Source organism: Bdellovibrio bacteriovorus str. Tiberius (assembly GCF_000317895.1).
Lineage (GTDB): Bacteria > Bdellovibrionota > Bdellovibrionia > Bdellovibrionales > Bdellovibrionaceae > Bdellovibrio > Bdellovibrio bacteriovorus_F.
Window position 1 is genome coordinate 860,223 of the sequence record NC_019567.1, and the last position, 54,840, is coordinate 915,062.

The window sequence follows — 54,840 nt, forward strand, 5'->3', positions numbered from 1 at the left end:
CGTTTGAAGGACATTCATGGCGACTATGAATACGGTCTGAATGAAATCCTGAAGCTGCACACAGTTCGCTATAACTATAAAAAAGGCAATGCCCTGAAGCTGCCTTCCGATGTGCCAATGACAGGATTTATTGCCCAGGAAGTTCAACAGGTGATTCCGGATGCGGTGAAGACTCGTGAAGACGGATATCTTGAATTGAACGTCGATCCGATCCACTGGGCCACGGTCAATGCCGTTCAGGAATTGCACGGCCTTTGTAAGTTGTCAGAAAAACAACTGCAGACCTTGGAGCTGCGTCTGCAGGATCATGATCGTCGCATTGCTTCTGTGGAGCAGGAAAACAAGGACCTGCGCCAGGAAAATGCAGACTTGAAAAAGCAATTGCAGCAGCATGCCGCAGATCTTGAAATCATCAAAAGCCGTTTGGGTATCAAATAGCGCTGTGGTATGCTTCACTGCATGCCACACATCAGAATGCGCGCCGTAAGAAAAGAACATGTTCAGGAACTCAGTGACAGTCTTGCCAAAGAACTGGCGCCGGCTATGAAAACCTCTGTTGATAACTTCACATTTGAGCTGGTGCAGACGCAGTTTTTCTCTGCCGGGCAGGAAACGGCTTCGTATCCATTTGTGGAAGTTCTTTGGTTTGCGCGTTCTCAGGAAGTGCAGGATGACTGTGCTTCTATCATCACTCGTCAGGTTAAGAAGATCGGGCGATACGATGATGTTGTCGTTGTCTTCCAGGTGCTTCTTCAAGAGTCCTACTATGAAAATGGGATCCATTTTTAAAGATCCCCTGTCAAAGTTTTAGACACCTTCAGGGCCTGCATTACAGGGCCCTCATTGAGCTTCGTCAGGTATTTTCTTCATAGGCCCTCATCTCAGACCCGGTTCTATTTGAATTGAGGGTGCCAAACCCCATTCACGCTTCTTGCTTTAAGGCTGGGTGCAATGAATGGAGATTATATGAAAGCTTCTTTAGTCGGAGTCGCAGCAGCGGTTCTTATGAGTGTTTTGGCTGGTTCCCCTGTTTCTGCCCAGGTTGCGGATGCTTCCGCCCAGGTTGTTAGCAAGAGCCAGTTGATCGTAGGCAAGCGTTACTATATTTCAGCTGACACGCTGAACGTGCGCTCCAGCAACTCCACCACAGCCAATAACGTTGTTGGTAAGCTGTCTAAAAATGACCTGGTCGAAGTGTATGACGTCTTGAATGAGGCGACACCGCTTGTGCAGATCAAGATCATCAAATCTTCCACGGTATCTCCTTATATCTCTTCTGATTTCTTTGTATCCAAAGATTATCTGAGCGAGCGTGAGCTGACATTGCCGACGTCACGTTATTTCGTGGTTCAGAACATCGCGACAGAGAAAACCCGTATCTATGAGCGTTGCACGGCGACTCCGAATTGCGCCCATAAAATGGTAATGGAAACAGACATGGTTGTGGGCCGCCCGGAAGAGGGTGATGGTCAGGATGACAATGCCTATAAAACATGGGTGGGTCATGCCCGTATTTCTGAATGGGTGAAGTTCTATCAGGATGGCAAAGCCTTCTATCCTCGCTGGTACACTCCGGGTCAGAGCATCAAGGACATTCCAGATCCGGTTACAGACAGCATGAGCCTGTACATGGGTGCAAGAAAGTGGCTTCGTAAAAACGAACAGGGCAAGACTTCCAATTATGGCGCGTTCGGTTGGTATGCAGCCAAGTTGACTCCTGCAGGTGAAAACGGTGGCGTGAACTATCAGTGGATCCACGGCACTATGGGCTGGGGTAAAGATGGTTCCAAGCCAATTGAAATCACTCGTATGAAGATGATCAACTTCTTCAGCAACCCGGGTTCCCATGGTTGCACCCGCTTGGAAAATCAGGCGGTGGCATACATGAGACACCTTTTGGGTCCAGGCACTGACATCTATCGTGTGTATGCTCGTGAAGCGTCCCGTGAGGCGGCTCCATTCTCCAGATACCGTGATTCTCAGCGCCCTCTTCCTTGGGAATGGATGCTGTTGACGAACGGTGCCGCTCAGTCCGGTGGTTTGACTGCAGATGCTGCTACGATCAGAGCTCAGGGCATCAGTGCGGTTGCGGGTGTGAATCTGATTGAACGTGGTATTTATCAGGTGAACCGTTATCCGACAGTGATGCCATTGAACTATAGCAAATCTGCGGCTTCCGGTTTGTCTGGTGATCGTTACGACATCGACAAAAAGTTGAAGAAGGGCCAAGGCACAAACTTCCGTGGTTACTTCCTGGTTGATGAGGGTCGTTTCGTCAGCTACTCCCACCCGAACTACAACGCAACAGGTGGTGCGGTTCGTGTAGGTGGTATGGCGGACTTCACGAACTCTGTTCCGGATTACCTGCAAGCGGGCGCGGGCAACTACTACCCACCAGCTGTTATCAAATAAATTTCACCAGGCATGGTTGAATGGAAAAGGCCGAAGGAAACTTCGGCCTTTTTTATTTGGCCCAATGCGCCTTTGAAATAATCTGTCTTGAAAATTGGAATGCCTCAGTAAGAATAATGGGATGCTAAGAAAAACATCTCTTTCTATTGTGTGTCTTTCCGCAGTTCTTTCCTCTGGTGCTTATTCCGCGACTTTGCAAGAGGCTTATCAGTCCGCTTTGCAGAAGAACGAAACAGTCGGAATCCAGAATGAACAAGTTCAACAAATTCGTGAACGAGTGAAGCAGGTGCGCGGGGGCATGTTCCCGCAGATTTCTGCAAACGCCACTTACTTCATGCAGCCGGCACCGTCAGACCCGGTGGCTCGTCAGTTCTTCCCTGAGCGGCAGACCACGGTGGCTTTGACGGCGAATCAGGTTTTATTCCGGGGTTTGCGAGAATTCGCAGCGGTTCGTCAGCAAAAAGACCTGGTGCAGTCCCAGGAAGAAATCCGCAATCAGGCGCTGATTCAGCTTTATCAGGATGTCACAAGTTCGTATCTGAACATCCTGACTCTGGAACAGGATCTGGATAATATCGCGGTTCAGCTGAAAATTTATGACGAGCGGGTGAAAGAACTTTCGTCACGCATGCGTCGTGGGGAATCCAGTTCTTCAGATGCGCTGACCGCGCAAAGCAGTCAGGCCGCTTTGAATGCCGAACATGAAATCATCACCGGTAATTTGAAAATGGCCCGCGAGGCTTTCGCTTTCTTGACCGGCCTGCCAACGGCCGAGCCTTTGACTGACCCGGAACTGGCCAAGTCGGTGAAGGTCGCATCTTTGCAGACTTATCTGGACAAAATTGAAAACCGCTATGACGTCAAAGCGGCGCGCAGTCAGCACCAGGCCATGGAAGAGGAAGTCAGCATCGCCAAAGGGGCGCACTGGCCTTCATTGGACCTGACCGGAAATTACTATCTTAAAAGACCCGACGGATACAGTGAAGATCTGAACTGGGACGTGCAGTTGAAGCTGACGGTGCCGTTGTTTGAAGGGGGCACCACCCAGTCTCGCGTGCGCGAAGCGGCGTCCAAACGCATTGAAGCGGATTTGTTGCTGTCTCGTTTGCGCAGACAGGCGGATCAGGAGATTCGCGCCTATTACGAAAACTTCCAAACCCGCCTGAAGCAGGTCGAGGCTTTGGAAAAGGCCGGGGATTTGTCGGAACGAAACTATAAGGTTTTGCAGAGAGACTATCGCCGGGGACTGGCACGCAATATTGACGTGCAGGTGGCGCTCACAGACTTCAGAATTGCAGCCCGTGCCCTGGATCAGGCGCGCTTTGCGGCTCAGATGGAGCTGGTGAAACTGAAAGTGGCTTCTGCAGAAATCGAAGCTCCGAAAGTGAAGGAAGACTAAGATGACATTGTCTGATTTATCAATTCGCAGACCCGTCTTTGCCTGGATGTTGATGTTTGGTCTGATCGTCTTCGGTGCGATCAGTTTTATGCGCATGGGGGTCAGTGAACTTCCCGATGTGGATTTCCCGGTCATTTCCATTTCAGTCCGTTACGAGGGCGCAGCGCCTGAAGTCATGGAAGCCGACGTTATTGACCCCATCGAAGACGCCCTGATCAGTATTCAGGGTGTGAAGAATATCTCGTCGGTGGCTCGGAACAGTACTTCCGACATCACAGTCGAATTTGATCTTGAACGTAACATCGATGTGGCCTTCCAGGACGTGCAGGCCAAGATGTCCCAGATTCAGGATGCTTTGCCGCAGAATATGGATTCACCGACGGTGATGAAGATCAATCCTGAGGACTTCCCGATCATGTGGCTGTCCCTTTCCAGCAATAAGATGCCGCTGGAAGAAATGATGGTCTTTGTGAAGGACTATGTCCGGGACCGTTTAACGACGGTACCAGGCGTGGGGAACTTGTGGATGCCCGGTTATCTGGAACCCAACATGCGTGTCTGGGTTCGCAATGAAGACCTGAACCGTTATGCGCTGTCCGTGATTGATGTGACCAACACTTTGCGCACCGAACATGCCGAACCTCCGGCCGGTCGTGCGGAATATGACAAGACGGAATACAGTCTGCGCACCCTGGGTGAAGCTAAAACCATTGATCAGTTCAACAAGATCCTGGTGAACAGCCGCGGCGGGGGGCCGAACTACATGCCTATCCCGCTTGAAAAAGTGGTGGAGTTCAAAGAAGGCATGGTCGATGTTGTGCAATTTGCCCGTGCCAATGGAAAAGCCGCGGTGGGCTTGGGCGTCGTCAAGCAACGTGGATCCAATGCCGTGACCGTGGCCCACGCCGTGAAAGATCGTATTGCCGAAATTCAAAAGACCCTGCCTGAAGGCATGCAGATCGTTGTAAACTATGACGGCACCAAGTTCGTGGAAGAATCCGTACACGAACTGGTATTGACGCTGATTCTGGCAGCCATTCTGACCTCGTTGGTGTGCTGGCTGTTCCTTGGATCGTGGTCATCGACTTTCAACGTATTGCTGGCCATCCCAACTTCGGTGCTGGGAAGCTTTATTATTCTTTATTTTGCAGGTTTCACGCTGAATATCTTTACCTTGATGGGGTTAAGTCTGGCGATTGGTATCGTCGTCGATGATGCCATCATGGTTCTGGAAAATATCATCCGGCACCTGGAAATGGGCAAAAGCAAACGCGAAGCCGCCCTGGTCGGTGCGCGCGAGATCACCTTTGCAGCGATGGCGGCATCCGTGTCCCTGGTGGCCATTTTCCTGCCGATTGCGTTCATGGAAGGTCTGATCGGACGCTTCTTGTTCCAGTTCGGTGTGACGATGAGTGCGGCGGTCATGATTTCCCTTTTGGAAGCCCTGACCCTGACGCCAATGCGCGCTTCCCAGTTTGTGGACTCCGGAGAGCGCACGACTCGTATCGGCCGCGGATTTGAAAGTATGTTTGAACGTCTTAAGAATGCCTACACCCGGACTCTTGAGATTTCTTTGAATCACCGCTGGAAGGTGATCTTAGCTTCCTTGGTCTTCTTTATCCTGAGTTTTGGCTCGGTGGCCTTCTTAAAAGGCGAATTCCAGCCGGCACAGGATCAGAGCTCTCTGATGATTCAAATCAGCAATCCGCCCAAGTCCGCAATTTCTTTCACCGACGAGAAGGTGAAGATCATCGAGGACTTCCTGCTTAAAAGGTCTGAGGTCAGTTCGACGTTTGTGGCGGCGGGTGGTTTCACCGGTGGTGAGGCGAACAATGCCATTATCTTTGTGGACATGAAACCCAAAGGTCAGCGCGGCAAGTCTGCGGAAAAGAACAAGGAGCTGAGTCAGCAGGAATTCATCGAAGTTGTGCGTGATTATCTGAATAAAACCATCCCGGACTCAAAGCCTCAGGTACAGGATCCTTCGACTCAGGGTTTTGGTGGCGGGGGCGGCAAAGGCTTCCCGGTGGAGTTCAGTATTCAAGGACCTGATTGGAACGAGCTGGGTAAATTCTCTGAACAGATTGTGGAAGAACTTAAAACCAGCAAGATTATGACCGACGTCAGCTCGGACTATCAGGCGGGGGCTCCGGAAGTGCAGATCATCCCCAATCGTCAAAAGGCGGCGGATCGTGGTGTCAGTGTGATTGCCATCGGTGAAGTTTTGAACGCGATGATGGGGGGCGTGGTCGTCGGAAGCTATGAAAAGGGCGGCCACCGTTATGACATTCGCGTGAAAATGCTTGAAAACGGACGCAATCCGCAAGAGCGTATCAAGGATCTGAAAGTGCGCAACAACCGTGGTGAGCTGGTGCCGATCGCGTCTGTGGTGGACATCAAAGAAGCATCGGTTGCTTCCAGTATCTCACGCAAGAATCGTCAGCGTTCGATCATCATCTATGGAAATATCGGCCCAGGACTAAGTCAGCAACAGTCGGTGGACAAGGCCCAGGAAGTCGCTCGTAAAACTTTGCCGGCAGAATACAAAGTTTTGCTGAGCGGATCTGCAGAAGAATTCCAGCAGAGCTTCATCAGTCTGATCTTTGCCCTGGTTCTGGGATTTATCGTGGCGTACATGATCCTGGCTTCCCAGTTTAACAGCTTCATTGATCCCGTGACGGTGTTCATGGCTTTGCCGTTCAGTTTCTCGGGGGCCTTCCTGGCGCTTTTGATTGGCGGGCAGTCTTTGAATATTTTCAGTATGATCGGTTTGATTTTGTTGATGGGTATCGTGAAAAAGAACTCGATCTTGCTGGTGGATTTCACCAATCAACGTCGGGATTCGGAAAAGATTCACGTGCACCAGGCGCTATTGGAAGCGTGTCCGACACGTCTTCGTCCGATTCTGATGACATCTTTTGCGACCATTGCCGGGGCTGTGCCAGCAGCCATGAGTCTGGGCCCGGGGGCGGAAGCCCGTCAGCCGATGGCCATCGCGGTTATTGGTGGGGTGTTTGTTTCGACCTTCCTGACTTTGTACGTGGTTCCTTGCGTATACAGTCTGTTTGCAAGGTTTGATCGGCGGGAAGTCGCCGTTGAAAACGCAGAATAGCTGGCAAAAGCCCCGCTCCAGCGGGGCTTTTTTTATGTGAACTGTCAGATTGAGAGCCTTCCGTGCTTGGGGGACAATGAGGTTTAAAAGTACGGAGGGTTTTATGATGAGTCAGATGGAGCTTTTGCGAAAGAAAAGTCACCCGGTGGATCAGGCGCTCACCCCGGAGGAAATTCAGCAATATCTCACTGTGCTGGATGGCTGGAGCCTGCAGGGTCTTCATATTGCCAAGTCCTTTGAATTTAAAAACTACTATCAGACCATCGCTTTCGTAAATGCCATTGCCTTCATTGTTCACACAGAAGATCACCATCCAGAATTGGAAGTGGGTTATAATCGCTGTGTGGTGAAGTTTTACACTCACTCGGTGAATGAGGGGTTGGGTGGAATTTCTGAAAATGACTTTATCTGTGCGGCTAAAATTGATGCCTTGGCCGGGAATCAGTTCGCCCCCATGTCTCACTGAATTCTAATTTTCATTCAGAAGCAGCATCAGCCCTTCAGCATCCTGAGGGGCTTTGATTTTCAAATCGTTATCAAAGAAAACGAATATGTCTTTGGCGGGACCGGTCACGGGGGGCAGTAAAGTCAGGCTGTCCTTTGGATTGTTGCCCTGTGCCCAGGCTTTAAGTCTTTGCGACCACCAGCGCAGCTGTTCGGGTTCGTAGCCTTTGCTGTAGAAAGTGTCATCGCCGTGCAGGCGAAGATAAAGAAAGTCGCTGGTGATGTCTTCCATATAGGGCCACTTGCCGGCGGTGTCGGCAAAGACCAAAGCCATATTGTTGCGGCGAAGCAGTTCTATGAAATCTGGATTTTCAAAGCTGTGGTGGCGAACTTCGACGGCGTGGCGAAGGGGCTTTTTGATCTGGGCTATATCCGCAGAATATTCACCGTGAAAGCGTTCTGATTTGCCAGCCAGTTTGACAGCGTCAGCAAAGGTGCGGGGAAGCAGGCGGAAGAAAGTTTCAAGACGTTCTTCCTTTTCCGGATTAAAAACAAAGTTGGGCGGCAGCTGCCATAAGAAGACACCCAGCTTTTCGCGCAAGTGTAAAACTCCCGACGCAAAGAAATTCGCCAGCGGAATTTCGACATTCTTCAAACGAGCGATATGAGTGATGTACTGCGGTCCCTTCACGGAAAAAACGAAATCATCCGGAGTTTCAGAAAACCAGTGCAGATAGGTTGAAGGCTTTTGATAAGAATAGAACGAGCCATTGATTTCAATCGAAGACAGATGTCGGCTGGCAAAGAAAAGTTCTTTCTTCTGGGGAAGATCCTGGGGATAAAAGGTGTTTCTCCACGGTGGATAGACCCAACCGGAGGTTCCGACTCTGTATTCCATGTATTCATCTTAGTTTGCACAAAGTTGTTTTTCATTCGGAAGTTCTTCGCTTCTTCAATATACAAAAACCGCTAACCAAATTTAGTTGGATATTTTGATGGACGCTTCTTAATTGTATCGACGTTGACGGTTGCCACTGGACTTCATCAGACTGACTTCACAAAAAAAGGAGTTCTGTATGAAAACGATTCTGATGTTTTTGATCACGGCATCCTCATTGACGGCGGGTGCGAAGTTTCTGGAAAGCCACTATGGGAAATTAAGAACCAGTGGGCATGTGCACAGCTGTTCTTTCCACAACAGCACGGGTGGAACACTTGATATGAAGTATGTCGTCTTTACGTTTGCTCCTCAGTCGGGCGACAGTGCTGACTATGATGTACAAGAACGTATTGATCAGGTGGTCGAGGCGGGAGATACCGCCAGTGCCTCTGTTCGTGAAGTGCGCGGCCGTCCACTGTGGTGCCGCTTCCTTGCAAGGTAAAGTCCAGGGGCGGATCCCGTATAAAGGTCCGCCCATTTTGTTAAAGTTCTATGTGAATTGAGGATCTTTGAATCTTTCTCTGGCTTCTTGGCAAATTACCGATGCAATGGTTCCCACGATTAGGGATCCATAGTTATCTGTTGCGGGATTAACCAAAGGAGGTTCTTTATGAGTTTCGGACATTTGTTTATTGGTTTTATTGTCACTGTGGCCGCGTGCACGACGTTCGCAAAGGGCGATGATCACTATTCGACCACAACAAAAGAGACAACGACAACCAAGGCCACAGATCAGGGTATGAACGAGTCGGATACGACTTTGACCCGTTCTATTCGTGAAAAGATCAACAGCGATGGCTCCATGTCGATGATGGGAAAAAACATCACCATCGTCAGTCAGAATGGTATGGTGACCCTAAAAGGAGCAGTGGCCTCTCAGGATGAAAAGAAAAAAATCAGCAGAATCGCGAATGAAATTTCCGGTAACAAAGTCTCTGACCAGATGACGGTTAAGAAATAGGGGGACCATATGGAAAAAGGTCATAATTCAGTATTTGGTATTTTTAGAAATCGTGCTCAACTGGAAAATTGCGTCAACCGCCTTAAAGCGGAAGACTTCCGTAACAGTGACATCTCTGTTCTTATGCCGCAAAAATCCGAAACCCGGGAATTCGCACACGAAAAAGGAACTAAAGCACCTGAAGGTGCCAGCGTCGGTGCTGGGGCTGGAGCCGTGATCGGCGGCAGTCTGGGCTGGCTCGTCGGCGCAGGAGTGATTGCGACCATTCCGGCCTTGGGGCCTTTGGTGGCAGCAGGTCCGATCATGAGTGCATTGGCCGGTCTTGGTGTCGGCGGCGCTGTCGGTGGGCTGGGTGGGGCCCTGGTTGGTATCGGCATTCCTGAATACGAAGCCAAACGCTATGAAGGTTATGTGAAAGAAGGGGGAATCCTGATTTCAGTTCACGTGGATGACGGGGACTGGGCGGACAAAGCCGAACGCATCCTTAAAGAATCCGGTGGGGAAGATATCTCCAAAGCGGGTGAAGTTCGCGGGGATAAATCATCTGGGCGCGATCTGCGTTCTCATCCATAGTAAGTTTTAATATCACGCCCCGGTTTCTGGCCGGGGCTTTTTCTATTTAGTGAATGGGGCCTTCATTGTTTCTTTCAGCCGCGCGCTGGGATGCCGAGGTAAGAAAAGACGGCGAAACAGAAGAGTGCGCATCCCTGCCTTCAACCGCATTGGCCTGACCTGGCCCTGGCATCACCATATTTGCCAAATACATCAAATCTGAAAACATATTCGGGAATCGCGCCTGCATGGTGGCGGCAATTTTTGTGGGTAGTGACAATATCAGTTCAGCATCACCACGCACACATGCATGGAAGATGCGCTGAGCGGCTGTATCTGCGCTGGTGCTTAGCAATGGCATAGAAGCCAGAATCGAAAACCAGGCGTATTCCTTTTGAACCTGACCTTTGAAGGTGGCGTGATCGATGGAACCTGTGCGCATGACATTGGGTGAAACTGTCGTCACGTAAATGCCCTTGGCAGCAAGTTCTGAATGCAAGCCGCGGGAGTATCCCACCAACGCGTGTTTCCCCACGCAGTAGGCGGCACGGTGGGGGATCGGAATCAGGCCGCCAATCGAGGCGATGTTCACAATGCGGCTGCCTTTGTTCATGACGGGCAGGCAGTGTTCGATGAAGTGATAGGGACCCCAGAAGTGAACCGCCAACGAATCCTCATAGTCGGCTTCGGTGACATGCTCCAGTGGTGAGGAGGATATGATCCCGGCATTGTTCACAAGCACATCGACTTTACCGAAGGTGTGAACGACTTGAGCCACGGTTTGCTCCACGTCCAAGGGGATGCGGCAGTCACAAACGAAGGTGTGAACCAGCGCTTGAGGGCTGTCCAGCTGAAGGATATTTTGCGCCCGGCGCAGTTCGTTGCCATCCCTTGCCGTCAAAGCCACGCTGGCCCCTGCACGGCAGAATTCTTTGGCAATCAAAAGCCCCAGCCCGCGCGAGCCTCCCGAGACCAGCACCACCGCACCCTTGAATGATCGCGATCTTATCTGGGTTCGGATTTTTCTAAGAAGCAGGGCTGAAACAAAACCTGTGGCGAAACCAGTGATAATTTTTTTTGTAAGGCTCATATGAGCTCCTTTTCTTCATCATAGGTGACGAAGGGGGGAGCTCAACGTGTAAGAATGCAGGGGCTAGTAGTAGTAAAGCAGGCGCGCTTCGCCACGCTGAACAGAGTTGGTTTCTTCGCCAGACAGACGCAGGCTTAAAGACTTGTTCACACTGAAGTTCACGCCCAGTGTGTTTTGACGATACTCGTGTTCAAAACCTTTATAATCGTAGCGATAATAGCTTTCAGCGAAAAGAGCAAACCAGTCACGATTCCAGCGGGCACTGACGGCAGGACCGGCACCGATCTTCCATGTGTCGCCGATAAAGTCAGGGCTGGTTTGACCTGTGGCACGCAACCACAGGCTGAGATCCAGATCGTTCCAATAGGACTTTGTGATACCAGAGCCCCCGCTCAGTTCGGTCCAGCGGCAAAGTGTGGTGCAGCCATTTTCATAGCCACGTTCCACAGACACTTTCAGGCGCCACGAAAAGCCCTGATTGAATGCATCTACTGGTGCCAGAGAGATCACTTCGTACACGGTGGCTTTGTCCAGTGCGATTTCTTCATTGTCCGGATTAAAGCTGAAGCTGAAAGCTCCCATCGTGATCTCGGCAGTTGGTGGGTAACCTTTTTTCGGATCCAGCAAATCATGCAGGGATAGTTTTGTGTCGAGCAGATAGAAGCGGTCTGAATTCCATTCGCGGTATCCCAAACCCCAGCGTCGGGATCCTTGAGCATCGTGAGGAGCTTCATTCCAGGGAGCAGGCACGGTCAATGGTTCTGAAGCTCCACCCAGTTCCGCACGGGCCAGCAGAATGTCTTTTTTAAACAGGTAAGCCCCTTGTTTGCGCAGGATTTCTTTTGGATATCTGAAATCCAGATAGTCCATGGCGGCATCCAGAGTGTCGCGCTTTTGCTGAGTTTCAAGGCCTGCAACCAACTGAGACAGGGATTCCGTTCTTGCGAACTGGCGGATGCGTTCTTGTTCAGCCGGGCCCAGCTTTTTGTAGCGGGTGTCGAAAGTCGCGCGGATCGAAGGGCGATAGTGAATGTTCTTAACCAGATCCTTCTGCTGATAAAGCGTTCCGACCGTGTCTGCCGGCATCACCTGGGATTTGAGGTCTTTGGTGAGTTCCAGCGACGGGCGGGCGGCTTCAAGCAAAGCCAGGATGCGGTAAGAACAGTTTTCTTTGAAATAGTGATAGTTGAATTCTGCACTGATCAGTTCCCAGATGTTGGCGACGATCAGCTGGACTTCTTCCGGGGTGAAGTTCAGGTCGTATTCCCACAAATCGCGGGATTCAAAGTCATTGTATTCACGGACTTTGTAATAGTACGGATTGATATCAAAGGTTCCGGGCATCAGGCCAGAGACGCCGAGGAAAGAATAGATAAATGGATTGTCAGAAACCTTTACCGCCGCATAACCCACGCCATAGTCAGACAGTTCGTAGCGTTCACCATCACGGGCCGAAGCACTTTTATTGATGCGCAGGAAGGTATGCCCGAATGCAGAGGCAGGATTGTTCAGATAGTAAGACGAGAAGACATAGGTCAAAGACTGCGGCTGAAGAATTTCGATGAATCTTTCATAGCGTTCACAGGGAACGGAGGGCAGTTTTTGTCCGCTGATTTTTTCAAGCCAGAGCTTTCGGGCGGGGAATACACAGGCCGCGGATTCATTGAACTGGCCATCTTTGGATTTGATTTTCTTTTCCGGATCCAGAAGGGCCGAGATGGTGGCCTGCAATTCCAGAGCGGGGTTGGTTTTTCCTTCAGGATGCAGGAAAAACGCGGGGTTTTCAGCCGGACTCGTGTAGCCGCCGAAAGTGTTCTTATCGTATTGCAGAAGTCGCAACCATTGAATGTTGTCGCCCCATTTTTCAGTGGAGGCGCGAGAGGACAGATCACCGGTTGCCAGAGCCAGTGAAGATATGGTCAGTGAAAAAAGCAAAAGCCCCATTTTCATGAGGCTTTTGTTGCAGAAACTCAAAGTCATTAGCCTTGGCAAGATTGAGCCAAAGTAACGATTTTTTCAGAAGAGTTCACGCCTGGAGCGTAGATCTCTTTGTAGTTCTGTTGAAGAGTGCCGTTGAATTTGGAATCACAGCCCAACATGTTATTCAAAGTGGACAGAGTCTCACCTTGGCCACGAGCGATGTCGTTTTCCAAAGCAACAGAGTTGGATTCGATGAAAGAGTTTACTTCAGCTTTGGCAAAAAGACCTTTACCGCAGTTGGAAGTACCGGAAGTGATACCGAAAGTTTGAACACCAGTACCGTTCAAAGTTGCAGCGATAACTTGCATCGCGCCTTCTTCGTTACCGAAAACCAAGGAACCCAGACCGCAACCTGCAACGCCATAAACGCCATTGCCTTTAAGACCGGAAGCAGCTTGTACAGATACAGCAGAACCCAAAACAGCCAGTGCTACGATGAATGATTTCACGTAATCCCCTTTTTAAAACGCCCGACTTTATTGTCGAAGACCTAAAAATTATGAAAAACGAAGTGAGACTTGGCAAGGACTCATCAGGTGCTGACAGATAAACTTGGTGTTATTGACCCTGAAGTCTGGGTTTGCTCAAAAAACAGGCTAAAAAAGGACGTCCGCATAGTCATCTGACAAATGCTTTTTAACTTCCTGAATAAAAGTTTTCACATTTATGTTTTGTCGGTGACGAATGGGGGTGACCGCCCAGATGTCTTTGCGCCCTTCGCTGAAGTTTTCCAACAGTGAAACCAGACGGCCTTTTTTGATGTCTTCAAATGCGTAGGACCCCGGAAGTCTTGCCACCCCCAGGCCGGACAGCACGGCTTTTTGCAACACACGCGGATTGTTGCATTTGAAATTTCCTTTTACCGGAACTTGAAAAGATTTTCCCCGTTTGCGGAAGCTCCAGGATGATCTTTCTCCGATGCAGTTGTGTTTTGCCAGATCCTCAGGATCTTTCAATGCTGGGGACGCGCTAAGGTAAGCTTTGGAGGCGACTACGTATTCAACTCGTGAAGCAATTTTAGTGGCCAGCAAAGAGGAGTTTTCCAGGTGCCCGATACGAATGGCCACATCGAATTTTTCCTCAATCAGATCCACCACGCGGCTTGAAAAATCCAGTTCGATTTTCAGATCGGGATAGCGTTTGGCCATGTCAATCACCACGGGGGCGATATAGTCCTCGCCAAAGATTCCGGCAAGGGTGACGCGCAGAACGCCGCGGGGAGTGTCTGACAGATCCAGGATTTCTTTTTTTGCCGAATCCAGATTTTGCAGTGATTGGCGGCAGGTTTCCAGAAAACGTTCGCCGACACTGGTCAGCTGGACTTTACGGGTGGAGCGGACAAACAGGGCCACCCCCAGGTCTGATTCCAACTGGCTGATGGTTTTGCTGATATGGGACTTGGAAACACCCAGAGCCTGAGCCGCGGCGGAAAAGCTTCCGGAGTCGGCGATTTTGACGAAAGCTATGATTCCCTGCAACGATCTTATTGTTTCCATGCAGAAACAGTATTGTTCCTTTCGTTGCCTAGTCAAGTGGGGGTTGGGAAATTATAATTCCTTCTTATTAACTAAGGAGAATTACATGAAAATCAAAGCCGCAGTTGCCTGGAAAGCCGGAGCCCCTTTGTCCATCGAGGAAATTGATCTGGAAGGACCTAAAAAGGGCGAAGTTCTGATCAAGGTTGTAGCGACGGGCGTATGCCATACAGACGCTTTCACGTTGTCCGGCGCGGATCCAGAGGGTTTGTTCCCGGTGATTCTGGGTCATGAAGGCGGCGGCATCGTCGAAGAAGTCGGCGAAGGTGTGACGACTTTGAAAAAAGGCGATCATGTGATTCCGCTTTATACTCCTGAGTGCAAAGAGTGCAAATTCTGTCTGTCTGGTAAAACCAATCTGTGCGTGCGCATCCGTGCGACTCAAGGCAAAGGCCTGATGCCGGATGGAACCTCCCGATTCTCGAAAGATGGCAAAATGATTCATCACTACATGGGTTGTTCCACTTTCTCGGAATACACTGTGGTTCCGGAAATCGCTTTGGCCAAAGTCAATCCTGCGGCACCTTTGGACAAGGTCTGCCTGCTGGGTTGTGGTGTGACCACCGGGATTGGCGCTGTTTTGAACACGGCAAAAGTTGAAAAAGGTGCGACGGTGGCAGTATTTGGTTTGGGCGGCATTGGTTTGTCTGTGATCCAAGGTGCAAAAATGGCCGGAGCTTCCCGTATCATCGCGATCGATATCAACGATGCGAAATGGGAAATGGCGCAGAAGTTCGGTGCTACGGACTTTGTAAACCCGAAAAAACATGACAAGCCAATTCAGCAGGTGATCGTTGAAATGACTGAATGGGGCGTGGACTATTCCTTCGAGTGCGTGGGTAACACCCAATTGATGCGTGCGGCGTTGGAGTGTGCACACCGTGGCTGGGGCCAGTCCATCGTGATTGGTGTTGCTGGTGCTGGTCAGGAGATTTCAACTCGTCCGTTCCAATTGGTGACGGGTCGTGTGTGGAAGGGATCTGCTTTTGGTGGGGTTAAGGGCCGCACGGAGCTTCCAGGTTATGTGGAGCAATACATGTCCGGTGAAATCAACATCGACGACATGGTGACGTTCACAATGCCACTTGAAGATATCAACAAAGCCTTTGATTATATGCATGAAGGAAAAAGCATCCGTTCTGTCATCAAAATGTAGAACGGGCGGGGGATCCATGAATCTGACACCTTTAAAAACGCATAAAACATTCCAGGGACTGACTCAGTTCTGGGAGCACGACTCTGCTGTGACTAAAACCAAGATGAAGTTTTCAACTTTCATCCCCGAGGGTAAAGTCAAAGGCTGCGTGATCTGGCTTTCCGGTCTGACCTGCACGGATGAAAATTTCATCACCAAGGCGGGCGCGCAGAAATATCTGGCAGAGCACCAGTTGATGGTGATTTGTCCGGACACTTCGCCGCGTGGCTTGCAGCTTCCCGGAGAACATGACAGCTATGACTTCGGTTCCGGCGCGGGCTTTTACGTGGATGCGACAGTGGATGGTTATAAAGACCACTACAAGATGTACAGTTATGTGAATGAAGAGCTTTATTCCCTGATTCAGAAACAGTTTGAAGTTTCTGCCGAGCACATTTCCATCATGGGGCATTCCATGGGTGGGCATGGCGCTTTGGTTTTGGGTCTGCGCAATCCAGGCAAGTATCGCTCTGTCTCGGCGTTTTCACCGATTGTGAATCCGATTCAGTGTCCGTGGGGGCAAAAAGCCTTCGCAGGATATCTGGGGAACGACGGCAGTACGTGGTCGCAGTACGATGCCACAGAATTGGTAAATAGTGGGGCCCGTCATCCGGCCAAAATCCTGATTGATCAAGGGACGCAAGATGAGTTTCTGCAAAAAGGCCAGTTGCTGACTCAAAACTTTGAAGGTGCCTGCAAAACTGCGGGGCAGCCTTACGAAGTGAACTATCGGGAGCAGTACGACCATAGCTATTACTTCATTGCGACTTTCGTTGAAAGTCACATCAAGTTTCACGCAAGCGTTTAAAGTAAAGAGGCCGGTTTCCCGGCCTCTTTTTTTTCAGCTTTCTTAGATTTTTCCCATATCCAGAACGAATCGATAGCGCACGTCGCTTTTCAGCACTCGTTCATAAGCCACATTCACTTGTTCCGGAGAAATCAGCTCAATTTCCGGTGTGATGTTGTGTTTGCCGCAGAAATCGAGCATCTCTTGGGTTTCTTTGATCCCACCGATTGCAGATCCTGCAAAACTTCGACGCATCAGAATCAGCGGGAAGACATTTACAGACAGCGGTTTGTCCGGAGCTCCGACTGACACCAAGGTGCCATCCAGTTTCAGCAAGCTGAAGTAATTTGCCATTTCAAGATCTGCGGAGGAAACCGTATTGATGATCAGATCAAAGTACAAAGCATTGTCTTTGAAAGCATCGGCATTTTTAGTCAGAATAAAACGATCTGCACCAAGTTTCAAAGTGTCGTCCTGTTTGCTTTCAGAGTGACTAAGAACTGTGACTTCCGCACCCATGGCTTTGGCCAGTTTCACACCCATGTGTCCAAGGCCGCCAAGTCCCATGATAGCCACTTTTTTGCCCGGGCCGGCCTTCCAGTGTGCCAGTGGCGAATACAGCGTGATTCCCGCACACAGCAGGGGAGCTGCTTTATCCAATGGCAATGAATCAGGGATGCGCACGACGAAGCTTTCTTTGACGACAATCACGTCGGAGTATCCACCTTGAGTGATACCGGAACCGTCGCGTTCCATGGATCCGTAAGTCAAAGTTTGACCGTCCATGCAGTATTGTTCCAGATCCTGTTTGCAGTGGGCGCATTCGGCACAAGAATCCACCAGGCAGCCCACGCCGACATGATCGCCGACTTTATATTTGGTAACTTTGGGACCTACGGCGCGAACAACGCCGGCGATTTCGTGACCGGGAACCATGGGGAATTGGCCGGGGCCCCATTCGTCGCGAACCATGTGAATGTCAGAGTGGCAAATGCCGCAGTATTTGATGTCGATAACAACGTCATGATCTTTAGGATCACGGCGCTCAAAAGAGTAAGGTTTCAGAGGTGCTTTGGAGGTGTGGGCCGCCATGCCTTTAGCCTGGATCATAAGAGTTCCTTTGTTGGATGTTTCGGGATCAAACCAATACTACGGTACTGGCTGTCATTGAAAAACCATCTTCGGCTTTATGTGCTTTTAAGAATTACTTAACAATTCCTGACATTTGTATTGTTAAGATTTGCTTAATAGCGCATGAAGAAAGGGTTCATTCTCCTTTATAGTGAAATCGGCATATGATTTAGTAAGTTCAAGACAAGCTGGAGATTTATGCGTCTATTTAAAACGGTCCTGATTGTACTGCTGGTGGGTTGTCTATTGGGTGTAGGAGGAATTGCGATGGTGGGTTGTTCTTCATTTGGATCTTTGCCTTCAAAAGAACAGGCAGAGGCTTATCAAAATTCTCCGAACTATGACAAAGAAAGAAAAGTTTTTGTGAATCGTCGTCCACGTCTGGTGGAAGAAATGCGCAAGCGCACGATGAATTTCTCAACGACCAAGGAATTCCTGTTCGGCGGGGATGCGGAAAGAATTCCGACAGAGCATTTGCCAGAGGTCAAAACGGACTTTGCCAATTTCAATCAGGCTGGTGATGACTTCAAGGTGGTTTGGTTCGGGCATTCCAGCGTACTGATGAAGCTGGATGGAAAAAATGTTCTGATCGATCCGGTGCTTTCAACATCCACCGGACCTTTTGGATTTATGATGAAACGATTCCAAAAGCCGGTGATTGAGCTTTCTGAATTGCCTGAAATTGATGTGATCATTGTGTCCCATGATCACTGGGATCATCTGGACATGGACTCAATCAAATTCTTTAAAAACAAAGCCACACGTTTCGTGGTTCCGCTGGGGGTTGCCGCACACCTGACGGGCTGGGGCATTGAAGCCAGTCGGATCCAGGAATTGGACTGGTGGCAGGGTGTGGAGATTGCCGGTATCAAGTTCACCGCAACACCGGCCCAGCATTTCTCTGGACGGGGTTTGACGAATCAGAACAAGTCCCTGTGGGCTTCATGGGTGATTAAAAGCTCCAAGCACAACATTTATTTCTGTGCGGACTCTGGTTATGACACTCACTTCAAGGATATTGGTGAAAAGATGGGGCCTTTTGATTTGGCCTTTATTGAAAATGGTCAGTACAACGAAAAGTGGCGCGAAGTCCACCTGTTGCCGGATGAATCCATTCAGGCCTTTAAGGATCTGAATGCGAAAAGATATTTCCCGATTCACTGGGGTATGTTCTCGTTGGCGTTGCATTCCTGGTCCGAGCCTATCGAAAAAATCTCGGCAGCGACGACTCGTGATGGGATTTCTTTGGTTGCGCCACAGATCGGCGAGGTCGTGACGATCAACGATCAGTACGTGACTCAAACTTGGTGGAAGAAAAACAGCAACGCCAAGGCGGACTAAAAAAGGGAGCCTTATGCAAAGTGATCAGCTGGATGGACTTATTGCGCTGAAGCTGGTGGCGGAGAAAAGAAACTTCACCGCCGCTGCCACAGAGTTGGGCATTTCGGCCTCGGCAGTCAGTCAGGCCATCAAGCAGCTGGAAAGTCGCTTGGGGGTTGCACTGCTCAGTCGCACCACCCGCAGCACCAGTCTGACAGAGGCTGGGGATCAGTTCCTGGCCCAGGCGGGGCCTGCGTTGGATCAGATTCTGGCGGCTCTTTCCAATGTCGGCACTTACGCTCAGAAGCCGTCCGGACTTTTGCGGCTGAATATGCCACGCATGATATATCCGTGGTTTTTAGCGCCTCTTATTGTGAGCTTCCGAAAAAAGTATCCCGAAGTCGCAGTGGAGTTGTTCTTTGAAGACGCCACCTCGGATGTGATTGGCCAGGGTTTTGATGCGGGCATCAGGCTGTCGGATGTGTTGGCAAAGGACATGGTCGCGATGAAGCTGATCGGGCCAGTGCGTTTTGTGCCGGTGGCGTCCCCGAAGTATCTGAATAAAGCCGGTCGTCCGAAGCACCCCAAGGATCTGTTAAGTCATGATTGCATTGTGGCCCGTTTGAACACCGATCGGATTTATGACCGGTGGGAGTTTGAACAAAAAGGCACAGAGTTTCAGGTGCAGGTGAAGCCCGCTTTGATCTTTAATGATTCTGTGCAGGCTTTACGTGCGGCCGTTGATGGCTTGGGCATTATGTATGCGGCAGAAGAAGTCGTGGGTGATCAGCTGGCTGCTGGAAAACTGGAACTGGTGCTGAATCAGTTTTCGACCAGCAGTACGGGATTTTATTTGTATTACTCAAAACGCTCTCAGGTTCTGCCGAAACTAAGAGCGTTTATAGAACACCTCAAGTCAGAAGGCGTGGTGTAACTTCCTACCAGCATTGGTGGTGGCAAGTGGATGCGGCACCACCGGCATCAACGCACTCTTTAATGCAATCGCGCAGATAGTCCCGGGCTTTTATAAACTGTCTGGGGCGAGGTGTGCTGACATCGTTCGCTGAGCAGAAATGGCGGTCCCCGGCCCAGCCGCGACCCATAGAGCAATAATAGTGGTTGCCCTGTTCGTCGCAAGGGGTCTCTGTGTAGTTGCATACTGTGGCCGCCTGGGCTGGCAGTCCCGACATTAATAACAATCCAAGTACAAAGATGTATTTCATTATTCATTCCTTTCGTGGTTGGGATCTGCCGTTAAAATAGTCATATTTATTATTGAATAAAAGTTCATTAAAGTTATATATACATAACTTATGGATATAGGACGTGTTCGTTACTTTCAGGTGTTTGCAGAGACTGGATCGCTGGTAAAGGCGTCAGAGGTGTTGCACGTGTCGCAACCGGCCCTGTCCAAAGCTTTACGTTTGTTGGAACAGGAGGTAGGCGCAAAGCTACTGGAACCTGAAGGACGGGGATTGCGCCTGACTCCAGCGGGGCAGCGCTTTAAAAATGAAACGGCTGGTCTGCTGGATCAATGGCTCAAAATCCCGGAAAATCTGCTGCGTTCCGATGCGGAAAAAAGTCCTTATCGTCTGGGCTCTTTCGAGGTTTTCACCACTTATTTCCTTGGCCATTTGATGAAGTCAGTCGATCTGGGGCCATTGGAACTGCATGAGTATCGTCCGGGGCGACTGGAGCAGGCGATTGCGGATGGCGTGGTGGATATCGGTATTACCTATGCGCCCATTCCAAAGGCGGGTGTGGATTTTGCTGAGGTTACTAAAATAAAAATGGGAATCTTTGGCCTGAAGAAATTTAGAAGCCAGAGTTGGAGTGAGTTGCCCTTTGTTGTACCCTTGTTGCCGACGCAGGGAACGCCGTCAAAGGTGCAGGGCCTGGATGGCTGGCCGGATCATGAATACAATAGGCAAATTCTTTACCGTGTCACCATGATGGAATCGGCTTTGGAACTATGCCGCCAGGGGGCGTGCGTGGCTTATCTGCCCGAGTTCGTGGTAAGTCTTCATAATAAAGCAATTCTGCCAGAATTTCGCCTGATAGAGCTGGAGTCCCCTCTTCCTCAAAAAGAGCGAAAGCAGAGCGTGTTTTTGATTCAACGAAAGAACAATGTCGAAAGTACACTGTACCGGCAGATTGCCAAGAGCCTGCGTAACCTGAGTTAAGGGCGGCGTCTTTGTTGCCGCAAGTGAAGGCGGTCATCAGTATGTCGGCGCAGGCTTTTGTTGAAGATCGTACCCGCAAAGGGATTGAAGATTCCAAAAAGGCTTTTGCCAGCGTGGAAAGAATTGAACGACTGGCAAAGTACCATGGCGATAAAGCCCGTTGGGTGGTGGATGCGTGGACCGAGGTGTGGTTGTCCCCTGAGTTTGCCAATTGGTCTTGCAGGATGTTTTACCAAATGTGCATTGCCCGGTTTTAGTGATTCACGGTGATCACGATGAATACGGTTCTGTGCGCTTTCCTGATATGATTTGTGATTTGGTGTCGGGACCTTCTGTGAAAAAGATCCTGGTTGGCGGGGGCCACGTGCCCCATAAGGAAAATGAAGAGGGTGTCCTTACGATGGTGCAGGAATTTTTAGGTTAGTTACTGCTGACTTTCGACCTTGCACTCGGCCCATTTTTGCCAGACTTCGGCTTCCATATAGCAGGCCTTCATGTGAGCGGGCGTATCGCTAAGTTCGTCATAACAATAGTCCATAAAGTCCGGACCGAAGTTGCTGCTTTCATCAAAGAACACGGTGGTCTTTGGTTTCAGCGCTTTGCAAGTATCTTCCTGCGCCCAGGATAAGATGGGTGTGCTTGCAATCAGACCGGCGATAAGCAATTTCATAATGACTCCTAAAGGCTTCTTCTTATCCCAGCAAACAGAGGAAGGGAACGGCTAAGGATCGCTGTGAAATTTTCATCTGGTTTGCTGTTAAAGATCCCTTTAAATACATATTGGCAAACCCTGAAGGCCCGCTGTAGAACGGCTTTCATGAAAGCAATGTTGGTTTTGCTATTGTTGATGCCCGTGATAAGTTCTGCGGTCGTCGGGGGAAAGACCCTGACGGATGGGTCTTTCCGTCAGACGGTGGCTTTGACCTATAAAGCATTACCCAATCAATCCCAGGGTGAGGTCTATTGCAGCGGCACCTTGATTGGTCCGCGCTTGGTGTTGACGGCGGCCCATTGTATTTCTTTGGGAGCCAAAGCCTTTAAAGTCACCAAAGAAGAATTCGCCCAGCGCACGTGGATCTATATCGGGGATTCCCCCGTTGAAGCCAAACCCATGGCAACGCCGCAGTTCAAAGTTCAGCGGGCCGTGATTTATCCCCCAAGTGATGCCAGTCACAGCGACCTTGCGGTGTTGGTGCTGGAACAGGAAGTGAATCTTGAAAACTATCAGATCCGTCCGGCACCTCTGATGATTGCGGGTAAGTCTTTGATCGGCCGGGAGCTGACTCATGTCGGATTTGGTCAAACCGAAAGCAAAGGCCCTAAAGGTGAAAAGGCGGCGTTCAGCCTGCCAATTCGTGGTTTGAACGGATATAACGGTCTGGAAGTGGGCGAGATGTTTAAGCCAAGTCCCGGCGCTTGCCACGGGGATTCCGGGGGCAGTGCTTATGTGACTGACGTTGATGGCAAGATGAAGTTTGTCGGAGTGGAAAACGCCATTTCAAACCATCCGTGCGGGGAAGCGGCGACATTCTTTGTGCCTGTGTCCGAGAATATGCTGCGCTGGATTCGTGCTTTAAATATGCCTTTGTTCGAGTAAATTGCCGTCGTTTACGCCAACTTTTGGAATTCTTGTTTTAAGACCTCGCGAAACCAGGCTTTAAGGGGATCTTTGTGAGTCAAAGAATGCCAGATCATACGAATCTCGATCTTCGGAATATCGACCGGGCACTTTTGCACCAGCACCGGGAAATGTTCGGCATACTTTTTCAATAACAGCGAAGGCGCAGTAAGTACCAAGTCCGTCGAAGCGACCGTCCACGCCAGTCCGGTGAAGCTGTAGGATCCAAATGCAATATGGCGTTCCAGGGTCCTTCCGTTCACACGTCTGCGCAGACCGTCTTTAAAATCTCCCTGAAGTGTGATCAGGGCATGATCGCACTCGTAAAACTGCGCAGCTTTTAGTGTCCCTTGGATAATGGGATGATTTCTGCGATAGGCGGTGGAAAATCCGTCTTCATAGACCTTCACCTGATAAAAGCCTTCGGGCATGTTTTTATAGAAGCCGGCAATGGCCAGGTCATACACGCCACTTTCAAGCTCGGGCTTTGGCAGATCTCCGCCGGTGGGGCGGAAAGATATTTGCAACCCCGGGGCTTCAGTTTTCAGTCTTTTTAACAGGGCTGGCGCTAAAATCACTTCAACCATGTCCGTGGTCGCGATATTGATGCGCCCTTGGGCTTTCTTGGGATCGAACTTTTCCGACTGTTGGGCGAGGGCGCGTGCTTGTTGGGTGAAGGCTTCAACTGCAGCCCGCATGTTCTTTGCTGTTTGGGTGGCTGACATGCCTTTGGGAACGCGAACAAACAGAGGATCATTAAAATGATCGCGCAGTTTGGCCAGGGCATGGCTTGCAGCGGACTGACTCATATTCAGTTCATCGGCTGTTTTTGAGATGTTGGACGTCCGATACAGACTTTCAATGATAAATAACAGGTTTAAATCCAAGCCTGGCTTCATGGGTTCCTCTTAATTCGTTATGATTATTTCAGATAGCTATTATGAAAGCTATGAAATTGATAGATCGACTGGAAGCAGGCATCCTGGGGCTGTAACAAAGGAGATCACTATGAAAGCTCTGGCAACTGTTCTGGCTGTATTGGGACTGTCTGTAGGCGCCCAGGCCAAGGAAGCGGGTAAAACTATGAAAAAGGCACTGATTGTTGTGACAAACCATAACGTCAAAGGCAGCACAGGTCAGCAGACGGGCTGGTATCTGTCTGAAGTGACACATATCTATTATCCTCTGGTAAAGGCCGGCTATAAAGTCGACTTTGCCAGTCCCAAGGGTGGAGTCACAACGATGGATGAATCCAGTCTTGATTTGAAAGACCCGGACAACAAGAAATTCGTCGAAGATAAAAAGCTGATGTCACAAATGCAAAACACCTTGGCAATCGGCAAGATCAATTCCAAGGATTACCAGTTGATTCACTTTGCCGGTGGGCACGGGGCCATGTGGGACTTTACAAGCTCGGCTGACATGGACAAACTGACTGCGGCGATTTATGAAAACGGTGGCATTGTCTCTGCGGTCTGCCACGGCCCGGCGGCGTTGGTGAATGTGAAGCTTTCCAATGGGGACTATCTGGTAAAGGGTAAAGATGTCAGTGCCTTCACGGATGCGGAAGAAAATGAAGTAGGCCTTAGCAAAGTGGTGCCATTTATGCTGGAGTCCACATTGCGCGAGCGCGGAGCAACAATGCATCCGGTAAAAAACTGGAATTCACAGGCTGTGGTTTCAGAGCGATTGGTGACAGGTCAGAATCCCCAGTCAGGTCACGCGGTGGCAAAGAAACTGGTGGAATTATCCAAGACGTTAAAATAGTGCTTTTGTGGGTGCCCCGGTGATAGGATCGGGGCATGAAGCAACTTGAAACTATTGTATTGCTGCCGGGATTTTTGTGTGATGAAAGGCTTTGGGCCCCTCTGGTGCCGGTTTTTTCTGAACACTACAATGTTCGAGTGGTGGATTTGAAGCATCCTCAGAATCTGGATGCCATGATCGAAGAAGTTGGCAAGACAGCCGACAAGACATTTCATCTGGTCGGCTTTTCCATGGGTGGGTATATCGCTGAAACATTTGCGACCCGCTTTCCTGAACGAATTCTGTCTTTATCCCTTATAGCTGCAAGTGTGGGTGCCCTGTCTGAAAAAACACGGGCGGCGCGCCTGAAAATGGTGGTTCTGTTAAAGCGCGGAAAATACAACGGCATCTCGGAAAAAGAGATGGATCGTTATATTCACCCGGATTTTCTGAACGATCCCCAGGTTGTGGGACCTGTCATGCAGATGAGTGCGGATTTTTCCTCTGAACAGTATATCAACCAAACCCTGGCCACTGTGGACCGAGTCGATCAAGGTGCGGCTTTGCAGGAGCTTTCGTTCCCGGTGTTGATTGTCGCCGCTGCCAATGACCGCGTGGTTCCTTTTGATTCCCTCAAAAACCGCCATGCCCAGATAACTCGATCCAAGTTTCACGTGATTGAGCATTGCGGGCACTATGTGCCTTTGGAACAGCCCAAACTGCTGGGTCATGCCATTCTTGATTTTGTTGGAAGGTAACTGATGACGCAAACGTGGGGCATCATCGGCATGGGATGGCTGGGACAGAAGTTGTCCGAGAATTTAAGTCAAAAAGGTGTTGAAAACTGGGGCACCCGCAGTCAGGACTTTGACTGGGGACGTGATGATTTTCCGGCCAAATCCTGTGATGTGCTGTTTCTGAACACACCGCCGCTGGTGCAAATCGCCCCCGAAGCCTTCGTTGCCAAAATTCCGACAGGCGACTATCGCCGAATTATTTTTATCAGCTCTATTTCGGTCTATGGCCATCAAGCGGGTCGCATTACCGAGCAAGCCAAGACTCTGCCCAGTACAGACAGTGCGCGCTGGCTGGTGGCGGTGGAAATGCTTTTAAGTAAGAAGTTTAAAGACCACGTGACGGTGATTCGCCCCGGAGGTTTGATCGGTGGGGACCGGCACCCTGCCAAAAGTTTGTCACAAAGCCAGCGGTCCTGCGCGGGCAATGCTCCCGTGAATCTGATTCATCGTGACGATCTGGTGCAGATCATCGTTGCTGTCGCTGAAGCAGAAGCGGCACCGTCAGTCATCAACGCTGTTACTCCGTTTCATCCCACCAAAAAAGAATACTACAGCGAGTGGACAGCAAAGCTGGGGATTGCTCCAGTCCAATTCACTGAAATGCAAGAGCCTGCAAAGATTGTCAGCTCGGATGTTCTTCCTAAGATGTATCCAGATTGGTTGTGTCCACGCTTGGACTGATTGGTTTTTCAGCAGTGCTGCCGATAGATTTGGCAGTTCCTTGTTTTTATTAGCAGGGAATCTGGAGGCATGGTAAGGGATTGCCTCTTATGCATCATGATGTTTCTGTGACGGACGATAAAAATATACGCAAAGATCTTTTCTTTGCGTCGTCGAATCTGCTGAAGAAAATTCGACAGCTTGAAAAAGACCATACGGACTTTCTGCTTTGGGATCAGATCCTTTATCAGGATTGGTACAACCTGACATTTAGAAATGAACTGCAAGCGGGCGAGCTGCTTGAAAAACGTCACAAGGTTCTGACCACTTTCCAGGTGCATTTGAAATACGTTGCCAACACCTCGGACGTTCCTTTGGAGCGTGCTTACTGCATGCTGAAAGAGGAGGAAAGCCAGTATCAGGCCGGTGATGACGTATGGAAGTTTGTCATCGATAAACTGAGAAAGAACCGCTTCGACACCGCGACAAGATCATCAGCACTTCCCGGAGAGCCGGCGCCTGTCGATGACGACGAACCGGCAATCAACTTTGCCGAGATTTTCTTTAAAGACGATTCCGCCTTAAGCGGCCTTAGACGTCGCGCGCGTTCCGTGTATCATTACCTGAATGATATTGATGACGGCATGATGGCGCGTCACTTGTCCGTGCCAATGGCTGGCTACCAGTTATTCAAAGAGACTTTCCAGATCGCGATGAAGTGCGGGGACTGGAAGCTGCTAGGCCGTCTGTGGAAGGCTGCCGATCCCGCATATCAGCAAAGATATCTGCGCAATATGCCGGTGCATCTGAAAGACTTCCTGCAGCAGATCATTGCTGAAAACGCCAGCCAGGAAGCTTTGGAAAAAGAACAGGCCGAGGCGGAAAGCCTGGTGCGCACCACGTACCGAAAGCTCGCGCGTCTGCTTCATCCCGACAAGCAGATTGGGGTTTCAAAAGAACATCAGGAATGGGCTTCGATCAAGTGGCAGCGTGTGCAGGCCGCTTACAAGTCCCAGGATCATGATGCCTTGAAACGCATCGAGCTTTTGTGCATGGCCGAGCTGGGTCAGCTGAATGATCTGACCACCGATGAAATATATCAAAGCTCGCTGGTGCTGAATGAAGAGTACGAGTCGCTGAAGAAAAATCTGAAAACCTGCCGTAAGCACCCGGCCTGGAAGTTTTCCGGTCGACGCAGTTATGAGACTTTGAAAAAACAAGCCCGTATCGATCTGGAAAAGCGCTTCGGCCCCTTGGAGGCAGAAGTGCACATGCTGGAAAACCTGCTGAAAATGCTTTCCGCCGCCGAGATGCAGGCTGTTCATTAACCTGTCCCTTGGAAAATATTCCATTAATCAGGGGTGAACAGGCCTTAAAAGAGGTCGTTTCTGTTGGCTCCAAGCCCCTGTAATTAATAAAAATTTCGTATTTTGCGAGGGGGCAGGGTTTCTGCTTGCGGAATTCGCTGGGTACTGGCTTATTACCGTCCATGCAAACACAAAGCTTCAAACGTCCTGAACTGTTACTTCCCGTGGGTACCAAAGAGATGGCTATGGCCGCCATCCATAACGGTGCCGATGCCATTTTCATGGGTGTACCGGGTTTCAATGCCCGCGGACGAAGCTATGATTTCCAAATCGAGGAAGTTAAAGAAATCATCGACACGTGCCACCTGTACGGCGTGAAGGTGAACCTGGCCTTCAATATTTTGATCTTCCAAAACGAACTGCACAAGGCAGCCGAGACCCTTGAAAAAATTCTTCCACTAAAACCTGATGCGTTCATCGTTCAGGATCTGGGTTTGGTGCGTCTGATTCGCCAGATGGCGCCGAATCAGCGTGTGCACGGTTCCACACAAATGAGCATCAGCAACGCCGAAGCCATCATCTGGCTTGATGATCTGGGCATTCAGCGCTTCGTATTGGCGCGTGAAAACTCGATCAAAGAAATTCACTCGATCAAACAAAACACCGACAAAGAAATCGAAGTCTTTGTGCATGGCGCTCTTTGTGTGAGCTATTCAGGTCAGTGTTTTACATCCGAAAGTATTGGTGGCCGTTCTGCCAACCGCGGTCAGTGTGCACAAAGCTGTCGCTTCAATTACGAAATGTATGTTGATGAAGAAAAGCGTGACCTGGGTGGCAAGTCCTTCCTGGTGTCCCCGCAGGACCTGTGCGGCATCAACGAAGTGCCAAGCCTGCTTGAGGCCGGTGTTGACTGCTTCAAGGTTGAAGGCCGCCTGAAAACGCCTGAATATGTTGCCACCGCAGCCCGCAGTTTTGATCAGGCGATTGAGTCTGCGCAGAATCATCAGGCCCTGATGAATCCGGTGCTTTTGAAAAAACAAATGGCCACTGCATTTTCCCGTGGCTTCTTCAGTGGCTGGTTCCATGGTGTGGATCACCAGAGGCTTGTGGAAGGCACGTTCAGTGCCCACCGTGGTTTTGAGTTCGGTAAAGTTGTTCGCGTCAAGGACAGCTCTTTGGAAGTCGAACTGACCGAAGAAAACATCCAGCAGGGGCTGAAAGCGGACTTCATCCAGGCCGGTGACGGTGTGTTGTGGGTTTATCAGGACCGCAACGGACAAAGTGCTGAAAAAGGTGGATTCGTTTTCGCGGTAAAATCCCTGAACACCCGCCGGTTTGAATTGGAATTCTCTCGCGATATCAACATGAGCGAAATGTTTATGGGTGCTCGTGTGTTCTATAATCACGATAAAGACCTGAAACGTGACGTGGCATTAAGTGTGGAAGACAAGGAAAGAAAGAAACGTCTTCCGGTGTCTATCCGTGCAGAGGCTTCGCTGGGTCAGCCTTTGAAAGTCACCTACACGGACGGTCGTTACTCTGTTTCCGCAACTTCAGCTAACATCTGTGAGCCGGCGAAGAGCAAAGGGCTGAATTCCCTGGATTTGCGTGAAGAGCTTTTTGCTTTGATGGGAAGCCCGTTCCGCGGTGAAGAGTTCACGTGCGAACTGGACGCGGCTGCGCCGTTGTTCCTGCCTGCTCGTCAGGTGAAGGAACTGCGTCAGCAGTTGGTCAAAGAATTGACGGATCTGCGCATTCAAAATGGCGCAGCACCAGAAATCCAGACGGCATTGGCTGTCGGCGAATGGATTGAAGGCAACAAGACGACTGAAAAAGCCGCTCCGGGTGCAAAACTGAATCTGCTTCTGCGTGAAAAAGGGCAGGTCGAAGACTTCGTTAACGCCATCAAATCCGGCGAGCTGACGACGGCTGGTTTGAATCTGGTTATTCTGGATTTCGAATTCGGTTTGGATTTTGAACCCAGCTTGAAACTGCTGAAAGAAAACGGCATCAAGGTGGCGATTGCGACCACTCGTATTTTGAAACCGAATGAACACCGCAATGTGAAGCATCTGTTCAATTTGAATCCGGATGCGATCCTGGCAAGAAACTTGGGTGCGGTTCAATGGCTTCAAGCCAATAACTATCAGGGCGAGATCCTGGGTGACTTCAGCCTGAACGTGACCAATCACCTGACAGCGCAATATCTGCTGAATAAGGGCCTTCACAGCCTTTGCCTGGGTTATGATTTGAACAACGTGCAAGTCAGTGAGCTGATTCAGGCCGGTAAAGCCGCACAATTTGAAGTGACCGCTTATCAGTACATGCCAAGCTTCCACATGGAGCACTGTGTGTTCGCCGCGTTCCTAAGCAAAGGTTCCAGCTTCAAGGATTGTGGCAAACCATGTGAAAAGCACCAGGTGAAACTGAAAGACCAATTCGGCAACTGGCACCAGATTAAGCCGGACCAGGAATGCCGTAATACCATGTACAACGGGACTTCGCAGTCAGCGGCCCGCTATGTGAAGGAATGGGAATCATTGGGTCTGGGTTATATCCGCTATGAAGCGTTGAAAGAACGTCATTCGGAGTTGATCACAAAAATTCAGGGCCATTTGGACTTCATCAGCGGCAAAAAGGATCTTGAATCTTTGATCAAGGATCTGGGGAACGTGGAAAGTTATGGTTTGTCAGAAAGCCACTTCCAGAGAGAAAAAGAATACCAAAGCCGTAAGAAGTAATAAAAAAGGGAGTCCGCAGACTCCCTTTTTTTATTCAAATTTTGAACGAAGATACTTTTCGTATTCCCGTAACACCGAGTTCATGACCCCTTTCAGGAGTTCATCCATCGCGGGATCCTGCCCCTGTTTTCCGTCCATATTGACGAAGTCTTTCAGAATTTGTTCTTCACGGGCAGCATTGAAGAAAGGCTGACCTTCCTGCTGCTTGATCTTCCAGACGGCCATCGTCAAATCACGACGGCGCAGCAATAGGGCATGCATTTCTTTGTGAACCTGATCAATTTCCTGACGGAGACTGTTGATTGTTTCCATGTCGATAACCTTCCAATTAGTCCAGGCGGAACAGGGCAAATTTCAGATAGCGAAGTTCTTCCATCGCCAAAGGATAGGGGTGATCCACGGGCTGGCCGCCAATGTAAACCAACGTGGCCTTCTTACGGGCGCGGGAAAAGGCTTCCTGACAGATATCCATAAACTCTTTGGTAGAGATATGGCTGGAACAAGAACTTGCTGCAAACAGGCCTTCAGGATTCACCAGTTTGATGGAGTTAGAGAATACTTTGGTGTAAGCGGCCTTGGCTTGTTCGACCGATTTTTCATTCGGGGCAAAGCTTGGCGGGTCGGTGATCACGATGTCGTATTTTTTCTTTTCGGTGTTCAGTTGCTCAAGATAGGCAAAGGCATCGGTGGCCACATCATGGTGAACAGTTTTTAGGTTGTTGATTTCAAAATTGCGGGCCACGGCCTGAATAGCGACTTTCGCGATATCCACGCTCGTGACTTCGGTGGCGCCACCTTTGGCGGCAAAGATCGAAAAGCCCCCGGTATAGCTGAACAGGTTCAGCACCGTTTTGTCTTTGGCAAAGTGCTGAATCATCTTTCGGTTGTCACGCTGATCCAGGAAGAAGCCGGTCTTTGCAGCGTCACGGATATTGGATGCGAACAGGACGCCGTTTTCCAGGAACTGAACTTCCGGGGCCAGGGTCCCTACGATGTTTACGCCTTTTTCTTCCGCGTCGTTACGGCGCTTCAGATAGACGCATTTCACCTGAGGGAAGGCTTCCTGGATTTTTTCGGCAATGGCCGGGGCATTCCAGGTTTTTTCCATGATCGGGTGGTCGTGTTTGATCACGGCCGTGTCGTTATAGACGTCCACGACCAGGCCCGGCAGACCGTCGCCTTCACCGTTGATCAGGCGGAACGAGTTGGTCACAGATAGATCAAAAGTTTTACGAATCTGAACGGCTTTGCGCCACTGGCTGTCGAAGTACAATTCAAGCGTGCGCTTCATGTTGTTGCGGCGGAAGATAGGCTCTTCGGCCAAAACCAGAACTCTGAAACGCAATTGAGTGTCGCCCTGCCAGATGCCCAGAGCCAGAGCCTCGCCCTTATAGTTCAGCAGGTGAATCCCGGATTTCAGGTTGCGGCTGGGATCAAAGCAGTTGGCGAAAAGCCAGCGGTGACCTTGTTTTAAGTGCTTGGTCACATCACGTTTTAGCTCGATGGTTTCAATGGTGTTTTCAAATGTGACGGCAGCAGAAGTCATAGTTCAGGGTCTCCAAAGCGAGGGCTCTTTTTATGCTAAATCGTCCCTGTTCGCAAGGTGTTAGCAGGGGCTTGGCCGGGGGTACTTAAGTGGGTGGCAAATTTACAGGCCGGACCTTCTGTTTGACTCCCAGATCAATCTCAACGACTCTGGCGCCTTCAAATTCGCTCTTAAAACGGAGTATTCCATGGCGCAAAAAAACGGCACCCCCAAGGCTGCATCCACCGTGCTTGATCAGAAGTTCTGGCAGAACTTCGCCAAGAACCATTGGGAGAAAAAGCCCCTGGTTGCCCGCAATGTGAAGTCCGGTCTGCTGGAGATGACGGATGCCGAGATCTTCGAGCTTTTGGTCAGCTATAGTGATCGTTGCCGTGAAATGAATGACCCCGAAGGTTTGAAGTTCTTCATTGATGGCGCTAAAGCCGACCCGGAAGAAGTTTTAGAGTTGCTTCCGGAAAAGTCCGACAAATCCTTGTTGGGATATCACAAACGTATGAATGCCCAGTTCCCGGATTATTGCCTGGTCTGTGACGAGCTTTTGCAGGTGAATCTGAAAAAGCAGCATCTGTTGCAGGACTTTACCGACGATCTTTTCCGCCATGTGGGTTTTCCAAATCGTTTTTCTGAAATCGGACTTTATCTGGGGAATTATCGCAAGACTCCGTTCGGGGTTCATGTGGATTCCTGCGGGGTCTTCAGCTTCCCGGTGGCGGGGGTGAAAAGATTCCGTCTGTGGCCTGCGGCGTATGGAGATAAACATCCCGAACTGGATCGCACGTTCAATTATGAAAAACACAAAAAACATTCCCAGCTTGTCGAAGTCGGCCCGGGGGACATGACGTATTGGCCATCTTCAGAGTGGCATATCGCTGAATCTGACGGTTCCTTCAGCGCGACGTGGAGTCTGGGTGTGTGGGTCGATCAGACTCATCGGGATATGTTCGGGACGGCATTGAAGAATCTGGTTGATGCGAGGCTGGATTCAGCGGGGTTGAAAGTCACAACACCGTTTAAGACGTTGCATGACAAGTCCGGTGAAGTCGGGGAGCTGCCAAAGATGTATCAGGACTCTTTGAAAGCGTTGAAGTCCCTGAGTGCCGCAGAACTTGAAGAGGCTTTCTTGAAATCCTGGATGAAGCACATTTCGCTTCAAGGGTTTAAGACCGTGCCTGTATCGACCGTGAAGGTCACTGCGAAATCGCGCTTACAGCTTCGCAGTGTGCGGTCGCCCGTGTTGTGGCAGCAGAGTGCGGTGAATAAGAAAAGTTTCAGTTTGAGCTTCGGCGGAGTTTTGGTTCAGAGCTCTGCCGCCGGACTTTTGAAGCTGGTGAAAGATTTGAATGCCGGGAAAGTCTGTGTTCCCAGTCAGTACTTGAAAACCAAAGGAGACAAGCTGGACCAGCGCTTGCTGCAAGAGCTGGCTGATGCTGGGGCGTTTCACGTTTGACGCTGCGGGGGCAGGACACAAAAGTGGTCCTGTTGCCCGGAAAACAGGCATAATTTCCAGCTTTTCCCATGACAGAGGCTTTCAGCGGGTTTAAATTCTTCGGGATAGCTAATTCGCCAAACCCTTGAAAGGAACCAGCTTATGAAAGCTCCTGTTCGTGTTGCAGTTACCGGCGCTGCCGGCCAAATCGGTTATGCACTTCTTTTCCGTATCGCTAGTGGTGCGATGTTGGGTGCAGATCAACCGGTGATCCTTCAACTTCTAGAAATCCCAGATGAAAAAGCTCAAAAAGCGCTGAAAGGCGTGATGATGGAGCTTGATGACTGCGCGTTCCCTTTGTTGCACTCCATGATCGCTACAGGTGATCCGGCAGTTGCTTTCAAAGACGCTGATGTTGCTTTGCTTGTTGGTGCACGTCCCCGTGGCCCGGGCATGGAACGTAAAGACCTTTTGACTGCAAACGGCCAGATCTTCACTGGTCAAGGTGAAGCGATTGGTAAATACGCAAATCCAAATGTAAAAGTTTTGGTTGTTGGTAACCCGGCAAACACGAACGCTTACATCGCAATGAAATCCGCGATGAAGCACGGTCGCGTACAGGCGAAAAACTTCACAGCAATGCTTCGTTTGGATCACAACCGCGCATTGTCTCAGTTGGCGACTAAAACTGGTAAACCAGTTGCTTCCTTCAAAAAGGTTGCAGTTTGGGGTAACCACAGCCCAACGATGTACCCGGATGTTCGTTTCGCAACAGCTGACGGTGCAAAAGTTCCTGAGTTGCTTAAACTTGGTACCACTGAAGGTGATGCCTGGAATAAAGACACGTTCATCCCGACAGTGGGTAAACGTGGCGCTGCGATCATCGAAGCTCGTGGTTTGTCTTCTGCCGCTTCTGCAGCCTCTGCAGCAGTTGATCACATCCGTGACTGGTGGTTGGGCACAAACGGTGAGTGGGTTACAATGGGTATTCCTTCTGACGGTTCTTACGACATCCCAGAAGGCATCATGTACGGTTTCCCTGTCACTTGCAAAAACGGCGAATACGAGATCGTAAAAGGTCTTGAGATCGACGCTTTCTCTCGCGAGAAAATGAACAACACGTTGAAAGAGCTGACTGAAGAACGCGACGCTGTTGCTTCAATGCTTTAATATTAAATTCAAATTTTGAATTGGAGAAGGCCGGGCGAAAACCCGGCCTTTTTTTATAGATCCACTTTCGCACCCAGCGCTTCGATCAGAACCAAAACTTCCGGGAAAGAAAACTGTGCGTCTTTGATTTTTGTGAACTTGGGATCAATAAAGTATTCCCGGGCGCCGCGGAAGTCGGCTTTTTCGATATTGGCATTGGTGAAAGATGTCCCAGCCAGAGAGGCTCCGTTAAAGCTGACTTTGGAAAGGTTGGCGCCAGCAAAGTCAGACTCGCGAACCACGCAGTTAACGAAGTCCGAGCCCCGCAGATCCACCCCTTGGAAACTTGCATAATCCAATTTGCATCCCTTAAATGAATAGTTGCCGTTCTTGCGCACTTCTGTCCAGTTAGTGCCCATCAGATTGCAGTCTTCAAACACGACCCCGCGGAAAGTGACATTCATCAGGGAACAATTCGCAAAGTGGCACCCGACGAATTTACAGTCAGTGAAAAGGGCACTTTTCAGACTGACCTCAGTGAAGTCCATCTTGATAAACTCAAATCCCGAGATTTCCGTATCCGGGGTGTTCAGCATTTGCAGCATCTGGCTTTCGGTGGCTTCGATGTAGTTCATGATCGTCTCCTTGCAAGGAAGCTAGCACTGTTTGTTGTAAGGGTTGAAACGATTTTGTGTTTTCCCAGAGTGGAAAATTAACGCCTAGCGGTTGAAATCCAACGGTTTTTGTATATCTGCGCAGAAAGAATCAGGACTTTTAATTTTGTAATTGCACCGGGATTTCCATATTGAGTTGGCAAATACGAAGTAAATCGTAACGTGGGAGTGGGGGATGCATCATGAAGTTCAAGCAGCGTTTTTCAAGTTTTCTGGATCAGATCAGCAAGCATGAGGTCTTTATTCTTTCATCATCCATAGCCTACACCACAGGTTTGGCACTGGCTCCTTTTGTTCTGATCCTGTTGTCCCTGGCGACTTTGTTTGGGGATGCGACTCGCGATAAGATCTTTGCCGGTTTTTCGGACGTTGTGGGTCAGCAGGCCAGTGGCTCTATTAAGATGATCGTTGAAAATGCAGAAAAGAATCCGCAAGGGACAGGTATTTCAGGGGCCATTGGTTTCATCGTGTTGTTGGTGTCGGCCTCTGCCATTTTTTCGCAGTTGCGGTATGCACTGGATAAAATCAATGAACACAAAGCCACCGAAAAAGAACAGGGGATGATGGGGTTTGTGAAGGACCGCTTCTTGTCCATGGGGCTGTTACTGGGGTTTGTTTTTCTGACGATCACATCAATGATTTTAACGACAACATTGACCTTGGTTCTGCCCGAACAAGACGGGTGGTTCTGGCAGTCGTTGGTTTTCGTAATTACTTTGATGGTGTTTTCGCTGCTTTTTACCGCGATCTATCGTTTTGTCCCGACGGACAAGGCGTCCTGGAAAAGATGTGCGGTGGCCGGGGTGACCAGCGCGGTCTTTTTTAATATTGGCAAGACGCTGATTGGACTTTATCTGGGCACCGCAGGCCTTGAAAAATCGTACGGCGCGGCAGGGTCGATTGTGGTCTTTCTGGCGTGGGTTTATTACAGCGGGCTGACTCTGCTGGTAAGCTATGAGTTCGCGAATGGGGTGCTGTTGCGGGTGCCGCCTCACACGAAAATCGTGAGGTCGACACCGCGGTCAAAAGAGTCCCGGAATCAGATCACGCTTAACACAAACTAAAGGGATTAGAACTTAGAGATTTGATCAACGTATTCCGGGTGATCAATGAATGGATTGCGGTTGCCTTGAATTCTTTCAATGGCATTGTTGCGTTCCAATTCTGACTGGTCGACAGGATCCAGCTTGTTCCAGCGGCGAAGAGTCGCTTCCTGTGCCGCAGGGATTGGGAAGTCATAGCGAACCGCGAAGTAGAAGATCGCTCTGGCAACATTGCCTTTGTGTTTTACAGGTGGTTCAAAAACCAGATCGCTGCCACCGCCGCTGCCCAGTTTGGATTCTGTGGAAATGTCCTGTCTTTGTTCATCAAAGCATTTTGGCGTGTTTTTGATGGTGCCCACGTCACCAAACGCAAAATTGCCGCGCATGGAATTGGCTCTGGAATCAGACGGGTAAAGGTGGTGCAGGTCTGCTTTGCCTACGTTGAAATAGTGGCGTCCCTTGAACCAGGATTGTGCAACTGTGTGTTCAACGTTGATGATCATGGAAGAAGGTTCTTTTCTTGGGCCCACGCCGTTACCCAGATGGGTTTTACCATATGGTGTGGAGCAGTAGACTTCGTCGATGGCATAAGAGCCGTCGGTCAGTCGGATCAGAGCTACGTTGCCAAGCAGCTCTACTTGGGCTTTGTCATAAGAAATTGGATCGTGCTTGGAAATGACGTCTTTTTTTAGATCGCTGCGAAGGTCGGCTTTGGCAGCAATAGAAGTTAAAATTAGTGCAGCAGATAGCAAAATGAATGATTGGCCCACAGTTCCCCCTTGTAGACACGAGACGAGTATCAAAGGGGTGTAAACGTTTCAATCTTGAAAGGTTCGATGCCTTGGCGCGGCAGAGGATAAAGACGGATTCCTGACAATTCCTATTCCCAAGCCATCAGTCATTATGATCGTGAAACATATGAGGTTTAGTATTGTCGGAAGGCGCATTGTGGTTCACGTTGCGCTTTCACATGCATTAAATAGTAGGAGCTGCCTCATGCGTTCTTTTGTCATTGCGGTTGTTATTTTCTTTGCGACAACCTTCGCCCATGCAGAAACTTTCGTGGAATTCATCGTCGTCGGCAAAGTGTGGCCTGAACACAAGTGGGGCCACGTTTCCTTGCGTGTGAAAGATGCGGAAACAGACTTGGTTTTTGATTTTGGTCGTTATGGCCGGATGTGGGGGCTGTTTAATTCGCAGGGTGAGGCTATTTTGCGCGTCTGGAAAAATGCACGCAGTCACCTGGAGGCGCAACAAGAGGGAGGACCTGTTATTCGTGCGATTCGCTTCCCGGCAACATCGACCCAGGCTCAAGGTGTGCTGAAGTATTTTGAACGTATCGCGGGAACAAGGCTTTACCATCGGTCTGTAGATGCGGATTGGTACCATATTAGCAGCACGACTTTTCATCCAATCAATAACAATTGCGTCACTATGGCGATCAAAGGCTTCATGAATGGATTGCCCACAATCAACGTCAATCGCAGTTCATATGCAAAGGGCGACGGTCTTTACATGTGGGCTCGGGGTAAAGCCAGAGGGAGTTCTTATAACTCTTCAACAAAAACCTGGAAGCATATCTGGTGGCCCCAGGATCTTTTGACGCTCTTGCAGAGGGAATACGTGGCCAAGGGGCTGGCTGTGGGGAAGGTTTACTGAAGCCGCCAGTTCTTTGAATCTATTTATTCTGCTTAAAGATCTCGTCGATATTGGCGTGAAGCTTTGAGGTCAGGCTTTCCATCAGCGTCTTCGTGAAATCCTCAAGCGTGTCAGCGGATTCAAAGTTTTCTTCAAGCAGTTCGGCTTCTGCTGTCAGTTGTTCAGAGGCCTCTGTTGGCGCAGTTTGATTTTTTGGATCTTGAGACTGAGGCATAATTACTCCTGAAACGAAAAAAGCCTTTTGAGTTCATCAAAAGGCTTTAATAAAATTCAAACTTTAGGTCCTACTTCGGTGAAGCCGAAGTGCAGACAGCCATTTTTCCCAGCCAAAGGCTGGAGAGAAAAATGGTCGGGGAGATAGGATTCGAACCTACGACCCTCTGGTCCCAAACCAGATGCGCTACCAGACTGCGCTACTCCCCGACAGAGTCAGAAAACTACATAATCCCTAGGCCAGTTGTCAAACTACTAGATTCTAACGCGTAATATTAGTACCCTTTTTTTCATGGAAAACTTTCTGAACTCTTTGCCGAAGCCTGTTCTTGCCATTTTGGTCCTGGTGGTTGCCATCATCGCCTTCATGATCATGAGCCCGCCTCATTCGGTCTGCGACACTCAAGCCGACGCGTTCAAGGAGTTGCAAAAAGGCAACATCTTCCCAACAGACTACAAGAAATCCAAAATTCCGCCGACCGTCGTGCGCGCCAAAGAGGCTTGTCAGCTGGGGAACAGTGCGGGGTCCTGCTATGAATACTTCACCATTCTGCGCGAGGTGGCTGAAGGTGTCGGCAAAGCCTCTGCCGAATGTACCTCCCAGTTGTATGGGATTAACGAAGTTCGTTCCAACTTGAATGATGGGATTGAATTGATGGCGCGTTTGGCCTGGGGAACCAAGCCTCCGGAAATGGGGCTTGAGCGTTTTGGATGGATGCAAGATGCCGAGATCGCGATCTTCTGTCGTTTGAAGAACATCTATACTCGGGCTAACGGGGAAGAGGCGTGGACGAACTTCCGTAAAAAAGTTTATGAAAAATTCCCGGGCGAAGAACTGCCGCCGTCCGCGGATCCGGCTCTTGTTGCTGTCGAGCCTCGTAAGGCCACGCAGGTTCTTTCAGAGCAGGATATCTGGAATCGCAGTTTGTTCTCGGTCCGTTGCGAGGTCTATTAAAGCGACACCACCTCCAGGGACTTCCAGCGAGGTTTTTTGTCGCGGTATTCAAGTTGTCCATACATAGCGAACTGTTCGTCCTGGGTGTTCTGAAGCAGGTAACCCAGGGCCTGGATCTTTTGCAGGCTCCATTCGGCCGGATTCAGGCCAAAAGATTTCAGTTCAGTTTGCAGTTTCAAAAGTTTCAATTCGTTGGTTTCCATTTAAGCCCCCTTAAAAGGTTTCGTTGTTCGGATAACCCCTATTGCAAGGCGGTTGCCGGACAGTTCGGCCTTCAAATCAAAATAAACGGGTGCTGGGCATGCTTCCCCCTTGAGTTGTCTGCGGGGGTGGACTAGCTTCTTGGATATGAGACGAAATGCTTTTCTAGGATATTTGATAGCAGAAGTGATTGTGATCCTGGCAGTAATGGCCTTGTTCAGGGGCATCCCTGATCGTCAGATTGCGGCGACCCTGGCGGGGGTTCTTTTTGTGATGCTGCCAGTCATTTTAATGGTGATGGAGTACCGTCGGGCGGAGCTGGGTCAGTTTGTTTGGTTCGTGGTCGTTATGCAGTTCTGGACCCTGTTTGCGTTACCTATATTAGGTATCAGGCTGATGAACTGGGGCGTGCCGTTTGAGCAGCTGTCATTTATAGGTATTCCGGGGCCGGTGCTGCACCAGTGGTCGAGTAAAAGTTACATGCTGATGATGGCGGCGACGGTCTGGAGCTGGTGGAAAGTCAGCCGGGAGAAGGCTTAAAACGCAAAAAAGCCGGTTTTCACACCGGCTTTTTTGTCTTCCCAATCAGGAAATCAGTACTCTTATTCGTTTCGGATTAGATCTCGAAAGGAACTGGAGAGATTGCTTCTGCTCTATGGAATGTATCGAAAGAGTCAGAACCAGATGGCAATAGAGCCAAGTTACGAGATTTCTTAACTGCTGCTGCTACTCTTTTTTGTTGAGCAACGGACAATTTAGAGATTCTGGATGGAGTGATTTTACCACCGTCACCAATGAAACGAGTCAAAGATGCTGGATCTTTGTAATCGAATACGTGGTCACCAGAGAATTCCTGACGGTATTTGCTACGTGTTGTCTTTTTCATTACTATCCTACTTTCGATTTCCTGTTGGTTAGCGAGTTCTTGTGTATACGAGAAAAAACAGTTGCCATCAAGTGTCTTTTTACTTTATATGGTTGTTTCTTGTTTTTCGCGCCAATAGGCGCCAACCCAGACTTGTAGCTAGTTTTAAGGCATCCGAAGGGGTGCCCTATGTAAGAGAGCCAGAGGAGCTTAGAATGAGCAAATGTGAAGTAACCGGAAAAGGTCCAGTTGTTAAAAACTTGGTATCCCACTCCAACATTAAAACAAAATCAACTGCTCTACCAAATGTTCAGAAAAAACGCATCTTTAGCCGCGTTTTGAACCAAATGGTAAGACTTTCAATCGCAGCTAGTGCTATCCGTGATATGGAGCACGTAGGTGGTTTTGATAATTTCATCCTTAATCAAGACGATTCCAAGCTTTCTAAAAGAGCTTTGACCGTTAAGATGAGAATCAAAAAGAAAATTTCTTCTAAGAACTAATTAAGGTTGGCCACAATGAAATTGAAAATCAAAAAAGGCGCGACAGTACAAGTTATCACAGGCTCTGACAAAGGTAAGAAGGGCACTGTTATCGCTGTAGACGCTACTGCAATGAAAATCCAAGTTCAAGGTGTGAAAGTACAAACACACTACGATAAAAAAGACGGTCTTTTGAAAAAAGAAGGCTTCATCGACTACTCCAACGTGAAGTTGGTAGAAGCTGCTTCTAAAGAGAAGAAGACTTCCAAAAAGGCTACTAAGTCTAAGTCCGCTTAGTCTTAAAGTCCGGTCCGTCGCATAGATTGACCGGGCAAAGTTTGCCTAAGACAAAGTCTAAATTTGGTCCTTAAGGCGATCTCTTCGTTTTAGTCTCTTACATAGCTGCGTAAAATCTAAGTTGGGTTTAGAAACATTAATTTCGCCCCACTTGTTAAAAGAGGAGAGCAGCTTGAAACAGGACCAAATCTCTAAAGCAAAAAACATAAAAGCACTGTTGTCGGCGACGATCACGGTGCTTTTTTTTTCGTCTTTCAGTCACGCGGCTGAATTAGGGGAGTCTCTTGTTCTTTGCAAAAGCAACAAGACGGTTCGCACTCTGCGTGTGGAAATTGGCACTGATCAGATCTGCCGCGCGATCTACACAAAACAAGGTGTGGATGAAACCATCGGCTCTGGACAAAATCATCAGTCCTGCCATGACTTCGTAACAAATGTCCGAAAAAATCTGGAAGAAGCCAAATGGAACTGCCGCGAAGTTAAAGAGGCGCGCACTTCCAATGTTCTGATTAACAGCGAAGATTAAGAGGTCCCTGATGAGTTCAGAGTTGGTTGTCGCAGCAGTGCAAATGACTTCGGTCGATGATGTAACAACCAACGTGGCTCAGATGGAAGAGCTCTTGAAAGAAGCCTTCAAAACCGCGCAACCGCGCTTTGTTTCTTTCCCTGAAAACTGCCTGTATTTGCGTCTGAAAGAAGGCGAAAAGATCGAGGGGCTTACTCTCAGTCATCCGGCCTTTGCGCGTCTTTCCGAGCTGGCAAAACACTACAATACTTATCTGCACCTGGGTTCGATTCCTCTGTATCTTGAGGGGCATCTTTACAATTCCTCGACGCTGATCACTCCGGAAGGGGAGGTTCAGCCCACGTATCAGAAAATGCACTTGTTCGACATCCAGCTGGAAGGTCAGGAACCCATCCGTGAATCCGACGTATTTCGCCATGGTCAGACTCCGCATGTGATCGAAATCGACGGCTGGAAGGTTGGCGAGGCGATCTGTTATGACGTGCGTTTTGCTGAGCTGTTTTCCCAGTACGCCCGTCGTGAAGTGGATGTGATTTTGCTGCCGGCGGCGTTCCTGGTAAAAACCGGCGAAGCGCACTGGGAAATTCTGCTGCGCGCCCGTGCGATTGAGAATCAATCTTATGTGATTGCTGCTGCTCAAGGGGGCACCCACACGGGGCTTCGTGGTGGTACGCGGGAAACCTATGGTCACAGCCTGATTATCGATCCTTGGGGGGCTGTTGTGGGCCAGGTGGAAAAGCGTCAGCCCGGGGTGACGATCTCTAAATTCACACGTGAGCGGATCGATTCTGTTCGACGCCAAATACCGATGAAGTTCCATCGCCGCCTTCCCGTAGGTTAGGTGTTTACCCCCTCGAAAAACATGGGCTGGGCCGCGCCAGAGTTCTGGACTGAAAACCAGAATTCCTGCACTATTTCTAATGACAACTTTCTCAGTTAGCTTTTAATATGCGCGCGAAGCGCGGAAGACAGGAGCGGGTTATGATCCGAGTTTTCTTATGTTTGTTTCTGCTATCCTCAGTAGGTGTTCAATTTGCGCACGCGCAAGACGCCACGGGAATTCAGACGGAGCCTCAGTACGATGAGGCTCGTGAAGCAGAGATTGCGATGAAGGCCAAGAAGCGCCTTTATCCCGGGGGACGGGATGAAGAAGAGCTGAAGGTTCAGTCCCAACTGGCCACTCCGGCGCGCAAGCTGGCTCCGCAGGCGGAAGTCAAAGACGAGTCGATGGAAGAATAGGGCAAGCCAGCCCCGGGTTTCGAGTTTTTGTATTGAATTGAATGGAGAGAATATGTCTGTATACGATCAACTGCCAGAAGGTGTAACACGCGAAACGATGGACGTGGATGTCCTGATCGTCGGTGGTGGTTCCGCGGGTATGTCCTGCGCATTGCACCTGCAAAATCAAATTCAAAAACACAACGAAGACGTTGCTGCCGGTAAAAAGCAGGGCGAGCAAATCCCGGAACAGATGATCGTTGTTCTGGAAAAAGCTTCGGAAGTGGGCGCGCACAGTTTCTCGGGCGCGGTTTTGAATCCGAAGGCTTTGACTGAGCTTATTCCGAACTTCAAAGAAGAAGGCTGCCCGATTGACTCTGAAGTCAAAAAAGATGCGGTTTATTATCTGGGTTCTGACTTTTCTTTCAAGCTGCCAATCACTCCGCCGCCGTTCCATAACGAAGGCAATTACATTATCTCTCTTTCCAAGTTCAACCGCTGGTTGGGCACAAAGTGTGAAGAAAAAGGCATCAACATCTTCCCGGGCTTTGCGGCGGTGGAAGCACTGTATGAAGGCGACAAGATCGTCGGCATTCGCACCGGCGACAAGGGTCGCGATAAACACGGCAATCCAAAGGCGAACTTTGAGCCGGGTCTGATTCTGAAATCCAAAGTTGTGATCTTCGCTGAAGGCACGCGTGGTTCCCTGTTCCAGAAGGTTGAAAAGAAACTGAATCTGCGCGCAGGTAAAAACAAAGAAGTCTTCGAAGAAGGCGTGAAAGAAATCATCCAGATGCCAGCGGGCACGGTGGAAGCAGGCCAGGTTATTCATACCATGGGCTTCCCATTGTCCAAATCCATCGGCGGTACTTTCATCTACACCCTTCCAGGGGACAAGATCATCGTGGGCCTGGTTGCTTACCTTGATACCCAGGATCCTTTGCTGGATCCGCATCGTGAACTGCAAAAACTGAAAACCCATCCGTTCCTGCAAAGCATGCTTAAGGGCGGTAAAGTCATCGCTTACGGCGGTAAGACCCTGCCTGCGGGCGGCTGGTATTCCATGCCGAAACTGTACGGTAACGGCTTTATGGTCTGCGGTGACTCTGCCAGCATGGTGGACGTGCAGAAGCTGAAGGGTATCCACTTGGCGATGAAATCCGGCATGCAGGCGGCGGAAGCCGTTATTGACGGGTTGATCAAGGGTGGCGATTTCTCTGAGGAAGTGACCAAGGGTTATTCCGACCGTATTGAAGCCGGCTTCGTAAAAGAAGAGCTTTACCGCGTTCGTAACTTCCACCAGGCGCTAAGCAAGGGGATCGTGGAAAGCATGCCACTGTTGGCCCTGCAAGAGCTGACCGGCGGCCGTGGTCTGCAGGATCCAATGCCGATTGACCATATCGACGCTGAAACCACTGAAAAAGTCCTGGATATCTGGGGCCCTTACGGCCTGGATCACGAGGATAACAAGCTTCCAAAACCGGACGGCGAGCTGTTCTTTGATAAGCTATCCAGTGTTTACCTGACCGGGACCATGCACGACGAAGATTCCCCAAACCACCTTATTTTGAAGGACGGGGATATTTGCCGTACGGTATGTGAGCCTCAGTACAAATCACCATGTAATCATTTCTGCCCGGCGGCGGTTTATGAGATGGTGCCGTCTACAAAAGAGGCAGGTAAGAAGGACTTACAAATCAATTATACCAACTGTATTCACTGCAAAACTTGTGATATTAAGTGCCCATTCGAAAATATCGAGTGGACCGTTCCTGAAGGGGGCGGTGGACCACAATACCGCGAAACATAGGAAGCCTGGCGTTCGGACTGGGCTTTCTTAACAAAGGAAAGGCTCAGTCCCATGCCTCAGTTTTTTGCCTCCACAGCCCGTGGACTTGTTGAACCCCTGGAACTTGAATTGAAAGAGCTTGGCCTGAAGGTCACAGACCGTTACATCGGTGGTGTGTTCTTCGAAAGCAACTGGGAAGGCTGCTATAAAGCGAACCTTCATTCCCGTTTGGCCAGCCGTATTCTGAAGCCTGTACTGGATTTCACGGCGTATCAGCCGGAAGAACTGTACAGCCAGATTCTTCGTCACGATTTCACCAAATACATCAAACCGAATCAGACGATCTCCATCGACGCCAGCGTCAATGAATCCAAAATGCGTGACCAGCGTTTTGTGGCGATGAAAGTCAAAGACGCTATCGTCGATCAGTTCCGCGAAAAATTCGGCGTGCGCCCGGATGTTGATAACACCAACCCGGATCTGCGCATTCACGTGCGCGCGATCAAAAATCAGTTCAACATCGCGATCGACACTTCCGGTGACAGCTTGTTCAAGCGTGGTTACCGCAAAGAAGTCGGCGAAGCTCCATTGAAAGAAAACCTGGCAGCGGGTCTGCTGCGTTTGTCCGAGTGGGACCGTCAAAGCCCGCTGGTGGATTTCATGTGCGGTTCCGGGACATTCCTGATTGAAGCTGCGATGATGTCCATGAACATTGCTCCTGGTATCAACCGCAAAGGTTTTGGTTTCCAGAACTGGTTGAACTATGAAGAAGAAACCTGGGAAAAAGTGATCCAGGAGGCTATGGACGCTGAAAAAGAAGAACTTGATTTCAAGTTCTATGGCTTTGATATCGACAAGCGCGTTTTGATGAATGCGAAAGACAACGCCAAGCGTGCCGGTGTTGACGAAGTTATCGAATTCAAAAAAGAATCCGTGGCGACTGTGGAGCCACCGGTTGAAAAAGGTCTGATCATCGTGAATCCGCCTTATGGCGCGCGTATCGGTGATGAAGACAACCTGCGTGACGTGTACCGTGACCTGAGCTTCACCATGAAGCACAGATTCAAGGGCTGGGACGCATGGATCCTTTCCGGCAACAAAGAGCTGATCGCGGATTTGAAACTGAAATCCACGCGCAAGCACTTCGTGTTCAACGGCAATATCGAATGCCGCTTCCTTAAATACTCCATGTTCTAAGGAATAAAGGGGGGGATATGAAACTGCTTTTGGCTTTGTTGCTGCTTGTGCCGGTTTCGGCGATGGCGGGACTGACTTCCAAGGATGTGTATCAGAAAATCGACTGCCGTCTGTTGAATGACGGCGTGTTGCTGAAAACACATTCGGAATACATGATGAATGTTAAAACCGATATTGGTTATGCGAAATTTTCGCAGATCCAGTTCGGCGATGAAGCGCTGAAGATTCAGTATCAGCTGTTCATCGAGGATGACATTAATGGGGCGATCCCGGAATCGTTGATCTTTTTGCAGAACCTGATGATCGGCGAAACAGAGTCTTCTGTTGAGATTTCCGGTCAGAAGGTCAGTTGGGTCAAGTCGACATTGAAGGGTTTCGCCGTTCAGTGTGAGTTGGCTGAACCGATCCAGTAATTGATTTATTTTTTTGCAGTACGTTTATTTGGAGTAAAAGATGAAAAAGTTGATGTTGGCGTTGGCAGCACCCTTGTTGTTCTCTGTACCTTCCTTGGCGGCTAAGAAGTTTTCCTGTCAGGGCCTGACGGAAGAACAGGTTCCGGTGTCTATCACGGTTTCTGTTGATGTGAATGACTATGCTGAAGTGAAGTTTTCCAGTGCAGACTTTGAAAACAGCTGGGTGGGGGAGCACACACGCCTGTACCGCACTATCGGTGGCATGACCAAGCTGACAACAGCTTTGGGTGATCGCACAGAGTACTTTGTGAAACTGGAAGTGGCTGACAACGGTCAGGGCACTTTGGAGTATGAAGAGAACGATTCCGGCTGGGAATATTTCGCTTCAGCCCGCGTTCAGTGCACCCGTCAATAGACAATAAAAAAACCGAGGCTTGTAACCTCGGTTTTTTGTTTTTTAAGTCGTGTGATTTAATTAGAACGGTTTGTTGATCGCAAAGATCGCTGCCGTGGTTCCCAGAACCAAAAGCAGGATGGCAATCGGCCATCCGATATAGCCTTTTCTTTTCACCAAAGAAACCGCCAGACCCAAAAGCATCCAGATGATCAGCTTGCCGTACAACCAGCCCGGCATTGCGCCCATGATGCCGAGTTTCGCCATCATTCCGAAGCCGCCGATCAAAAGCAGCATCAAGCCCAGGCCATGAGTCACAAATGTCATGATGCGAGCTTGTTTGGTCAAAGTCACTTTGGCATAGTTCGCCACCAGCAGGCCGCCCAATCCGAAGAACAGGGTCATCAAACCCAGGAAGTGCATGATTTTATAAAACTGATATGTCATTGAGGGGTCTCCTTGTTATTCGTCTTTCAGGCCCAGGTGTTTGATTACGCGGGATACGTCTTTGCGCAGTCGCGTAAGGTGGGTTTTGTTAGTCAGGGTTTTCAGGGCGTCACGCAGTGGCTCCAGCGGGTAGCCGCCGTATTGACCAGGCTCGGTCAGGTTGTAAGTCACTGCGCCACGGCCTGCGATAATAATGCGGTCGCCGACAGTGATGTGGTCTGAAACGGCCACTTCGCCACCGAACATGCAGTTGTTACCAACTTTGCTGGAACCGGCGATGCTGAATTTTGCCGCCATCACGTTGTTTTCGCCGATGATCACGTTGTGGGCGATATGACAGAAGTTATCCATCTTGGTGCCGTTACCGATGCGGGTTTCAGTCAAAGCAGCGCGGTCAATGGCGCAGTTCGCACCCAGCTCCACGTTGTTGCCGATAACCACGCGGCCGATCTGCGGGATCTTTTTTTGAGTGCCGTCTTTTTGCATGGCAAAGGCGAATCCGTCCGAACCAATGGTGGTGTGCGGATGGATTTCGCAATGAGATCCCAAAACGCAGTGGGACCCGACAAAGACATGGGGATGCAACAGGGTGTGATCGCCGATTTCCGCGTGGGATTCCACCAAGGTGTGAGCACCGATGGTTGCGCCGTCGCCGATCTTGGCATGTTCGCCGATGACCACATAAGGACCCAGGCCGACATTTTTACCCAAGTGGGCCGTTTCGTGAACGATCGCCGTCGGGTGGATTTTCGTCGCCTGATTGAAACGGTTCATCTTGCCGTCAAATAGTGGAAGAATCGCGGCCATGCCCAGCTGAACAGAACCCGCAGTGAAGAAGGCGGCCGTGCTGTCCGTCGGAACGGTCAGGGATTTGTGAGCCACGATAATCGGGGCCTGGGCTTTCAGTGCCAGAGCCAGTTGATCCGGCTTGGACACAAAAACCAGACTTTCAGAATCGCACTGTTCAGGGGGAAGAACCTTCGATGCTACGGCGGAAAGTGGGCCGGAGACGAAGTTCAAATCGGAAGAATTTAACTCTTTAATGACTTCTGCTGTGATCATAGTGATGCCTCGCGCTAACACTTTACTATTATTTTTTTGATGTCAAGACACTGGGTGATAGTATAAAGCTGCTTATATAGACACTTTTTGATTCTTTCTCACCTTTAATTTTGGAGAGGAAACGCGATGGCGAAAAAGGCAGCAAAAAAGGAAGCACCTGCGGCAAAGAAAACGGCGAAGCCTGTGGCGAAAAAAGCCCCGGCGAAGGCAGCCCCTGTGAAGGCGGCAAAACCTGCCAAGCCGGCTGCGAAATCTGCTGCTAAGCCTGTGGCAAAAGCTGCTCCGAAGCCAGTTGCAAAACCGGTAAAAGAAGTTAAAGCGGCCAAAGCTCCGGTAAAAAAAGAAGCTGCCGCTCCGGTAAAACCAGTCAAAGCTGAAAAAGCAGCGCCTGCTCCGAAAGCGGCGAAAGCTGAAAAAGCTCCGAAGGCAGAAAAGCCAGAGAGAAAATTGAAGCTGGTTGAAGATGCTCCGGCGGTTGTTGCTGAAGCTCCGAAAAAAGAAAAAAAGGTCAAAATCGACAAAACCGGAATGTCTGATGATCAGGTGAAATGGCACGAACTTCATGAGAAGTACAAAGTCATGAAAGCCCCGAACTATAGCATTTCTGGCCAATTCGAGGCGAAAACTCCACTGCAGCACAAAATCTTCGGCTGGGGTTTCATCCTTTCCAATGAATACGATCGCTTGGAAGTCCTTTTTGAGGACGGAAAACGCATGCTGATCAGCAATAGAAAGCTGTCTTAAGTAAGTCCAAAACTCATGTTTCGGGGTGCGATGGGCAGAAAACTATTGCAAGGCCCCGGAAACTGACCTAGAAATTTATCTGCATGGCAAAAGACGATTTGGTACAAATTGACGGAAAAGTGATCGACGCCCTAGCGGGTGGTCTATACAAAATTGAACTTGATAATAAAGTTATCATTAACGCAAAACTTTGCGGAAAAATGAGACGCTTTAATATCCGCGTGGTTGTTGGTGACCGTGTGAGCGTAGGGGTTTCTCCTTACGACCCATCTCACGGCTTGATCCAATTCCGTCATAAATAATACCGATTTAATTCCTTCTAACATTTCCAATTAAATCTAGAGGTTCTATGGATCAGGCTCTTCAGAGTTATTTGGCTCGTATTGCTCCAACCGTTACCGCAAAGTCAGCACAGGCTGTGATCGAACTGGCGGCAGAAGGGGCAACCGTTCCGTTCATCGCACGTTACCGTAAAGAGAAAACCGGCAATTTGGACGAGGTTCAAATTCGCGCGGTTATCGAAGGTCACGAAACTTTCAACGAAATCGTCAAGCGTAAGGCGTTCCTGATTAAAGAAATCGGCGAACAAAACAACCTGACGGCAGAAATCCAGAAGCGTATCGAGCTTTCCTGGGATTTGGGCGAGTTGGAAGAAATCTACAAACCATTCAAAAAGAAAAAGAAAACCAAAGCGACCATCGCACGCGAAGCGGGCCTGGAACCTTTGGCAAACTGGATCTGGGATATGGGTCATGGCACGATCAAAGACGATCAGACCATGGAGATGAAGGCGAAAAACTTCCTCAATCCAACTGCAAAAATCGCGACTTACGAAGAAGCGCTTAAAGGCGCTCAGGACATCATCGTTGAGAGAATCGCCAATGATGCCGATCTTCGTGCCATGGTGGCGAAAAACTACAACGACAGCGGTCGTGTGGTTGCCAAAGCGGCAAAAGGCTACAAAGCAAACTCCAAGTACGAAATGTACAAGGAATTTGAAGAGCCGGTTAAGAACCTTCTGGATGCAAAAAACAATCACCGCTATCTGGCGATGAGACGTGGCTGGCAGGAAGAAGAGCTGACCGTTGACGTTAAAGGCGACGACGAAGCTATCTTGAAATCCTATGAAAACTTCGCGACATCCACTCCGGACAATGCGATCGGCGATTACCTGAAGCAGTGTGCTCGTCTGGCATTGAACGTTTACGTTCTTCCTTCTGTTGTGAACGAAGTTCACCGTCAGTTGAAAGAAAAAGCGGATCAGGATGCGATCACGGTCTTTGCTGAAAACGTGCGTAAGCTTTTGCTGGCTTCCCCGTACGGGCCAAAATGTGTATTGGGCGTGGATCCTGGTTTAAGAACGGGCTGTAAAGTGGCTCTGATCGACAAATCCGGTGCATTCATTTCTCACACGGTTCTTTACACTTTGGGTGATGATGCTGACAGAAAAGCCAAAGTTCTGTTCGGCGACGTGATGAAGCAGATTCAGATCGAGGCTATCGCCGTGGGTAACGGAACTGCCGGTCGTGAGACTGAAGCCTTCCTGAAGAAAGTCCTGAAAGACCTGGGTAAAAACATCCCGGTTGTGATGGTATCTGAGTCCGGAGCTTCCGTGTACTCGGCTTCTGAAGTGGCTCGTGAAGAGTTCCCGGATTTGGACGTGACTGTAAAAGGTGCGATCTCTATCGCGCGTCGTTTGCAGGATCCGTTGGCAGAGCTGGTTAAAGTTGATCCTAAATCCATCGGCGTTGGTCAGTACCAGCACGACGTGAATCAGTCCCAGTTGAAAAAATCCCTGGAAGCAGTGGTTGAGTCCTGCGTGAATAACGTGGGCGTAGACGTGAACACAGCTTCAGCAGCGCTTCTTTCCCACGTGGCGGGTATTGGCCCGGCATTGGCGAAAGGGATCGTTGAGGCCCGCAAGAAGACCTTGTTCAACGACCGTACTGAGCTTTTGAAAATTCCCAAGTTCTCTGCAAAAGTTTTCGAACAAGCTGCAGGTTTCCTGAGAATTCCTCAAAGCAAACAGGTTCTGGATTCCACAGGTATTCACCCTGAGCGTTACCAGGCGGTGACGGACATGGCGAAAGACCTGGGCGTGTCTTTGTCCGATGTTATCGGTGAAGGTGCAAAAAAACTGGTTTCCCAAAGAACCAAATGGGCTCAATTGGTGGGTGAATTCACCTTTGATGACATCGTAAAAGAGCTTGAAAAACCAGGCCGCGATCCGCGTGATCCGTTCAAGGTGTTCCAGTTCCGTGATGACATCATGGAAGTGAAGGATCTGACTGAAGGCATGATCTGCCCGGGTATCGTGACTAACGTGACTAATTTTGGTGCGTTTGTGGATATCGGTGTTCACCAGGATGGTCTGGTGCATATCTCTGCATTGTCTCACAAGTTCGTGGATGATCCTCGTAAAGTGGTGAACCCTGGTGACCATGTGACAGTAAAGGTTCTGAAAGTGGATGTGGTTAAAAACCAGATCTCTTTGACGATGAAGATGGACGATGCTCCGGAAGCTTCCGCACCTCGTGGTGAAAGACGTCCGGAAAACCGTGGTGCTTCCCGCCCAATGGGTCAGGGTCAGCGTCCGCCGGCAGGAAAACCTGCACAGGCTCCAATGAAACCTGCAAACCCGTTTAACAACCCGTTTGCAGCTTTGATGAATGTTCCGACTAATAAGAAATAACAAGGAGAACTAAAATGGCAGCTAAAGGTAAATCCAGAAAAGGTATCCGCGCTAGAAAAAAACGCATCTTGACCAAGAAGCGTATGTACAAAGCGAAAATCCGCAAGTAATTCGCTTTTAAGTTTGAAAATAAAAAACCCACAACTTTAACCGGTTGTGGGTTTTGTTTTTTTAGGAAAGAGTGAAACTCAAACCTTTAAGGCTTTGTGGTCTGAGCCGCTTCCTGAAGCAGCAGTAGATCCTTGTATGTGAAGATGCGGTCTTCACGGGTTGTTTTCAAGTCATGGTCCGTGACGTTCGCATAAGAAGCCGCAAAGATGCTGGCGCCCAGATCCTTGCCCTTCATTTCAATCGTGCGCGAAGCAAAGCGGATGCTGCCTTCACGAAGCGCAGTCAGGCTGGTAAAGCGAGCCGCTGCCACCGTCGGCAGATTCGAAAGGGTCGCGACCAGACTGGTTTCAATCGCCAGCAAAGTGTTGCCCACGCTTTGTCCGGCAAAGAACAACGCCAAAGTCGAATACATCACGCGGGCTTCAGATGTTTTCAAAGCCGTGTGGCTTTGCGCCCCGGTCAGCCACAGGGCGAAGTTGTCGCGCATGCGATGATAGTCATCGTAAAGCTGTTTGCCGGTAATTGCGGCGGCCGTGCCTCCGCAAGCCAAAGATACCGGCCATGCCTGAAGGACTGCCGCCACCAATGAACAGGTGGAAAGAGCGGCTAGTTTGATGCTTGGCGAGTTTCTTTCAATCCACGCTTTCAAGCCCACAGCGTGTTTTTGCTGGCGCAGCAGGCTTTCGATGATGGCTTTGCTTTGCGGGCTTTCTTCCACGATGCTTTTTACGATCGGTTCGTAGACTAAGAAACTTTCCAGCGGGTTTTTCTGGGTGTCGTAAAGCTCGCCCAGTGCCTTGTTCACGCGTTCGATGTATTTACCCAGAGCCACGGCGATTTCCTGATCCGGAGCCTTGTCGGTTTTCATGTAAATCACAAACGGCACCTGATGAATGATCAGCAGGGCTTGCATGTTATAAAACTGTGTCGCAGTGGAAAGTTCGTTTTGAATAATATAGCCTTCCAGGTTCACGTAAGGACTTTTTGGCTTGTCCTTGAACATCTCGGCGGCTTTATCGGAAATCGCACGGTAGTCTTCCTGATACAGACGGCGGATTAGTTTCATTTCCGTCTGGTCCTTGTCGAATCTAGTTTCATACTGCACAAATGGCAGGGTCATTCCGATGCGGGCCGCGGAACCTGAATTCATCAGGCTTTGCGCGTTCGCAAGGCCCACCAGCAGGCGGTACTCCTCGGACTTTTGTTTGATGGCGTTGCGGATCAGCGGCAGTTTTTCTTTCACGTCCGGATCACACAAGGTGATGAAGGCAAAGCATCGGCGCAGTTTTTCGGCCTCCAGCTTTTGTCTTTCGACCAGCTCGATGGTTTTGGTTTTAATGTTTGTCAAGACGGCCTCTTCCGCCGCCGTGAAGGACGGGGAGGTGGCGGCATGGGCCGAGGCCGAGGTGACCAGTAGCAGGCTTAACAGTACAGCAGAAACGTTCATGACTTAAATTTCCTCAAAGAAAGGAAGCGGAAGGCCGTCTTTGCCTTCCGTGGTTCCCATCAGTTTTAGTTTTGGTATTTTAATTTTATTGCGATCCTTGATAGTGACCTTCAGGAAGGTCCATTCGCCACCCGTCCAGTGGTAACCACCACGGAATAAGCTGGTGTTCACACCCGGAATCTGGCGCAACCACTGGCGAAGCGGCATTTGCGTTCCATCTTTGCGCATGACCATGCTGTCAGAACCAAAGCCGCCGTATTCTTTGCCGGTGTACAGATAGATCTCGCCCTTGTTGGACAGGGACTCCAGATAACGGCCAAGCACGATGTCTGGAGCAAACGACGACATAAAGTCCCCGTGATAGTCGGTGATCAGCTTCACGTCGCGCACGTCTTTCAGCAGGGCTGAATCGGACACGGGGGTGTAGTTGATTTTGTCGGTGTTGATGCGTGAAGCTCTCCAGCGGATGAACTTTTGTGAAAGACCCACGAACACCGACGTGTCGCTGTAGTCATAGTCTTTCGACTTCATCCCTGCGAACACTTGGGCACCGACTTCGGATGAATTCACCCAGCGGTCTTCGCGTTTCAGGCCTTTGATGCTGGCAATCAGCGGGTGGCGCAGTTCGCCGCCGCGGAAGGCGTCCAGGAATTCGGTGGCCGTGATGTTTTTGGATCTTTCACGGAACGTGGCGCGGGCCTTTTCCTGCAAGGATGCGTGGTTGGTCAGGCCGTTGTTGGCGACTTCTTTAAAGGACATCACAGGTGGTGCGCCCTCTTTAAAATGGATCATTTCGACGGCAGGCACCTTTGCGTTTTCGTCGGTCTTGGTGATTTTTATGGTCCACATTTCATAGCGGGTGCCATCGTCTTCTTTCGGGGTTTTCACCAGTTCAGCGCGGATGCCCGGGATGGTTTCAAGCCACTGCCCCAGATTCAGCACTTCACCCTTCGCGGTGATCACTTTATTGAATTCGCCGTACAGTTCATGGCGTGCTCCCAGGAAAATGTAGATCTCGCCATCGGGCTTCAGGTTGTTCAGGTACTTTTGCATCACCTGATGGGGTTGGCCGGAATAGGCCAGGGGGCCAAAGACATCGGTGATTAGATCGCTCTTGGCGATTTCTTTATCGGCAATGGTTTCAAGGAACCGGCCGGAAATCACATTCAGGCGTTCGGCGGATTTGGCTGAAGTTTCATAAGCGACAACGGTGGACTTTAGATATTGACCTTCCGGGGCTTGCAAGGCTTGCCTGACGGCGAAAGCGTGGCCAGCGCCGGAATCAAACCAGTGGCCGTCCTGCTTTTGCAGGACACGGGACAGGGACTGGGCAAAGTCATTACCAAGAACAACCTTGTAAGTTTCCAGACCACGACCTTTGGTGAACAGCTGCTCATATTTCGTCAGGTTTTCAAAGGCGCGGGGATCACTTTTTTCGACCTTGGCAAAAGTGAATATGGCTTCACAACGGGCTGCAGCCGACGCCTGTGCCGCAAAAGGCAGCGCCGTTGTCAAAATGCTCGACAAGCCCAGGACGGCTAGTGTTGTTTTAAGGCCCATAGTCACCTCTGCGTTAGAGGTATTTCAAGCGCCGTTCCAATTGACCCCAAAATATCAGGGTATCAAGAGATGATACCGGATCAGTCCTTCTGGCCTCTGACGCGACCTCCGGGGATTTCTTCTTGGGGGGCATCAGGACTTGAGCTATTCTTTGAAGACCTTAAGGAGGCCCTATGATTATTCAACCTCACATTCTGTCCAAGGCTCTGGATGCGGCTTTAAGCACGGGTGCTGATTTCGCGGATATTTTTGTTGAAGACACTTATTCTTCCCAACTGACTGTTCTGAATTCCAAAGCGGATCAGGCTATCGTGGGCCAGCTTTACGGTGCAGGCATTCGTCTGTTCTTCGGCCACGAGATTGTCTATGTGACGACGAATGATCTTTCTGAAGTGGGCCTGGTGAAGGCGGCGCTGAACGCGGCTCAAAGCCGTGGCACCGGGGCGGCTTCCAAATCCATGCCACTGATGCAAGTTCCTTTTGATTCTGTTCACACCTTTGGTGAAAAGCCTTGGGAGATGAACCGCGAACGCAAGTTCAAATGGCTGAACGGAATTGATCAGCACGCTCGTGCCCGCAACTCGGCAGTGACGCAAGTTGAAGCCGGATTGAATGAAAAGTTCCAGCGTGTGCAAATCGCCAACTCTCGCGGTTTGATGGCGTATGATGAACGTGCTTACTCCCGTATCCGCATGCAGACCTTTGTTGAAAGCAATGGTGTGAAAGAAAGCTCTGCGGACGATGAAGGCCACATGGGAACTTCGGAAGTTTATGATCAGATTGATCTGAAATCTTTGGCAGAAGGCGCGGTGGACCGTGC

At 49.8% G+C, this 54,840-nt stretch carries 60 protein-coding genes and 1 tRNA gene (2 of these 61 running past the window's edge); 40 read left to right on the top strand and 21 right to left on the bottom strand.

Features of this window, described 5'->3' with window-relative positions:
- From BDT_RS04210 to BDT_RS04235, 6 genes are all read left to right on the top strand, one after another.
- Positions 1–438: the final stretch of a tail fiber domain-containing protein gene (locus tag BDT_RS04210; RefSeq protein ID WP_015090022.1), read on the top strand. The gene continues 2,784 nt to the left of window position 1, outside the view; the window shows 438 of its 3,222 coding nt (coding positions 2,785–3,222); the start codon falls outside the window, past its left edge; it ends in the stop codon at positions 436–438.
- A 21-nt stretch (positions 439–459) separates the two neighbouring features.
- A complete protein-coding gene (locus BDT_RS04215) occupies positions 460–789 on the top strand; it encodes a DUF1904 domain-containing protein (protein WP_041578245.1) in 330 nt (109 codons plus the stop codon).
- A 177-nt stretch (positions 790–966) separates the two neighbouring features.
- A complete protein-coding gene (locus BDT_RS04220; RefSeq protein ID WP_235046261.1) occupies positions 967–2,412 on the top strand; it encodes a L,D-transpeptidase in 1,446 nt (481 codons plus the stop codon).
- A 121-nt stretch (positions 2,413–2,533) separates the two neighbouring features.
- On the top strand, positions 2,534–3,811 hold the full coding sequence (locus tag BDT_RS04225) for a TolC family protein (protein ID WP_015090025.1): 1,278 nt from the start codon (positions 2,534–2,536) through the stop codon (positions 3,809–3,811).
- Between the two features lies 1 nt (position 3,812).
- The gene (locus BDT_RS04230; protein ID WP_041577016.1) at positions 3,813–6,923 is read left to right on the top strand and encodes an efflux RND transporter permease subunit; all 3,111 of its coding nucleotides are present in this window, start codon (positions 3,813–3,815) and stop codon (positions 6,921–6,923) included.
- Between the two features lie 103 nt (positions 6,924–7,026).
- Entirely contained in the window at positions 7,027–7,389 is a 363-nt protein-coding gene (locus BDT_RS04235) for a 4a-hydroxytetrahydrobiopterin dehydratase (protein WP_015090027.1), read from the top strand.
- Positions 7,390–7,392: 3 nt separating this feature from the next.
- Here BDT_RS04235 and BDT_RS04240 read toward each other — a convergent pair whose 3' ends face one another.
- Positions 7,393–8,265 carry a DUF72 domain-containing protein gene (locus tag BDT_RS04240; RefSeq protein WP_015090028.1) on the bottom strand — a complete coding sequence of 291 codons (873 nt, stop codon included), beginning with the start codon at positions 8,263–8,265 and terminating at the stop codon, positions 7,393–7,395.
- A 178-nt stretch (positions 8,266–8,443) separates the two neighbouring features.
- Between BDT_RS04240 and BDT_RS04245 the strand changes: the two genes are divergently transcribed.
- From BDT_RS04245 to BDT_RS04255, 3 genes are all read left to right on the top strand, one after another.
- Positions 8,444–8,749 carry a hypothetical protein gene (locus tag BDT_RS04245; protein ID WP_015090029.1) on the top strand — a complete coding sequence of 102 codons (306 nt, stop codon included), beginning with the start codon at positions 8,444–8,446 and terminating at the stop codon, positions 8,747–8,749.
- Between the two features lie 168 nt (positions 8,750–8,917).
- A complete protein-coding gene (locus tag BDT_RS04250; RefSeq protein ID WP_015090030.1) occupies positions 8,918–9,268 on the top strand; it encodes a BON domain-containing protein in 351 nt (116 codons plus the stop codon).
- Between the two features lie 9 nt (positions 9,269–9,277).
- Positions 9,278–9,841 carry a hypothetical protein gene (locus tag BDT_RS04255; protein WP_015090031.1) on the top strand — a complete coding sequence of 188 codons (564 nt, stop codon included), beginning with the start codon at positions 9,278–9,280 and terminating at the stop codon, positions 9,839–9,841.
- 46 nt (positions 9,842–9,887) lie between these two features.
- Here BDT_RS04255 and BDT_RS04260 read toward each other — a convergent pair whose 3' ends face one another.
- The 4 genes from BDT_RS04260 to BDT_RS04275 all read right to left on the bottom strand — a co-directional run bounded on the left by BDT_RS04260 (position 9,888) and on the right by BDT_RS04275 (position 14,386).
- On the bottom strand, positions 9,888–10,910 hold the full coding sequence (locus BDT_RS04260) for an SDR family NAD(P)-dependent oxidoreductase (protein WP_015090032.1): 1,023 nt from the start codon (positions 10,908–10,910) through the stop codon (positions 9,888–9,890).
- A gap of 63 nt (positions 10,911–10,973) precedes the next feature.
- The gene (locus BDT_RS04265; protein ID WP_235046262.1) at positions 10,974–12,860 is read right to left on the bottom strand and encodes an Lnb N-terminal periplasmic domain-containing protein; all 1,887 of its coding nucleotides are present in this window, start codon (positions 12,858–12,860) and stop codon (positions 10,974–10,976) included.
- 29 nt (positions 12,861–12,889) lie between these two features.
- On the bottom strand, positions 12,890–13,339 hold the full coding sequence (locus BDT_RS04270) for a DUF3015 family protein (RefSeq protein WP_015090034.1): 450 nt from the start codon (positions 13,337–13,339) through the stop codon (positions 12,890–12,892).
- A 147-nt stretch (positions 13,340–13,486) separates the two neighbouring features.
- Positions 13,487–14,386 carry a LysR family transcriptional regulator gene (locus BDT_RS04275; RefSeq protein WP_015090035.1) on the bottom strand — a complete coding sequence of 300 codons (900 nt, stop codon included), beginning with the start codon at positions 14,384–14,386 and terminating at the stop codon, positions 13,487–13,489.
- An 85-nt stretch (positions 14,387–14,471) separates the two neighbouring features.
- Here BDT_RS04275 and BDT_RS04280 point away from each other — a divergent pair, with 85 nt between their 5' ends.
- Together BDT_RS04280 and fghA are read left to right on the top strand one after the other, a co-directional pair.
- Positions 14,472–15,581 (top strand): S-(hydroxymethyl)glutathione dehydrogenase/class III alcohol dehydrogenase, encoded by a 1,110-nt coding sequence (locus BDT_RS04280; RefSeq protein WP_015090036.1) that lies wholly within the window; start codon positions 14,472–14,474, stop codon positions 15,579–15,581.
- Positions 15,582–15,597: 16 nt separating this feature from the next.
- Positions 15,598–16,428: an S-formylglutathione hydrolase gene (gene fghA / locus BDT_RS04285; RefSeq protein ID WP_015090037.1), complete on the top strand. Its 831-nt coding sequence runs from the start codon at positions 15,598–15,600 to the stop codon at positions 16,426–16,428.
- A gap of 42 nt (positions 16,429–16,470) precedes the next feature.
- On the opposite strand, the gene BDT_RS04290 is transcribed toward fghA, so the two are convergent.
- Positions 16,471–17,517 (bottom strand): NAD(P)-dependent alcohol dehydrogenase, encoded by a 1,047-nt coding sequence (locus BDT_RS04290; protein ID WP_015090038.1) that lies wholly within the window; start codon positions 17,515–17,517, stop codon positions 16,471–16,473.
- A gap of 219 nt (positions 17,518–17,736) precedes the next feature.
- On the opposite strand from BDT_RS04290, the gene BDT_RS04295 reads away from it, so the two are divergent.
- Both BDT_RS04295 and BDT_RS04300 read left to right on the top strand, forming a co-directional pair.
- Positions 17,737–18,879: an MBL fold metallo-hydrolase gene (locus BDT_RS04295; protein ID WP_015090039.1), complete on the top strand. Its 1,143-nt coding sequence runs from the start codon at positions 17,737–17,739 to the stop codon at positions 18,877–18,879.
- A gap of 13 nt (positions 18,880–18,892) precedes the next feature.
- A complete protein-coding gene (locus tag BDT_RS04300; RefSeq protein ID WP_015090040.1) occupies positions 18,893–19,792 on the top strand; it encodes a LysR family transcriptional regulator in 900 nt (299 codons plus the stop codon).
- A gap of 4 nt (positions 19,793–19,796) precedes the next feature.
- Here the strand turns inward: BDT_RS04300 and BDT_RS19165 are convergent, their stop codons facing one another.
- The gene (locus BDT_RS19165) at positions 19,797–20,081 is read right to left on the bottom strand and encodes a hypothetical protein (RefSeq protein ID WP_148278706.1); all 285 of its coding nucleotides are present in this window, start codon (positions 20,079–20,081) and stop codon (positions 19,797–19,799) included.
- 90 nt (positions 20,082–20,171) lie between these two features.
- On the opposite strand from BDT_RS19165, the gene BDT_RS18930 reads away from it, so the two are divergent.
- Complete coding sequence (locus BDT_RS18930; protein WP_080602326.1) at positions 20,172–21,041, top strand: LysR family transcriptional regulator; 870 nt, start codon at positions 20,172–20,174, stop codon at positions 21,039–21,041.
- A 41-nt stretch (positions 21,042–21,082) separates the two neighbouring features.
- Positions 21,083–21,298 (top strand): hypothetical protein, encoded by a 216-nt coding sequence (locus BDT_RS18935; protein ID WP_015090042.1) that lies wholly within the window; start codon positions 21,083–21,085, stop codon positions 21,296–21,298.
- A 167-nt stretch (positions 21,299–21,465) separates the two neighbouring features.
- Here BDT_RS18935 and BDT_RS04315 read toward each other — a convergent pair whose 3' ends face one another.
- Positions 21,466–21,711, bottom strand: a complete 246-nt coding sequence (locus BDT_RS04315; RefSeq protein ID WP_015090044.1) for a hypothetical protein — start codon at positions 21,709–21,711, stop codon at positions 21,466–21,468.
- A 147-nt stretch (positions 21,712–21,858) separates the two neighbouring features.
- On the opposite strand from BDT_RS04315, the gene BDT_RS04320 reads away from it, so the two are divergent.
- Positions 21,859–22,638 carry a S1 family peptidase gene (locus tag BDT_RS04320; RefSeq protein WP_148278707.1) on the top strand — a complete coding sequence of 260 codons (780 nt, stop codon included), beginning with the start codon at positions 21,859–21,861 and terminating at the stop codon, positions 22,636–22,638.
- An 11-nt stretch (positions 22,639–22,649) separates the two neighbouring features.
- On the opposite strand, the gene BDT_RS04325 is transcribed toward BDT_RS04320, so the two are convergent.
- The gene (locus tag BDT_RS04325) at positions 22,650–23,558 is read right to left on the bottom strand and encodes a LysR family transcriptional regulator (RefSeq protein ID WP_015090046.1); all 909 of its coding nucleotides are present in this window, start codon (positions 23,556–23,558) and stop codon (positions 22,650–22,652) included.
- 109 nt (positions 23,559–23,667) lie between these two features.
- Between BDT_RS04325 and BDT_RS04330 the strand changes: the two genes are divergently transcribed.
- From BDT_RS04330 to BDT_RS04350, 5 genes are all read left to right on the top strand, one after another.
- Positions 23,668–24,426: a type 1 glutamine amidotransferase domain-containing protein gene (locus BDT_RS04330; protein ID WP_015090047.1), complete on the top strand. Its 759-nt coding sequence runs from the start codon at positions 23,668–23,670 to the stop codon at positions 24,424–24,426.
- 35 nt (positions 24,427–24,461) lie between these two features.
- Positions 24,462–25,163 carry an alpha/beta fold hydrolase gene (locus tag BDT_RS04335; RefSeq protein ID WP_015090048.1) on the top strand — a complete coding sequence of 234 codons (702 nt, stop codon included), beginning with the start codon at positions 24,462–24,464 and terminating at the stop codon, positions 25,161–25,163.
- Between the two features lie 3 nt (positions 25,164–25,166).
- Positions 25,167–25,883 carry an enzyme of sugar metabolism gene (locus BDT_RS04340; RefSeq protein WP_015090049.1) on the top strand — a complete coding sequence of 239 codons (717 nt, stop codon included), beginning with the start codon at positions 25,167–25,169 and terminating at the stop codon, positions 25,881–25,883.
- An 89-nt stretch (positions 25,884–25,972) separates the two neighbouring features.
- On the top strand, positions 25,973–27,190 hold the full coding sequence (locus BDT_RS04345) for a hypothetical protein (RefSeq protein ID WP_015090050.1): 1,218 nt from the start codon (positions 25,973–25,975) through the stop codon (positions 27,188–27,190).
- A 161-nt stretch (positions 27,191–27,351) separates the two neighbouring features.
- Complete coding sequence (locus BDT_RS04350; RefSeq protein WP_015090051.1) at positions 27,352–29,910, top strand: U32 family peptidase; 2,559 nt, start codon at positions 27,352–27,354, stop codon at positions 29,908–29,910.
- A 30-nt stretch (positions 29,911–29,940) separates the two neighbouring features.
- On the opposite strand, the gene BDT_RS04355 is transcribed toward BDT_RS04350, so the two are convergent.
- Together BDT_RS04355 and BDT_RS04360 are read right to left on the bottom strand one after the other, a co-directional pair.
- Positions 29,941–30,222 carry a chorismate mutase gene (locus BDT_RS04355; RefSeq protein WP_015090052.1) on the bottom strand — a complete coding sequence of 94 codons (282 nt, stop codon included), beginning with the start codon at positions 30,220–30,222 and terminating at the stop codon, positions 29,941–29,943.
- A gap of 16 nt (positions 30,223–30,238) precedes the next feature.
- Positions 30,239–31,456: a class I SAM-dependent rRNA methyltransferase gene (locus BDT_RS04360; RefSeq protein WP_015090053.1), complete on the bottom strand. Its 1,218-nt coding sequence runs from the start codon at positions 31,454–31,456 to the stop codon at positions 30,239–30,241.
- A gap of 187 nt (positions 31,457–31,643) precedes the next feature.
- On the opposite strand from BDT_RS04360, the gene BDT_RS04365 reads away from it, so the two are divergent.
- Positions 31,644–32,903, top strand: coding sequence for a JmjC domain-containing protein (locus tag BDT_RS04365; protein WP_015090054.1), 1,260 nt, complete (start codon positions 31,644–31,646; stop codon positions 32,901–32,903).
- Between the two features lie 141 nt (positions 32,904–33,044).
- Positions 33,045–34,052: a malate dehydrogenase gene (locus tag BDT_RS04370; RefSeq protein WP_015090055.1), complete on the top strand. Its 1,008-nt coding sequence runs from the start codon at positions 33,045–33,047 to the stop codon at positions 34,050–34,052.
- A 53-nt stretch (positions 34,053–34,105) separates the two neighbouring features.
- Here BDT_RS04370 and BDT_RS04375 read toward each other — a convergent pair whose 3' ends face one another.
- A complete protein-coding gene (locus BDT_RS04375) occupies positions 34,106–34,666 on the bottom strand; it encodes a pentapeptide repeat-containing protein (RefSeq protein ID WP_015090056.1) in 561 nt (186 codons plus the stop codon).
- 221 nt (positions 34,667–34,887) lie between these two features.
- On the opposite strand from BDT_RS04375, the gene BDT_RS04380 reads away from it, so the two are divergent.
- Positions 34,888–35,769, top strand: a complete 882-nt coding sequence (locus BDT_RS04380; protein ID WP_015090057.1) for a YihY/virulence factor BrkB family protein — start codon at positions 34,888–34,890, stop codon at positions 35,767–35,769.
- Positions 35,770–35,774: 5 nt separating this feature from the next.
- On the opposite strand, the gene BDT_RS04385 is transcribed toward BDT_RS04380, so the two are convergent.
- Complete coding sequence (locus BDT_RS04385) at positions 35,775–36,518, bottom strand: endonuclease I family protein (RefSeq protein WP_015090058.1); 744 nt, start codon at positions 36,516–36,518, stop codon at positions 35,775–35,777.
- Positions 36,519–36,744: 226 nt separating this feature from the next.
- On the opposite strand from BDT_RS04385, the gene BDT_RS04390 reads away from it, so the two are divergent.
- A complete protein-coding gene (locus BDT_RS04390; protein WP_041577021.1) occupies positions 36,745–37,407 on the top strand; it encodes a hypothetical protein in 663 nt (220 codons plus the stop codon).
- A 19-nt stretch (positions 37,408–37,426) separates the two neighbouring features.
- Here BDT_RS04390 and BDT_RS04395 read toward each other — a convergent pair whose 3' ends face one another.
- Both BDT_RS04395 and BDT_RS04400 read right to left on the bottom strand, forming a co-directional pair.
- Entirely contained in the window at positions 37,427–37,621 is a 195-nt protein-coding gene (locus BDT_RS04395) for a hypothetical protein (RefSeq protein ID WP_015090060.1), read from the bottom strand.
- Positions 37,622–37,753: 132 nt separating this feature from the next.
- A tRNA-Pro gene (locus tag BDT_RS04400) sits at positions 37,754–37,830 on the bottom strand.
- An 82-nt stretch (positions 37,831–37,912) separates the two neighbouring features.
- On the opposite strand from BDT_RS04400, the gene BDT_RS04405 reads away from it, so the two are divergent.
- A complete protein-coding gene (locus tag BDT_RS04405; RefSeq protein WP_015090061.1) occupies positions 37,913–38,575 on the top strand; it encodes a hypothetical protein in 663 nt (220 codons plus the stop codon).
- Here the strand turns inward: BDT_RS04405 and BDT_RS04410 are convergent.
- Positions 38,572–38,778 (bottom strand): hypothetical protein, encoded by a 207-nt coding sequence (locus BDT_RS04410; RefSeq protein ID WP_015090062.1) that lies wholly within the window; start codon positions 38,776–38,778, stop codon positions 38,572–38,574. The genes BDT_RS04405 and BDT_RS04410 overlap by 4 nt on opposite strands.
- A 190-nt stretch (positions 38,779–38,968) precedes the next feature.
- On the opposite strand from BDT_RS04410, the gene BDT_RS04415 reads away from it, so the two are divergent.
- A complete protein-coding gene (locus tag BDT_RS04415) occupies positions 38,969–39,316 on the top strand; it encodes a hypothetical protein (protein WP_235046263.1) in 348 nt (115 codons plus the stop codon).
- Between the two features lie 76 nt (positions 39,317–39,392).
- On the opposite strand, the gene rpsR is transcribed toward BDT_RS04415, so the two are convergent.
- Positions 39,393–39,662, bottom strand: coding sequence for a 30S ribosomal protein S18 (gene rpsR, locus BDT_RS04420; protein WP_051026266.1), 270 nt, complete (start codon positions 39,660–39,662; stop codon positions 39,393–39,395).
- Between the two features lie 194 nt (positions 39,663–39,856).
- Here rpsR and rpmB point away from each other — a divergent pair, with 194 nt between their 5' ends.
- The 9 genes from rpmB (at position 39,857) to BDT_RS04465 (ending at position 45,978) form a co-directional block, all read left to right on the top strand.
- Positions 39,857–40,144, top strand: a complete 288-nt coding sequence (rpmB, locus tag BDT_RS04425) for a 50S ribosomal protein L28 (protein WP_041577024.1) — start codon at positions 39,857–39,859, stop codon at positions 40,142–40,144.
- Between the two features lie 15 nt (positions 40,145–40,159).
- On the top strand, positions 40,160–40,420 hold the full coding sequence (locus tag BDT_RS04430; protein ID WP_015090065.1) for a KOW motif-containing protein: 261 nt from the start codon (positions 40,160–40,162) through the stop codon (positions 40,418–40,420).
- Between the two features lie 172 nt (positions 40,421–40,592).
- Positions 40,593–40,946: a hypothetical protein gene (locus BDT_RS04435; RefSeq protein WP_015090066.1), complete on the top strand. Its 354-nt coding sequence runs from the start codon at positions 40,593–40,595 to the stop codon at positions 40,944–40,946.
- A 10-nt stretch (positions 40,947–40,956) separates the two neighbouring features.
- On the top strand, positions 40,957–41,787 hold the full coding sequence (locus tag BDT_RS04440) for a carbon-nitrogen hydrolase family protein (RefSeq protein ID WP_015090067.1): 831 nt from the start codon (positions 40,957–40,959) through the stop codon (positions 41,785–41,787).
- A gap of 140 nt (positions 41,788–41,927) precedes the next feature.
- A complete protein-coding gene (locus tag BDT_RS04445) occupies positions 41,928–42,185 on the top strand; it encodes a hypothetical protein (protein WP_041577025.1) in 258 nt (85 codons plus the stop codon).
- Between the two features lie 52 nt (positions 42,186–42,237).
- A complete protein-coding gene (locus tag BDT_RS04450) occupies positions 42,238–43,974 on the top strand; it encodes an electron transfer flavoprotein-ubiquinone oxidoreductase (RefSeq protein ID WP_015090069.1) in 1,737 nt (578 codons plus the stop codon).
- A 51-nt stretch (positions 43,975–44,025) separates the two neighbouring features.
- A complete protein-coding gene (locus BDT_RS04455) occupies positions 44,026–45,150 on the top strand; it encodes a THUMP domain-containing class I SAM-dependent RNA methyltransferase (RefSeq protein WP_015090070.1) in 1,125 nt (374 codons plus the stop codon).
- Positions 45,151–45,167: 17 nt separating this feature from the next.
- A complete protein-coding gene (locus tag BDT_RS04460) occupies positions 45,168–45,563 on the top strand; it encodes a hypothetical protein (protein WP_015090071.1) in 396 nt (131 codons plus the stop codon).
- A 40-nt stretch (positions 45,564–45,603) separates the two neighbouring features.
- Positions 45,604–45,978, top strand: a complete 375-nt coding sequence (locus BDT_RS04465) for a hypothetical protein (RefSeq protein WP_015090072.1) — start codon at positions 45,604–45,606, stop codon at positions 45,976–45,978.
- A 60-nt stretch (positions 45,979–46,038) separates the two neighbouring features.
- On the opposite strand, the gene BDT_RS04470 is transcribed toward BDT_RS04465, so the two are convergent.
- Both BDT_RS04470 and lpxD read right to left on the bottom strand, forming a co-directional pair.
- Entirely contained in the window at positions 46,039–46,404 is a 366-nt protein-coding gene (locus BDT_RS04470) for a hypothetical protein (protein WP_015090073.1), read from the bottom strand.
- A gap of 15 nt (positions 46,405–46,419) precedes the next feature.
- Positions 46,420–47,466: a UDP-3-O-(3-hydroxymyristoyl)glucosamine N-acyltransferase gene (gene lpxD, locus BDT_RS04475; protein WP_015090074.1), complete on the bottom strand. Its 1,047-nt coding sequence runs from the start codon at positions 47,464–47,466 to the stop codon at positions 46,420–46,422.
- Positions 47,467–47,592: 126 nt separating this feature from the next.
- Here lpxD and BDT_RS04480 point away from each other — a divergent pair, with 126 nt between their 5' ends.
- From BDT_RS04480 to BDT_RS04490, 3 genes are all read left to right on the top strand, one after another.
- Positions 47,593–48,210: a hypothetical protein gene (locus BDT_RS04480; protein WP_015090075.1), complete on the top strand. Its 618-nt coding sequence runs from the start codon at positions 47,593–47,595 to the stop codon at positions 48,208–48,210.
- A gap of 83 nt (positions 48,211–48,293) precedes the next feature.
- Positions 48,294–48,512: a translation initiation factor IF-1 gene (gene infA, locus BDT_RS04485; RefSeq protein ID WP_011163494.1), complete on the top strand. Its 219-nt coding sequence runs from the start codon at positions 48,294–48,296 to the stop codon at positions 48,510–48,512.
- A 47-nt stretch (positions 48,513–48,559) separates the two neighbouring features.
- The gene (locus tag BDT_RS04490; protein WP_015090076.1) at positions 48,560–50,902 is read left to right on the top strand and encodes a helix-hairpin-helix domain-containing protein; all 2,343 of its coding nucleotides are present in this window, start codon (positions 48,560–48,562) and stop codon (positions 50,900–50,902) included.
- Between the two features lie 196 nt (positions 50,903–51,098).
- Here BDT_RS04490 and BDT_RS04495 read toward each other — a convergent pair whose 3' ends face one another.
- Positions 51,099–52,460, bottom strand: a complete 1,362-nt coding sequence (locus BDT_RS04495; RefSeq protein WP_015090078.1) for a hypothetical protein — start codon at positions 52,458–52,460, stop codon at positions 51,099–51,101.
- A 3-nt stretch (positions 52,461–52,463) separates the two neighbouring features.
- Positions 52,464–54,020 carry a hypothetical protein gene (locus tag BDT_RS04500; protein ID WP_080602328.1) on the bottom strand — a complete coding sequence of 519 codons (1,557 nt, stop codon included), beginning with the start codon at positions 54,018–54,020 and terminating at the stop codon, positions 52,464–52,466.
- A 173-nt stretch (positions 54,021–54,193) separates the two neighbouring features.
- Here BDT_RS04500 and BDT_RS04505 point away from each other — a divergent pair, with 173 nt between their 5' ends.
- Positions 54,194–54,840 carry the start of a TldD/PmbA family protein gene (locus BDT_RS04505; RefSeq protein ID WP_015090080.1) on the top strand. Its footprint extends 742 nt past the window's final position, so the window shows 647 of its 1,389 coding nt (coding positions 1–647); its start codon is at positions 54,194–54,196; the stop codon falls past the right edge of the window.

What these genes read in the sequence shown, in the direction of transcription:
- BDT_RS04215 (WP_041578245.1), top strand. Translation starts at nt 460, where the DNA reads ATGCCACACATCAGAATGCGCGCCGTAAGAAAAGAACATGTTCAGGAA.
- BDT_RS04220 (WP_235046261.1), top strand. Translation starts at nt 967, where the DNA reads ATGAAAGCTTCTTTAGTCGGAGTCGCAGCAGCGGTTCTTATGAGTGTT.
- BDT_RS04225 (WP_015090025.1), top strand. Translation starts at nt 2,534, where the DNA reads ATGCTAAGAAAAACATCTCTTTCTATTGTGTGTCTTTCCGCAGTTCTT.
- BDT_RS04230 (WP_041577016.1), top strand. Translation starts at nt 3,813, where the DNA reads ATGACATTGTCTGATTTATCAATTCGCAGACCCGTCTTTGCCTGGATG.
- BDT_RS04235 (WP_015090027.1), top strand. Translation starts at nt 7,027, where the DNA reads ATGATGAGTCAGATGGAGCTTTTGCGAAAGAAAAGTCACCCGGTGGAT.
- BDT_RS04240 (WP_015090028.1), bottom strand. Translation starts at nt 8,265, where the DNA reads ATGGAATACAGAGTCGGAACCTCCGGTTGGGTCTATCCACCGTGGAGA.
- BDT_RS04245 (WP_015090029.1), top strand. Translation starts at nt 8,444, where the DNA reads ATGAAAACGATTCTGATGTTTTTGATCACGGCATCCTCATTGACGGCG.
- BDT_RS04250 (WP_015090030.1), top strand. Translation starts at nt 8,918, where the DNA reads ATGAGTTTCGGACATTTGTTTATTGGTTTTATTGTCACTGTGGCCGCG.
- BDT_RS04255 (WP_015090031.1), top strand. Translation starts at nt 9,278, where the DNA reads ATGGAAAAAGGTCATAATTCAGTATTTGGTATTTTTAGAAATCGTGCT.
- BDT_RS04260 (WP_015090032.1), bottom strand. Translation starts at nt 10,910, where the DNA reads ATGAGCCTTACAAAAAAAATTATCACTGGTTTCGCCACAGGTTTTGTT.
- BDT_RS04265 (WP_235046262.1), bottom strand. Translation starts at nt 12,860, where the DNA reads ATGAAAATGGGGCTTTTGCTTTTTTCACTGACCATATCTTCACTGGCT.
- BDT_RS04275 (WP_015090035.1), bottom strand. Translation starts at nt 14,386, where the DNA reads ATGGAAACAATAAGATCGTTGCAGGGAATCATAGCTTTCGTCAAAATC.
- BDT_RS04280 (WP_015090036.1), top strand. Translation starts at nt 14,472, where the DNA reads ATGAAAATCAAAGCCGCAGTTGCCTGGAAAGCCGGAGCCCCTTTGTCC.
- fghA (WP_015090037.1), top strand. Translation starts at nt 15,598, where the DNA reads ATGAATCTGACACCTTTAAAAACGCATAAAACATTCCAGGGACTGACT.
- BDT_RS04290 (WP_015090038.1), bottom strand. Translation starts at nt 17,517, where the DNA reads ATGATCCAGGCTAAAGGCATGGCGGCCCACACCTCCAAAGCACCTCTG.
- BDT_RS04295 (WP_015090039.1), top strand. Translation starts at nt 17,737, where the DNA reads ATGCGTCTATTTAAAACGGTCCTGATTGTACTGCTGGTGGGTTGTCTA.
- BDT_RS04300 (WP_015090040.1), top strand. Translation starts at nt 18,893, where the DNA reads ATGCAAAGTGATCAGCTGGATGGACTTATTGCGCTGAAGCTGGTGGCG.
- BDT_RS19165 (WP_148278706.1), bottom strand. Translation starts at nt 20,081, where the DNA reads ATGAAATACATCTTTGTACTTGGATTGTTATTAATGTCGGGACTGCCA.
- BDT_RS18930 (WP_080602326.1), top strand. Translation starts at nt 20,172, where the DNA reads ATGGATATAGGACGTGTTCGTTACTTTCAGGTGTTTGCAGAGACTGGA.
- BDT_RS18935 (WP_015090042.1), top strand. Translation starts at nt 21,083, where the DNA reads ATGTCGGCGCAGGCTTTTGTTGAAGATCGTACCCGCAAAGGGATTGAA.
- BDT_RS04315 (WP_015090044.1), bottom strand. Translation starts at nt 21,711, where the DNA reads ATGAAATTGCTTATCGCCGGTCTGATTGCAAGCACACCCATCTTATCC.
- BDT_RS04320 (WP_148278707.1), top strand. Translation starts at nt 21,859, where the DNA reads ATGAAAGCAATGTTGGTTTTGCTATTGTTGATGCCCGTGATAAGTTCT.
- BDT_RS04325 (WP_015090046.1), bottom strand. Translation starts at nt 23,558, where the DNA reads ATGAAGCCAGGCTTGGATTTAAACCTGTTATTTATCATTGAAAGTCTG.
- BDT_RS04330 (WP_015090047.1), top strand. Translation starts at nt 23,668, where the DNA reads ATGAAAGCTCTGGCAACTGTTCTGGCTGTATTGGGACTGTCTGTAGGC.
- BDT_RS04335 (WP_015090048.1), top strand. Translation starts at nt 24,462, where the DNA reads ATGAAGCAACTTGAAACTATTGTATTGCTGCCGGGATTTTTGTGTGAT.
- BDT_RS04340 (WP_015090049.1), top strand. Translation starts at nt 25,167, where the DNA reads ATGACGCAAACGTGGGGCATCATCGGCATGGGATGGCTGGGACAGAAG.
- BDT_RS04345 (WP_015090050.1), top strand. Translation starts at nt 25,973, where the DNA reads ATGCATCATGATGTTTCTGTGACGGACGATAAAAATATACGCAAAGAT.
- BDT_RS04350 (WP_015090051.1), top strand. Translation starts at nt 27,352, where the DNA reads ATGCAAACACAAAGCTTCAAACGTCCTGAACTGTTACTTCCCGTGGGT.
- BDT_RS04355 (WP_015090052.1), bottom strand. Translation starts at nt 30,222, where the DNA reads ATGGAAACAATCAACAGTCTCCGTCAGGAAATTGATCAGGTTCACAAA.
- BDT_RS04360 (WP_015090053.1), bottom strand. Translation starts at nt 31,456, where the DNA reads ATGACTTCTGCTGCCGTCACATTTGAAAACACCATTGAAACCATCGAG.
- BDT_RS04365 (WP_015090054.1), top strand. Translation starts at nt 31,644, where the DNA reads ATGGCGCAAAAAAACGGCACCCCCAAGGCTGCATCCACCGTGCTTGAT.
- BDT_RS04370 (WP_015090055.1), top strand. Translation starts at nt 33,045, where the DNA reads ATGAAAGCTCCTGTTCGTGTTGCAGTTACCGGCGCTGCCGGCCAAATC.
- BDT_RS04375 (WP_015090056.1), bottom strand. Translation starts at nt 34,666, where the DNA reads ATGAACTACATCGAAGCCACCGAAAGCCAGATGCTGCAAATGCTGAAC.
- BDT_RS04380 (WP_015090057.1), top strand. Translation starts at nt 34,888, where the DNA reads ATGAAGTTCAAGCAGCGTTTTTCAAGTTTTCTGGATCAGATCAGCAAG.
- BDT_RS04390 (WP_041577021.1), top strand. Translation starts at nt 36,745, where the DNA reads ATGCGTTCTTTTGTCATTGCGGTTGTTATTTTCTTTGCGACAACCTTC.
- BDT_RS04395 (WP_015090060.1), bottom strand. Translation starts at nt 37,621, where the DNA reads ATGCCTCAGTCTCAAGATCCAAAAAATCAAACTGCGCCAACAGAGGCC.
- BDT_RS04405 (WP_015090061.1), top strand. Translation starts at nt 37,913, where the DNA reads ATGGAAAACTTTCTGAACTCTTTGCCGAAGCCTGTTCTTGCCATTTTG.
- BDT_RS04410 (WP_015090062.1), bottom strand. Translation starts at nt 38,778, where the DNA reads ATGGAAACCAACGAATTGAAACTTTTGAAACTGCAAACTGAACTGAAA.
- rpsR (WP_051026266.1), bottom strand. Translation starts at nt 39,662, where the DNA reads ATGAAAAAGACAACACGTAGCAAATACCGTCAGGAATTCTCTGGTGAC.
- rpmB (WP_041577024.1), top strand. Translation starts at nt 39,857, where the DNA reads ATGAGCAAATGTGAAGTAACCGGAAAAGGTCCAGTTGTTAAAAACTTG.
- BDT_RS04430 (WP_015090065.1), top strand. Translation starts at nt 40,160, where the DNA reads ATGAAATTGAAAATCAAAAAAGGCGCGACAGTACAAGTTATCACAGGC.
- BDT_RS04440 (WP_015090067.1), top strand. Translation starts at nt 40,957, where the DNA reads ATGAGTTCAGAGTTGGTTGTCGCAGCAGTGCAAATGACTTCGGTCGAT.
- BDT_RS04445 (WP_041577025.1), top strand. Translation starts at nt 41,928, where the DNA reads ATGATCCGAGTTTTCTTATGTTTGTTTCTGCTATCCTCAGTAGGTGTT.
- BDT_RS04450 (WP_015090069.1), top strand. Translation starts at nt 42,238, where the DNA reads ATGTCTGTATACGATCAACTGCCAGAAGGTGTAACACGCGAAACGATG.
- BDT_RS04455 (WP_015090070.1), top strand. Translation starts at nt 44,026, where the DNA reads ATGCCTCAGTTTTTTGCCTCCACAGCCCGTGGACTTGTTGAACCCCTG.
- BDT_RS04460 (WP_015090071.1), top strand. Translation starts at nt 45,168, where the DNA reads ATGAAACTGCTTTTGGCTTTGTTGCTGCTTGTGCCGGTTTCGGCGATG.
- BDT_RS04465 (WP_015090072.1), top strand. Translation starts at nt 45,604, where the DNA reads ATGAAAAAGTTGATGTTGGCGTTGGCAGCACCCTTGTTGTTCTCTGTA.
- BDT_RS04470 (WP_015090073.1), bottom strand. Translation starts at nt 46,404, where the DNA reads ATGACATATCAGTTTTATAAAATCATGCACTTCCTGGGTTTGATGACC.
- lpxD (WP_015090074.1), bottom strand. Translation starts at nt 47,466, where the DNA reads ATGATCACAGCAGAAGTCATTAAAGAGTTAAATTCTTCCGATTTGAAC.
- BDT_RS04480 (WP_015090075.1), top strand. Translation starts at nt 47,593, where the DNA reads ATGGCGAAAAAGGCAGCAAAAAAGGAAGCACCTGCGGCAAAGAAAACG.
- infA (WP_011163494.1), top strand. Translation starts at nt 48,294, where the DNA reads ATGGCAAAAGACGATTTGGTACAAATTGACGGAAAAGTGATCGACGCC.
- BDT_RS04490 (WP_015090076.1), top strand. Translation starts at nt 48,560, where the DNA reads ATGGATCAGGCTCTTCAGAGTTATTTGGCTCGTATTGCTCCAACCGTT.
- BDT_RS04495 (WP_015090078.1), bottom strand. Translation starts at nt 52,460, where the DNA reads ATGAACGTTTCTGCTGTACTGTTAAGCCTGCTACTGGTCACCTCGGCC.
- BDT_RS04500 (WP_080602328.1), bottom strand. Translation starts at nt 54,020, where the DNA reads ATGGGCCTTAAAACAACACTAGCCGTCCTGGGCTTGTCGAGCATTTTG.